This is a genomic window from Methylobacterium sp. R2-1 (assembly GCF_014191355.1).
Classification (GTDB): Bacteria; Pseudomonadota; Alphaproteobacteria; order Rhizobiales; family Beijerinckiaceae; genus Methylobacterium.
This window is the reverse complement of the sequence record NZ_JACHWM010000014.1, coordinates 1-54,695: the sequence shown is the minus strand read 5'-3', so window position 1 is coordinate 54,695 and position 54,695 is coordinate 1. Positions and strand designations below refer to the sequence as shown.

Sequence of the window (54,695 nt, the reverse complement as noted above, 5' to 3'; positions counted from 1 at the left end):
CCACGGCCGACGGCCTCGTCGCCGGCCTGCTCGGCTTCCTCGCTGCCTGGGGCGGCTGGCGCGTCACCAGCGATCTCGGCCGTCATCTCGCCCGCCGCCGTCGGCGCGCGCGACCCGAGACCACGCCAGTTTGATGCAAATCCGGCGCTGATGCGCGGGCTGAGGTGTTGCAGCGCCTCTACAGCCCGGCCCTCTCGCCTGCACTAGGTGTAGGCACGCGCCCGCACCCCGCAGGGGCGCCGGATCCGGTCTCCCCTCGATCATGCCGCGTCCCCCGAACACGACGGTCGATCCCGCCCTCGACGCGGCGGCCCTGTTGCGCCGCATCGGCTTCTTCGGCCTGTTCGTGGTGCTGCCGGTGGCCGCGCAGGTCTCCCGACGTGCCACCGTGGTGCTGGCGCCGATCGCCGTCGTCCTGCTGATCACCGCGAGCGCCATCGACCAGCATCAGCGCGCGGTCGGGCCGGCCCTGAAGCGGCTGCTGACGGCGCCGTCCTTTCTCGCCGGCATGCTGGTGATGTTCTGGTCGGGGCTTTCCCTCGTCTGGACGCCGTTTCCCGGGCCGGCGAGCGAGCGGCTGGCCAACCTCGTCGCCACTGTGGTGATGACCCTGCTCGCCTATCTCGCGCTGCCCGACCGGATGCGCTCGGCCAACCTCTACCTGCTGCCGCTGGGCGTCGGCACGGCCGCCATCGTCGCGATCCTGATCAATCTCGTCGGCGACGCGATGCTCAAGGACAACCCGGACGGCGACAGCGCCCTGGAGCGCGGCGCGGTGCTGCTGGCGCTGCTCGCATGGCCCGCCGTGGCATGGCTGCGCTCGCGCCGCCGCGACATGGGATCCCTGGTCCTAGTGGTGCTGGTCGCGGGTGCGCTGCTGTTGGCGCCGGGCGTGACCGCCCTGTTCGCGCTGGCTGCCGGGGCGCTCGCCTTCGCGCTGACGCACTGGCGCCTGTCGCTCGGCGTGCGGGTCACGGCGCTGACTGCCGCCGGCCTGCTCGTGATCGCTCCGCTGCTGCCGTTCCTCGCGCGCCCCATCGGCGTCGCCCTGTTCGGTCCGGTCGCACCAGGCGTGCTGGCGCTCAAGGCGTGGCAGAAGGTCGTGACCCTGGAGCCGGTGCGGCTCGTGACCGGCCACGGCCTGGAGACGGCTTTGCGTGGGCGCATCTTCGGCATCCTGCCGATCAATGCGCCGACAACGATGCTGTTCGAGTTCTGGTACGAACTCGGCATTGTCGGCGCCTTCGCCGCGGCCTTCGCCCTCTACGGTGCGATCCACCGCGCCGGCCGTGACGCCACGGTGCTGGCGCCCTGCGCCATGGCGGCCTTCGCGACCGCCTTCGCCATCGGCTGCATCGGTGTCGGACTCACCACGATCTGGTGGCTCACCACGCTCGCCATGGCGATCCTCACCTTCGTGGCGATCGAGCGCGGGCAGTTCCGCTCCCGCCGACCGAAGGTCGGGCTGATTCCGCGCCTGCCGGCGCGGGGCTGAGCGCCGGGTTCGTCTTTTTCCTACGTTCAAGACCTCTCGCGTCTTTGCGAGGCGGAGCCGAGCAAACCGGCACGCTGCTCTTTCCGGAAAAGTTCGCGCCCCGGATCGCTTCGGCTTCGCCCCGCGATGACGGCGAGAGCGGTAGAGGACTGGCCGAGACGGGCCTCAGCCCTTCGAGGTTTCGATCGCGTCCGCAGCCGCCTCGATGCCGGCCATGTCGTCGTCAGAGAGGCCGAAATGGTGGCCGATCTCGTGGACGAGGACGTGGGTGACGAGGTGGCCGAGCGTCTCGTCGTGCTCGGCCCAGTAATCGAGCAACGGCCGGCGATAGAGCCAGACGGCGTTGGGCATCTGACCAGTGGCGACTTCGCCCGATTGCGCCAGCCCGACGCCGCGGAACAGGCCGAGCAGGTCGAATTCCGACTCGCAGCCCATCTCGGTCAGCGTCTCGTCGTCCGGAAAGTCGTCGACATGGATGCGCACGCCCGCGCAGAGCGCACGGAACTCATCCGGCAGGGCGGCGAAGGCGGCATCCGCCAGGGCCTCGATCTCGGCGAGACTCGGCGCTTTGGACTCCGACCAGTTGCCCGCGGTCCCTTCACTCACGGCGCGGCGGGCTCGGCCGGGACGACCGGCAGCACACAGCGTTCCAGGAAGGCCGCCAGGTCGCTGGTGATGTGATCGATATGCGGCTCCTTCACCGCCTCCTGCTCGAACTGCTCTCGAAACGGGTCGGGCGTCGGCGGCACGACCAGCACGGTCGCCATGCCGAGATCGTGCGGCACGACGAGATTGCGGGCAATGTCCTCGAACAGGGCCGAGCGCCGGGGATCGACCCCGTGGCGGAGGAGGAAGCGCTCGTAGGTGCCGCGGTCGGGCTTGGGGATGAAGTCGGCGGCCGCGATGTCGAACACGTCCTCGAAATGGCTGAGGATGCCGAGCTTGTCCGCGACCCGCTCGGCGTGGCGGCGGGAGCCGTTGGTGAGGATCAGCTTGCGCCCTGGCAGATGCTCGATCGCGGTGCCGAGGGATTCGTCGAGCTTGATCGTCGAGTGGTCGATGTCGTGGGCGAAGTCGAGGAAGTCGTGCGGATCGACCCCTTCCTCCACCATCAGCGCCTTCAAGGTGGTGCCGTAGCGGTGGTAGAAATGCTTCTGCAGGGCGCGGGCCGAAATCGCGTCGAGGCCGTAGAGCCGCATTACGTAGAGCGTGATCCGCTCGTCCACCTGCGGCCAGACCCGCGCGTCGCTCGGATAGAGCGTGTTGTCGAGATCGAACACCCAGGTATCGACAGCGGAAAAACCGCGGGCATCGGGGGTGGTGAAGTGGCTCTCGCCGGGAAGAAGCAAGGGAAAGGTTACGCTTGAAAGGTGAGACGGGACGGGAATGCCCCGTCCCGTATGTAGGCGTTCGCGCGCCTCAGGGAAGCGCTGCCGTCAGGTCCGCCGGATCAGGGTGCCCGCACCGAAATCGGTGAACAGCTCGAGCAGCGCCGCGTGCGGGACCTTGCCGTTGAGGATGACCACCGCCTCGACGCCCTGCTCGAGGGCGTAGATGCAGGTCTCGACCTTCGGGATCATGCCCCCCGTGATGGTGCCGTCGGCGATCAGGCGCCGGCAATCCTCGACCGAGAGCTCCTGGATCAGGTTCTTGTCCTTGTCGAGCACGCCCGGCACGTCGGTGAGCAGCAGCAGCCGCTTGGCCCGCAGCGCTCCGGCGATGGCGCCGGCGAAGGTGTCGGCGTTGACGTTGTAGGTCTTGCCGTCCTCGCCATAGGCGACGGGGGCGAGAACCGGGATCAGCTCAGCCTTCAGCACCGCGTCGAGCACGCCGCGCTCGACATGCTCCGGCTCGCCGACGAGGCCGAGGTCGATCGCCTGCTCGATGTTGCTGTCGGGGTCCTTGACCGTGCGCATGGCCCTCTTGGCGCGGACCATGTTGCCGTCCTTGCCGCACAGGCCGATGGCCCGGCCGCCCTCGGCGGCGATCCAGCCGACGATCTGCTTGTTGATCGAACCGGCGAGAACCATCTCGACCACCTCGACGGTGGCCTCGTCGGTGACGCGAAGCCCGCCGCGGAACTCCGATTCGATGCCGAGCCGGGCCAGCATCTTGCCGATCTGCGGCCCGCCGCCGTGCACGACGATCGGCTTCAAGCCGGATTGTTCGAGCAGCACGATGTCCTCGGCGAAGTCCTCCGCCGCGGCAGGGTCGCCCATGGCGTGGCCGCCATACTTGATGACCACGATCTCTTGATCGTAGCGCTGCATGTGCGGCAGCGCCTGGGTCAGGATTTCGGCGCGCACATGCACGTTCGGCAGCGGATCGGTCATCGCGGTCGTCCTGGCTCTCTGCTGAGTCGGAGGCGGATTCCGCGGGGTTCTAGCGCAGGCTTTGTGCGGAGCGAAGACACTGCCTGCACGCGATCCTGCGATAGCCGTCACGCGGAGGCGGACAATCACCGTCCGATCACGAGAAGATCGCCGCCCGACGGACGCCGCGGCCGCTTGCATCAATCTTAAGGTTGAGGCTCTGCAATTGGTCGCGCGCCTATGTAGATTTTGCCGAAGACCTTAATGAGCCATTAACCATCCTCATCAATCATCCCCCAGTCGAACGAGGGGGCCGACCATGCTGAGTGCCGATCTGGTGACGCCGCGTCCAAGCCTCACTCATCCCGGCCTGCTTGCCCGCGTCGTCGAGCGTCTGGGCCAGGGTGCGGGCACTTCGGCCGACGTCTGGCGGCAGCTCACCGAAAATTACGCGGTCGATCTCGACGCCGTGGCCGCGCTCCTGCCCTGCGCCGAGCCCGAGCCGCTCTGGCTCACCGCCCGCGCTCAGGCTCGCAAGCGCTGATCCCAATCGACATTGCCAAGCGATGATCCGGCGTCAGCCGATCACCCTTAGGTCATCGCCCGTCCGCAGCACGCCGCCGGCCAGAACCTCGGCGTAGACGCCGCAATCGGCGTGGCCGAGACCCTCCATCAGAGCCTTCGGGATCGACAGGTCGCGGATGCCGGACTGCGGATCGACGTTCGTGGCGGCGCACCGCACGGTCCGGCTGGTGATCTTCAGCCGGACGCCGCCTTCCGCCTCCAGCACCCGGCCCACCATGTCGAGTTCAGCGAAAGGCTCCAGCCCGTCGAGATAGAGGTTGCCGCGGAAGCGCAGGGGATCGACGGGAGCGCCGACGAGATCCTCGGTCGCCGCCACGCTCGCCAGGTTGATGAGCGAGACGTAGCCGGTGCGTGAATCGGTGAAGCGGTAGCCGGGCGGCGCCGTCAGCACCCGCGGCGCACCCCGCAACGCGTGCGGCAGGAACCCCTTCATGAATTCGGCGAGCGCGTCGCGTCCCTCCGCCGTGCTCAGGTCCGCATCCACCGCCAGCACCCCGTTCTCCTCGACCGTCAGGCGATGGGTGGCGTCGTCGAACCGGGTGCGCAGCCGGGCCAGCGCCTCGTTGCGCATCAGCATCAGGTAGGCCACCTTCGGCAGGTGGCGCGGCACCGTCTCGTTGAAGCCGGAGGGGCCGTTCTCGATGGCGTAGAGTCGGTCGCCCGGGAAATAGCCGCTGGTTTCCAGTTCGGCCGTCTCCAGCGCCTCGGGCGAGAGGCCTTTCACCGGATAGCGGTAGAGGGCGGCGATGCGGGGGGCGGGGCTCTGGCTCATCCCCTCTCGCTAAGGCCGGGTGCGGCCGGTTTGCAACCCGGCCGGCGGGGCGTGCGCCTTCTACGGAGAATTCCGCATGGTCCGGAGCCCCGGACTCGGTCAGCCTGCCGCCTTCTTCAGGAGGATGAGGACAGATGGCCGAGGTCACCGCGCTCTACAGATATCCGGTCAAGGGCCTCTCGGCCGAGTCGCTCCCGGCGCTGACGCTGGCCCGCGCGTCCGGCCTCGCCTTCGACCGCGAATACGCCCTCGCGCTCGGCACCACGGCCTTCGATCCGCTGAATCCGGAGCCGCTCGACAAGGGCTACTTCCTGATGCTCCGCAGCAACGAGGTGCTCGCAGCGCTCTCGACACGGTTCGACCCCGAGAGCGGGCAGCTTTCGGTCATGCGCGATGGTGAGACCGTGCTCACCGAGGATCTGACCAGCGCGGCCGGCCGTGAGGCGGTTGAGCGATTCTTCGAGGCCTATGTCGGTCCGGCCGCCAAGGGGCGACCGCGTCTCGTGCGGGCCGCCGACCACAAGTTCACCGACGGCAGCGTGATCTCGCCCGCCTTCATGCGCGCGGTCTCGCTCATCAATCTCGCCTCGGTCCGCGCCCTGGAGGAGCGGACGGGCGGAGCGATCCACCCCTTGCGCTTCCGCGCCAATATCTACGTCGATGGGCTGGAGCCGTGGGCAGAGATGGACTGGGTCGGCCGGGAGGTCACCGTTGGAGCCCTGCGCCTGCGGGGACTTGCCCGCACGCCGCGCTGCGCCGCCGTCGATGTGAATCCGGAGACGGCTCAGCGCGATACCAACCTGCCGAAGGCGCTCAAGCGCCATTTCGACCATGTGGATCTCGGCATCTACCTCGAAGTGCTCGCCGACGGCGCCGTGGCGGTGGGTGACCGTCTGGCGGTGATGCCGCAGATCGAGGAGGTGAGCTGACCGCCGTCGCATCGGCCGCGCAGGCTTGAGCCAAATACCCGCCTGGGATGCGTTTCGGGCGGACTCACCCCCTTGTGTCACGTAAACGCAACACCAGATCATCCCTACCGGCGGCTCTCAGAAAAGCGCCGGTGTCCTGGCGGGGCAGACCCCGCGGGGCAACGCATCGGAGGCTCCGTGCCGCGGAAGCGGGCGGAAGACTGATCCGATCCGGGGAAGGGCAACACGCATGAATTTTGAGAAGTATACCGAGCGCGCCAGAGGCTTCGTTCAGGCTGCGCAGAATCTCGCCGTCCGCGAGGGCAACCCGCAGCTCGCACCCGGCCACCTTTTGAAAGTCCTGCTCGACGATCCCGAAGGGCTCTGCGCCGGTCTCATCGACCGGGCCGGCGGTCAGTCGCGGGTCGCGCATGCGCAGGTCGAGCAGTGGCTCGCCAAGCAACCGAAGGTCTCGGGCAATGCCGCGCAGCCGCAGGCGACGCGCGAACTCGTGCGCCTGTTCGACACTGCCGAGCAGGCTGCCGAGAAGGCGGGCGATTCCTATGTCACCGTCGAGCGCCTGCTGCTCGCCTTCGCCGTCGAGAAGGATGGGGAGGCTGGCCGCATCCTGACCGCGGCGGGCGTCACCGCGGCTTCGCTCAACGCGGCGATCAATGCGCTCCGCAAGGGTCGCACCGCCGACAACGCGAGCGCCGAGAACGCCTACGACGCGCTGAAGAAATATGCCCGCGACCTCACCGAGGCCGCCCGCGAGGGTAAGCTCGATCCGGTGATCGGCCGCGACGAGGAGATCCGCCGCACGATCCAGGTTCTATCGCGGCGGACCAAGAACAACCCCGTGCTGATCGGCGAGCCCGGCGTCGGCAAGACCGCCATCGTCGAGGGTCTGGCCCTGCGCATCGTCAACGGCGACGTGCCGGAATCCTTGAAAGAGAAGAACCTGCTGGCGCTCGACATGGGCGCGTTGATCGCGGGCGCGAAGTATCGCGGTGAATTCGAGGAGCGCCTGAAAGGCGTGCTCTCCGAGGTCACTGCGGCGGAAGGTCAGATCATCCTGTTCATCGACGAGATGCACACGCTGGTCGGCGCCGGAAAGGCGGATGGGGCCATGGACGCCTCGAACCTGCTGAAGCCCGCGCTCGCCCGCGGCGAGCTGCACTGCGTCGGTGCGACCACGCTCGACGAGTACCGCAAGCATGTCGAGAAGGACGCCGCGCTCGCCCGCCGCTTCCAGCCGGTCTTCGTGTCCGAGCCCACCGTCGAGGACACGGTGTCGATCCTGCGCGGCATCAAGGAGAAGTACGAGCAGCACCACGGCGTGCGCATCCAGGATAGCGCGCTCGTCGCGGCGGCGACGCTGTCGAACCGCTACATCACCGACCGCTTCCTGCCCGACAAGGCGATTGACCTTGTCGACGAGGCCGGTTCGCGCCTGCGCATGCAGGTCGATTCGAAGCCCGAGGAGCTCGACAATGTCGACCGCGAGATCGTGCGCCTGAAGATCGAGGGCGAGGCGCTGAAGAAGGAGACGGATTCCGCCTCCCGCGACCGACTCCAGCGTCTGGAAAAGGAACTCGCCGATCTCGAGGAGCAGTCCGCCACCATCACGGCGCGCTGGAAGGCCGAGAAGGACAAGCTGGGCGCCGCCGCCGAGCTGAAGAAGAAGCTCGACGAGGCGAGGAACGATCTCGCCGCGGCCCAGCGCCAGGGCCAGTACCAGCGTGCGGGCGAACTCGCCTACGGCGTGATCCCTGGCCTGGAGAAGCAGCTCGCCGAGATCGAGGCCGCCGCTGAGAGCGCGGTCGCCCGCGACGGCATGGTCGAGGAGGCGGTGACCCCGCAGCACATCGCGGGCGTCGTCTCCCGCTGGACCGGCGTGCCGGTCGACAAGATGCTGGAGGGTGAGCGCGAAAAACTGCTCGCGATGGAGGAGGCGCTCGCTAAGCGCGTCGTCGGCCAGCGCGAGGCGGTGGAGGCGGTCTCGACCGCGGTGCGCCGGGCGCGCGCCGGCCTGCAGGACCCGAACCGGCCGATCGGCTCGTTCATGTTCCTCGGGCCGACCGGTGTCGGCAAGACCGAGTTGACCAAGGCGCTCGCCGGCTTCCTGTTCGACGACGACACCGCGCTCGTGCGCATCGACATGTCCGAGTACATGGAGAAGCACGCGGTCGCCCGCCTCATCGGCGCGCCTCCGGGCTATGTCGGCTACGAGGAGGGCGGTGCGCTGACCGAGGCCGTGCGGCGTCGGCCCTATCAGGTCGTGCTGTTCGACGAGGTGGAGAAGGCGCACCCGGACGTGTTCAACGTCCTCCTGCAGGTGCTCGATGACGGGCGCCTGACGGACGGGCAGGGCCGGACGGTCGATTTCCGCAACACGCTGCTCATCATGACCTCGAACCTGGGCGCCGAGTATCTGGTGAACCAGCCGGCCGGCCAGGATACCGACGCGGTGCGCGACGAGGTGATGGGCGTGGTGCGGGGACACTTCCGGCCCGAATTCCTGAACCGCGTGGACGAGATCATCCTGTTCCACCGCCTCGCGCGCTCGGAGATGGGAGCGATCGTCGATATCCAGCTCGGACGTCTCGCCAAGCTCCTGGAGGATCGAAAGATCACCATCGACGTGGACGACGAGGCCCGCACCTGGCTCGCCGACAAGGGCTACGACCCGGCCTACGGGGCGCGGCCTCTGAAGCGGGTGATCCAGAAGAACGTGCAGGACCCGCTTGCCGAAGCGATCCTCTCAGGGGTGATCCACGACGGCGAGACGGTGCCGATCCGGGTCGGACCCGCAGGTCTGATGATCGGCGACATCGCCGCCGAGCGGCGCCCGGCGGGGGTGCTGCTGAACTGATCGGATGAAGGACAGACCCCGGCGCGTTGGACCGTGCCGGGGTTTTCTCGTGACATCGGCACGAGCGGGGGCACGAGCCGGCCATCGGAATGACTTCTGATGCCTTTCGCCGCTGCTTCTTGCCTCGCACTAGAATCCCGCCGACAACGGGCGGATGACCGCCGAGACGATCACCTACGCCATCGGCGACATTCACGGCTGCGCCGACCTGCTCGACCGCATGCTGGAGCGCATTGAGGCGCATGGGGCCGGCCGCGCGAGGAAGCTGGTCTTCCTCGGCGACTATATCGACCGCGGTCCAGACAGTGCGCGGGTGATCGAGACCCTGCGCCGCCTGCAATGGCGCGAGCCGGACGATGTGGTTTGCCTGATGGGAAACCACGAGGACATGCTGCTCAAGAGCCTGCGCGAGCCCGGTGCCCTCGACCATTGGGTCTACAACGGTGGCGCCGAGACGCTTGCCTCGTTCGGCGTTTCAGGGCCGGAAGAGCTGTCCGGCGAGGTGCTCGACTGGATCGAGGCCCTGCCGACCCTGCACGAAGATGCGCAGCGCTGGTACGTCCATGCCGGCTTCCGCCCGGATGCCGAGGTGCCGGACCCCGATCAGCATCACCGGCTCTGGATCCGCGAACCGTTCCTGTCCGAGGATCACGATTTCGGCCGTCACGTCGTCCACGGCCACACGCCGCAGACCCGCGGCGGGCCGGATTGCCGGCGCTTCCGCACCAATCTCGACACGGGCGCGGTCTACGGCAATGCGCTGACGGCGGGTGTGTTTTCGAACGAGCGTGGGCCGGCGCTGGAATTCCTGCGTATGCCGGCCGGTTGAGCCGTCGATGCAGCGCGGCCGGTAAATTGGATTTCTGTGAGCGCCGAGGTTTCGTCACCGGACCGGCTTGAACCCGGCGTCGGCTCCCTCTCTAACAGGGCTCAAACGCGGCCATCTGTGCCGCGGATGAGGAGCCGACGCCGATGGATGCGCCCGCAAAGCCCCGCGACCGGACCGAGGAGAGGGCGATGGCCCGCCTCGCACTCCGCTTCACCGACTGGGCCGAGAAGTGGTTCCCCGACGCCTTCGTGTTCGTGGCCATCGCCGTCGTGATCGTGGCGGCCGCCGCCCTCATCAACGGCGCGCCGGTCCAGGCCGTGACGAAGAGCTTCGGCGACGGCTTCTGGAGCCTGATTCCCTTCACCATGCAGATGGTCTTCGTCACCATCGGCGGCTACGTGGTGGCGACCTCGGGGCCGGTTCAGGCGCTGATCGACCGGATGGCGCTGGTGCCGAAGACCGGTCGCGGCGCCATCGGATACGTCGCGCTCGCCACCATGCTCTCGTCGCTCCTGAGCTGGGGCCTGAGCCTGATCTTCGGCGGCCTGCTCGCCCGGGCGCTGGCGCGCCGCACCGAGTTGCGGATGGACTATCGCGCGGCGGGTGCCGCCGCCTATCTCGGCCTCGGGGCCACCTGGGCGATGGGCCTGTCCTCGTCCGCCGCGCAGCTCCAGGCGAACCCGAAAAGCCTGCCGCCGGGGCTGCTGCCGATCACCGGCGTGATCCCGTTCAGCGAGACGATTTTCCTGTGGCAGTCGATCCTGATCGCCGCGATCCTTGTGGTGATGTCGGCGCTGATCGCCGTCGCCTCCGCGCCGGGCCGCGAGACGGCGGTGACGGCGCAGGATCTCGGCGTCGACGTCTCGAAGGCCGATGACAGCGTCGCCCCGCCGAAGCAGCCCGGCGAGTGGCTGGAGCACGCGCCGGTGCTCACCCTCCTCATCGGTCTGCTGGCGGCCGGCTGGCTGATCCAGGAATTCGCGCGCCAGGACTGGATGATCGCGATCTCCAACCTCAACACCTACAACTTCCTGTTCCTGATGGCGGGCTTCGTGCTGCATTGGAGGCCGAAACGCTTCCTTGCCTCGCTCGCCAAGGCGGTTCCGGCCACCGCCGGCATCCTGATCCAGTTCCCGTTCTACGCTGCCATCGCCGCGATCCTGACGGGCGCCAAGAACGCCGCCGGGCACAGCCTTTCGGACGTCATCGCCCACGCCTTCGTGGCGCTGAACACGCAAGGGAGCTTCCCCCTCGCCATGGGCGTCTATTCGGCCCTGCTCGGCTTCTTCATCCCCTCGGGCGGCGGCAAGTGGCTGCTCGAGGCGCCCTACGTGATGCAGGCGGCCAACGAACTGAAGGTGCATCTCGGCTGGGCAGTACAGGTCTACAATGCGGCCGAGGCGCTCCCGAACCTGATCAACCCGTTCTTCATGCTGCCGCTGCTCGGCATTTTGGGGCTGAAGGCCCGCGATATCGTCGGCTTCAGCTTCCTTCAGCTCATCGTCCACCTGCCGGTGGTGCTGTTCCTGCTCTGGGCGCTCGCCTTCACGCTGGAGTACCACCCGCCGGTAATACCGGGCTGATGCAGCCTATGGGCGGCCCTGCGGCGGGCCCCCCATCACGATGAGGCCGGCATCCATCAAGCCGCGGGCCTCGTCGCTGCCGGTGGGGAGAACCGTGAAGCTGACAGGGCGCAAAGGGCCAGTGTCATGACCGGTACTTTTCTCCGACCAATGACTCGTGGCGAGAGGTGAGAAGGTTTCAGCTGGGAAGGCTTCCTCGAAACCCGCGGCGCGGGCCCTCTCGGTGACGCGGCCGAGGAAATCCTTTGCCCGCACGCCCAGCCGTGCCGGCAAGCCGTCGCGCTCGGCCGACCATACGGTCCGGACGAGACAGTGCCGGCCCAGCGCATCGCGCCCCCAGGCGGCGACGTAGCGCGGCGAAAGCAATTCAACAGCCTTCTCCCGATCCGGCGCGTGGGAGGGGATTTGATCGATCGCCTCGCGGGAGGCGGGCCGCGTCGCAAGTCCCTCGAACGGGGTGCGGGCGTGGCGGATGTAGCCGAGGCAATCCTCGAAGATCAGCCGCATCACCAGCGGCTCGTTCTCTTCGATTTCGACGGCGCGGGCGGGAAGCGCTGCAAGGCAGACGGCAAGCAGTAGCCAGGATCTCGGCACGGGTCCCTCCTGCAGGCTCGGCCGGAATGAGGTTTCAGCGCGGCGCGGGCACCAGCACGGCGATGACCGCAAGCAGCCACCCCGCCATCAGCACCGTTCCCCCGATCGGTGCCGCCATCGGGAACAGCGCTTGGCCGGCAAGCGCCCGCATCGCGAGATCACCTGAGAACAGCAGGAGCCCGACGAGCAGCGCCGCCGCGGCGAGGCGTGTGAGGGCTCTGCGGGTGAGGCCGACGGCGGCGAAACCCGTCAGGACGAGGATGGCGGGGGCGTGGAAGAGAAGGAACTGCGCCGCGGTCTTCAGCGTGTCGCCGCCGCTGGTATGGGCGGCGGCCGCGCTGGCTGCCACGCCGAGGCCTCCGGCGAGCGCCGCCAGGGCGGCGAGAAGGCGGTCGAGGCCGTTCATGCGCCGCGCTCCTGCAGCAGCCGGGCGATGCTCGCGCGCAGCTCCGCCACGCCGCGGTCGTCGCGGCTCGAGGTCAGCAGCACCTCCGGATAGGCGGCCGGGCGCTTGGCGAGCGCCGCCTGAATGCCCGCAATGCGCCGCTCGATCTCGGATTTCTTCAGGGCGTCACCCTTGGTCAGCACGATCTGATAGGAGACGGCCGCCTTGTCGAGCCCGTCGAGCAGATCGGTGTCGATCGACTTCAAGCCGTGCCGGGAGTCGATCAGCACGTAGACGCGCGCGAGGTTCGAGCGGCCCTTCAAGTAGGCGTGGATCAGCTGGGTCCAGGCCTCGACCTTGGCCTTCTCGACCGCGGCGTAGCCGTAGCCCGGCATGTCGACGAGGTTCAGACGCCCGCCGATCCGGAAGAAGTTGAGCTGCTGCGTGCGGCCCGGCGTGTGCGAGGTGCGCGCCAGCGTGTTGCGCCCGGTCAGCGCGTTGACGAGGCTCGACTTGCCGACATTCGAGCGCCCGGCAAATGCGATCTCGACGCCCTCCATCGGCGGCAGGGCGCCGAGGGCCGGGGCGGCGGTGGTGAACTCGGCCTCGCCCGCGAAGAGCAGGCGGCCAGCTTCGATCAGTTCGGGAGAATCGTCGGCTTCGGTCATCGCGGATTTCGCCTCGCTCGCCGACGCTGTTCCGACGCATTCGGCCGGGCGCGGCCCTGGCCGGAACGCTCGCGGATCCCGGGCGTGCCCGGGATCCGTGGGAAGACGTGACGTCGTGGTCAGCCCTTGGTGGCCGCGGCTTTCTTGTCGCCGCGTTTGAACATGCCCCTGATGTTGTCCCACAACTCCACCTTCACGCCGTTGCGGCGCATGATGATGTATTGCTGGATCACCGAGAGGGTGTTGTTCCAGGCCCAGTAGATCACGAGGCCGGCCGGGAACGAGCCGAGCATGAAGGTGAACACGATCGGCATGAAGGCGAAGACCTGCGCCTGGACCGGATCCGGCGGCGCGGGGTTCATCTTCATCTGCACGAACATCGTGATGCCCATGATGATCGGCCACACGCCCAGATGGATGAAGTCGGGCGCGGCGAAGGGCAGCAGGCCGAAGAGGTTCACGATGCTCGTCGGATCGGGCGCGGCGAGGTCCTGGATCCAGCCGAAGAACGGCGCGTGCCGCATCTCGATGGTGATGAACAGGACCTTGTAGAGCGCGAAGAAGACCGGGATCTGGATCAGCACCGGCCAGCAGCCGGCCACCGGATTGATCTTCTCCTTCTTGTACAGCTCCATCATCGCCTGTTGCTGCTTCGTCCGGTCGTCCTTGTAGCGCTCCCGGATGGAGGTCATCTCCGGCTGCACGGCCTTCATCTTGGCCATGGAGACGTAGGAGCGGTTGGCGATCGGCAGGAAGAAGATCTTCAGGATCAGCGTCACGAGCAGGATCGAGACGCCGAAATTGCCGGCGAGATGGAAGAAGAAGTCCAGCGCCCGGAACATCGGCTTGGTCAGGAACCAGAACCAGCCCCAGTCGATCATCAGGTCGAACTGTTTGATGCCGAGCTCGCGCTCGTAGGCGTTGATCTGGTTGACCTCCTTGGCGCCTGCGAACAGGCGCTGCGTCGTGGCCGAGGAGGCGTTCGGCGCCACGGTGACGGCGTCGCCGCGCACGGAGGTCTGGTAGACCTTGGTCGCACCGTCGGTGCGCTCGGTGAAGGCGCCGGTGAAGGGCTTGTCCTGCTCCGGAATGGCGGCCGCGGCCCAGTACTTGTCGGTGATGCCGACCCAGCCGCCGGTCACGTTCGTCCAGGCCTTGCCGAGCGTGCCGGGCCCGCCGTAGGCCGGCTCCTTCGCGACCTTGTCGTAGGTGTATTCCTGCAGGCCGTCGTTGCCGAGCACGCCGATCAGGCCCTCGTGCAGCACGTAGTAACCCTGGGTGTGCGGCTTACCCCAGCGTGAAACGAGGCTGTAGGGGTAGAGCGTCACCGGATTGGACGAGGTGTTCTCCACCTCGTCGCGGACCGTGAACATGAACTTGTCGTCCACGGCGATGAGGCGTTTGAAGACCAGACCCTGGCCGTTGTCCCAGCTCAGCGTCAGCGGCTTGCCGGGGGCGAGCAGGTCGCCGTCGGCCTTCCACACCGTGTCGCCATTGGGGAGCGGCCCGGCATTGGCGCCGACCCAGCCGAACTCGGCATAGTAGGGGTTCTGGCTGCCGGTCGGCGAGAGCAGCACGATGCGCGGGCTCTCGTCGCTGACGGTCTCGTGGTAGTTCTTGAGGCTCACGTCATCGATGCGCGCGCCCTTGAGCGCGATCGAGCCGTAGAGGGCGGGCGTGTCGAGGCGCACGCGGGCGGAGTGCGTCAGCGCGTCCTCGCGGGAGACGGGTCCCTGCGCGCCGCCGGGCACCGTGCCGGGAACGGGCGCGTTGGGGCTGCCCTCCCGCGGGCTCGGGGCGGGGATGCCGTCGGCCGTCTGCGGCGCGCCCGGCTGCTGTGCGGTCTGGCTTTGCGCCGCCTGTCGCTGCCGCTCGCTGGCCGGCGCGGTGACGAAGTAATGCCACCCAAGCAGGACCACCAGCGACAAGGCGATGGCGACGAACATGTTCGTCTTGTCGTTACCCATCGGTCGATCCGTCAGGCGCCTTCGATGTGGAGGGAAAGGGGGGAGTGCCACCCGCAGCCGCACCCCGCCCGGAGCGGGAGCCGCCGCGTCGCGATTGGGATGAGGGCGGCTTGGACGAGGGCGCCCTGGCAGCGTCGCCGGAGCGCGGCGCGGCCGGGCGCGTCACCGAATGGAGGGCGCGGCGCAGATCCTCGACGAGACTCTCGAAGGGAGCGTCGAGGGCGGGGCGTCGGGCGATCACGACGACATCCGCTCCGATCGAAGGGGCATCCGCCGCCACGGCAGCGACGGCGCTGCGCAGGCGTCGCCGGATCCGGTTGCGTTCGGTCGCATGCCCCACGCGCTTGGTGATGGTGAAGCCGAGGAAGAGCCCCTCGGCGGACGCGCCGTCGCGAGTCTCGTCCGGAGCGCGCAGGCGCCCTTGAGCGCTCATGCGTTCCGTGTGGAAGCGCCGGCCCTGGGCGGCTGCCAGGAAGTCCGGGCGCCGCCGGAGACGTCCGATCGTCGGCACGGGCGCTCCGATCCCGATTCGCGGGCTCGTGTTGCGAGACGTGGCGCCACCCTGCGGCGCCACGGAACATTCAGGCCGAGAGGCGCTTGCGGCCGTGCGCGCGGCGGGCGGCGATGACCTTGCGGCCGCCGGCGGTCGCCATGCGGGCGCGGAAGCCGTGACGGCGCTTACGGACGAGCTTGCTGGGCTGGTAGGTTCTCTTCATGATCGGTCTCCGGCGGTCGAGGTGTCGACCCGGCGGCGCTTGCGATCAGCGCGCGGACCGTGTGTGAACCTCGAAATGGGATCTGCAAACGCGAAGGGCGCCCGGAACAGGGCGCCGCTTCGCAATGGCGCGGCTTATGGCGGAGGGGGCGCCGCAAGTCAATGACGGTATGCCTCTGCGGATGCAGGGCTCCGAACGCGGTTTTCGCCCTGAGGGATCGTCGTCGTGCGTATTGGCTGCGCGGCGGCCCATTCATCGGCGGCTTCGGCCCGTGGTCCCGACGCTCAGCAACTTTTTGGATGCTCGCGAGCGTTTAACGGTGCGTTAACCTTTCTGTTCTACAAAGAGGCACATCCAGATTGTCTGGATCCTGATTAGGATCTCTGTCCAGTCTGTTTGATGCCTCCCTGTAAGACTCGTGACAGCCGCTCCTCTGGAGCGGCTTTTTTTTGGCCTCGATACGTGCGCCGATCCGAGCGTCGGGCCCTGAGCTTTTGCCGCTCCGGCGCCGTTAACGTTAAAAGGACGTGAACCCTCTTTCGGCTCGCGTTCGGCGCTACACTTGCCCCACTGGCTGCATTCGCACCGAAATCGTCCCGATGCGGGACAGATGGTTCGCCGGCGGTACAGGAGGCAGGATGACCGAGTTCGACGTCACGTTCCGGGACGACCGCGAGTGGGTGAGCTTCGGCGAGTCCTATGTGTCGTCGGAAGGCTTCAAGACCCTGTTCCGCGAGGGCATGCTGCTGGTCGAGGAGACCGCGGCCTATCTCGACGGGGAGGGGAGGGCCGAATCGCGGCTGATCTCGCGGGATGCCACGCTTGCCTACGCCAGCGAGAGCATGCGCCTTACCACCCGCCTGATGCAGATCGCCTCCTGGCTGCTGGTGCAGCGGGCGGTGTCCGAGGGCGAGATCTCGCTCAGTCAGGCGCAGGAGGAGAAGACCCGCGTCAAGCTCGCCGAGTCGGAACGCGCCCTGCCGGAGGCCGGCGAGACCTTTGCCGTGCTGCCGCTGCGGCTTCAGGACCTCGTGCGCCGCTCGCGCCGGTTGCACGCGCGCATCCTTCACCTCGATGCGCTGATCAGCGAGGACCGTCCCGTGCCGATGCCGCGGGAAAGCCCGGTGACCGCCCAGTTCGGGCGCCTGCGGGCTGCCTTCGGCGGCGAGTGATTTTTTTCGTAAGCGAGAAGTCAGTCCCCGGCGAGCGTGGCCGGGGCAAGACGGCGCGCGTGTCATCCGCCGATGGCCGCGCCCGATCGGCTCGGTGGGCACCGTTCCGGCGGCGCCTCGCGTCGCGCCCATTCTGATGATGCACAGGTCCTCGGGCACAAACGAAAGCGGCGCCGCGAGCGGCGCCGTTTCATCGATCCGGGCATAAGCCGGTCCGGGCTTGGGCCCAAACCGAAAAAATCACTTCTTGCCGAAGCCGAGGCCGCTGAAGCGCGAGTTGAAGCGCGAGACGCGACCGCCGCGATCGAGCATCTTCTGCTCGCCGCCGGTCCAGGCCGGGTGCGTGGACGGGTCGATGTCCAGGTTGAGGACGTCGCCTTCCTTGCCGTAGGTCGACCGAGTCTTGTACTCGGTGCCGTCGGTCATCACGACCTTGATGAAGTGGTAGTCGGGGTGCTCGGTCCCCTTGGCCTTGGCGGCCTCGTTCTTTGCCATGACGAAATCCTGAGGTAGCACGCCGACCGGCCCCGCCACTCCGGGGAGGAGCCAGGGGCAAAACATCGCGCGCATTCCGATGAAGGCGCGCCTATACCTCAGCCTCGGGCGACCGACAAGAGAGGGCGGATCGTCGGCACGACGCGAAACGATGATCTGAACATCGGCCATGATGGGCACGCAGGTCCGACGCGAACTGGAAATCGGGGCGCGCGCTGCGTATGCGATGGCCCGAAGCCGGGACGACAAGACAAAGGCGGCCAAGAAAGAAGTGGCCGAGGAACCGGCCAAGACAGAAACGGCACAGAACGGGACGAAACGATGTCGAGGAATGATGGCCCGCAGGCGTGACGCGTCGTCCGGCGCAGGGGACGACCCGCAGGCGGCTCTCCGGGGCCGGGCGCCTCTCGGGGCGCTCAAACCCCTGATTCCCTTCGCGAGCCGCTATAGGGGCCGCATTCTGGCGGCGCTGATCTCGCTGATCGCGGCCTCCGGCGCGACGCTGGTCGTGCCGATCGCGATTCGCCGGGTGATCGACCACGGCTTCTCGCCGGAGGGGCAGGCGCTCATCAACTCCTACTTCCTGGCACTGCTCGGCGTCGTGGCGGTGCTCGCCGTGTCGAGCGCGGGCCGCTACTACTCGGTGGTGACACTCGGCGAGCGCGTCGTGGCGGATCTGCGCTCGGCCGTCTTCGCCCGCCTGACGAGCCTCGACCCGACCTTCTTCGACAAGTCGCAATCCGGCGAGATCGTCTCGCGGCTCACGGCGGATGCGACCCAGGTCAAGGCGGTGTTCGGGGTCTCGATCTCGATCCTGCTGCGCAACCTGTTCCTGTTCGTCGGTGCCGTCGTGATGATGGTCTGGACGAGCCCAGGCCTGTCGATCCTCGTGCTGGCCGCGATCCCACTCATCGTGTTTCCGCTGATCCTGTCGGGCCGTGGCGTGCGCCGCCGCTCGCGTGCGGCGCAGGACCGCCTTGCCGAAGCTTCGGCCTACGCGGCCGAAGCCGTTGGCGCCGTGCGCACGATGCAGGCCTTCGGCATGGGCCGTGCCACCGCCGAGCGCTTCGCGGGCGCGTCCGAGAACGCCTACCGGGCAGCGCGCGCCTCGATCACGGCGCGGGCCCTGCTCACGGGTGTGGCGATCTTCCTGATCTCGGCCTCCGTGGTCGGCGTGATGTGGTACGGCGCCAAGGGTGTGCTCGCGGGCACCACCAGCGCCGGCCAGCTCTCGCAATTCGTGCTCTACGCCGTGTTCGGCGCCAGTGCGCTCGGCCAGCTCTCCGAGGTCTACGGCGAACTCGCCCAGGCCGCGGGCGCCGCCGAGCGGCTCGGCGAGATCCTGGCCGCCGAGCCGGCGATCCGCTCCCCCGAGCACCCGGTCACCCTGCCGAGCCCGGCACGTGGTGCGGTCGCGTTCGAAGCAGTGCGCTTCCGCTACCCGACCCGGCCCGAGCACACGGCGCTCGACGACGTCTCGTTCACGGCGGCACCGGGCGAGCGCATCGCCCTGGTCGGCCCCTCGGGGGCCGGCAAGACGACGGTGCTGCAATTGCTCCTGCGCTTCTACGACCCCGACGAGGGAAAGGTGACGATCGACGGCGTGCCCCTGCCGCAGGCCGATCTCGACGCCCTTCGTGCACGCCTCTCCCTGGTGCCGCAGGACCCGGTGGTGTTCTCCGGCACGGTTCTGGAAAACATCCGCTACGGGCGTCCCGGCGCCAGCGAGGCGGAGGTCGAGGAGGCCGCCCGGCTCGCCAACGCCGACGGCTTCATCCGCGCCCTGCCGCAGGGCTACGCGACGCTGCTCGGCGAGCGCGGCACCACGCTCTCGGGCGGGCAGCGCCAGCGCGTTGCCATCGCCCGCGCCATCCTCAAGGACGCGCCGATCCTGCTCCTCGACGAGGCGACTTCGGCCCTCGATGCCGAGAGCGAGCGCGCCGTGCAGACGGCCCTCGACCGGCTGATGCAGGGGCGCACCACGCTGGTGATCGCCCACCGCCTCGCGACCATCCGCGCCGCCGACCGCATCCTCGTGTTCGACGGCGGGAAAATCGTCGAGGAAGGCACGCACGAGAGCCTCCTCGCCCGCGGCGCCCTTTACGCGCAACTCGCGAGCCTGCAATTCGCCGACAGCTTCGACGAGAGCGCCCGGGCGCGCGACCCGCGCCCGAAACACGCGGCGGAATAGCGGGTGCAAGGGAGATCCATGGACCTCACCCGCTTCCCCCGCGTGGCGCTCACCGACGGGCCGACGCCGATCCGCTCGCTCGACCGTCTCTCGACCCATCTCGGGACCGAGCTGAACGGCGTTCGCCTGTTCGTGAAGCGCGACGATGTCGGCCCGGTGGGACTGGGCGGCAACAAGCTGCGCAAGCTCGAATTCCTGCTCGGCCAAGCGCTGGCGGAGCGGGCCGACACGGTGATTACCGTCGGCGCGCTGCAATCGAACCACGCCCGTCTCACCGCCGCCTCGGCCGCGCGGATGGGGCTGGCCTGCGAGCTGTTCCTCACCCGCAGCGTCCCGCGGGAGGACGCCGATTACACCGGCAACGGCAACCGCTTGCTGCAGGATCTTTTCGGCGCCCGCGTCCACCTGCTGCCGGGCGAGGCCGATTCGCTGGCTTGGGCCGAGGCGCGGGCCGAGGAGCTGAGAGGGGAGGGCCGTCGCGTCTTCGTCTTCCCCTCCGGCGGGTCGAGCCCGCTCGGCTGCCTCGGCTACGCGGCCTGCGTCGCCGAGATCCTGGAGCAATCGGCCAATCTCGGCATCGACTTCGCCCGCATCGTCGTGCCGAACGGCAGCTCCGGCACCCATGCTGGCCTCGCCGCAGGCCTTGCCGCGGCCGGCCACGACCCGCATCTGGCCCAGTCCTACACGGTGCTCGCCCCGGAGCCCGAGGCGCGGGCGGCGACACTTGCCAAGGCCCGCGACACCCTCGCCCTGATCGGCGGCAGCCTGACGCTGTCGGACGACGCCATCCGCGTGGACGGCGCCCATCGCGGGTCGGGCTACGGGATCCCGACCGAAGACATGCGCGAGGCCGTGCGATTGATGGCGCGGACGGAGGGGCTGTTGCTCGATCCCGTCTACAGCGGCAAGGCGTTCGCGGGGCTGCTTCACGACGTGCGCGCGGGCCTGTACGAGCGCGGCGCGGCGGTGCTGTTCGTGATGACCGGCGGGGTGCCGGGGCTGTTCGCGTATCGGGGCGAGTTTTAGATTCAGCTCCCATCCCAGGTGCCTGTCGCCTATTGGCGCCTATTCGACGCGGATTAGTCTGTTCGCTGAGGTGGCGATCGAATCCCTCTCCCCGCGTGCGGGGAGAGGACATCGCGCGTAATCAATTTTGGACGAAAACCTGTTCTGGCGACGCAGTGGCCAGACCTGCGACGGGGGTCGTGAACTCCACCTCGTAGGCCGCGCCGTCGCGCCAGGCGCCGACGATCGTTCCCTCGGAGCGGGCAGCGACCGTGTCGCCGTCATCGGATGTCACGTCGGACGTCAGCACGACACGGTCGAGATCCGAAGGCGGATCGCAGTACCTGCTGATGCAGGATGCAGAGCGCTTCGACCGTCATGACCGAAGATTAGGCTGCGCAGCGATATGCTCGAGCCGCCGTGCAGCGCGTCTCACCGCTCCGTCAGCTTCATCTCGATCCGGCGGTTTCTCGAAAAGGCCTCCTCACTCGTTCCCGAATCGAGCGGCTGGAACTCGCCGAAGGCACCCGCGAGCAGTCGCTGCGGCGGGAGCCCCTTGGTCCGCAGATACTGTACGACCGCGATGGCGCGCGCCGCCGACAGGGCCCAGTTCGAGGGGAACTGAGCCGATTGGATCGGCCGCGCGTCGGTGTGGCCGTCGACGCGCAGCACCCATGGGATATCGGCCGGGATCTCCCGCGCGATGTCGAGGATCGCGCTCGCGATCCGGTCGAGCTCCGGTCCCGCTTCGGGCTTCAGCGCCGCGGAGCCCGCTGCGAACAGCACCTCGGATTGCAGCACGAAGCGGTCGCCGACGATGCGGACATCCGTGCGGCTGCCGATGATCTGGCGCAGGCGCCCGAAGAAGTCGGAGCGGTAGCGGGCGAGTTCCTGCACCCGCTGGGCAAGCGCCACGTTGAGGCGGCTGCCGAGTTCGGCGATCCGCGCTTGGCTCTCCCGGTCGCGGGATTCGGAGGCCGCCAGTGCGTCCTCAAGCGCCGCGAGCTGCCGGCGCAGAGCTCGGATCTGCTCGTTGAGAAGCTCGACCTGATTCTGCGCCCGCTGCGTCGCGCCGCGCTCGGCGGCGAGTTGCGCATCGACGTCGGCGCTCTTGCCCTGGGCCGCTTCGTTCGCATCGGCGAGCGCCCGGAGCCGGTCGCGCTCGGCCTCCGTGGCGGTCAGGGTGTTGCGCAGGCCGGAGGCCGCCTCTTCCTGCGCGCGGCGGCTGGAGCGCTCCAGCGCCAGCAGATCGGTGAGGTCGGCGATCTGGCGGTTGAGGCGGGTCAGAACCGCGTCGCGCCCGGTCAATTCCTGCGAGAGGAAGAATTGCCCCACCACGAAGACGGTGAGCAGGAACACGACCGCGAGCAGGAGCGTGGCGAGCGCATCGACATAGCCCGGCCAGACGTTCAGGCTGCGCTGCGAGCGCGCACGGACCGACGCCATCTCAGCACCCTTCCCGCTGCCGCGGGAGCGGCGCTGATGTCCGTGGTCGCATGGTCTTCACGCGAACCGGCCTCCCCTTCGCTCGACCATGCTCTTAATTGACCTTCTCGCGCGCCAGCCGTTCGAGCACCTGCTTCAGTTCGCGCTCCCGGGCGGCCTGGGCCTCGACCCAGTCGCGGATCATCTGCTGCTCGGCACGCATGTGCTGCACGAGGCCCTGGATACCCTCGGCGAGGTTGGTCATGGCCTGGGTCGCGCCCCGGCCCCCGGCACCCTCGGCGATGACGCCGCTCAGGCGGTCCACCGCGGCCTGCAGCTCGCGGGCGATGGCCGGGTCATACTCCGGCGCCGGGCGCGCAGCGACGGCGGTGGTGGTGACCGCCTGCTCCTCGCCGGAGACGAGCCAGTCTTCCAGTTCATTGTGGAAGCGCGAATGGGCTTGACCCGCCTGAAGGTCGAGGAAGCCGACGATCAGCGAGGAGGCGAGGCCGAACAGCGAGGCGGAGAAGGCGAGGCCGATGCCGGAGAGCGGCACGGCGAGCCCGCTCTTCAACTCGTCGAACATCACTGCCGCATCGCCGCCGCCGCGCATGCCGCCGATCACCGAGCCCACCGCCGAGAGTGTCTCGATCAGGCCCCAGAAGGTGCCGAGCAGGCCGAGCAAAATCAGGATGCCGGCGATGTAGCGCAGGATCTCGCGGCCTTCGTCGAGCCGCACCGCGGTGGTGTCGAGATGCGCGCGGGTGCTCGACAGCGTCATACCCTGGCGCCGGGCCGCGATGGCGGGCAGCAGCGGCGCGAGCAGGGTCGGCCTGTCCTTCGGGTTCTGCCCGGCGGCGACCGCGTTGACGTAGCGCACCTCACGAAACAGCCGCGTCACCTGGCCGAAAGCGAGCAGAATCGCGATCAGCAGAACACCGAGGATCAGCCCGTTCAGGCCCGGATTGGCGAGGAAGGCCGGTGTGATCTGCTTGTAGAGGACGAAGGCGAGGAAGCCCGCGAGCGCCAGAAACACCAGCATCCGCACCAGCGTCATGCCGGGTTTGCCGAGGGGAAGCGTGTCGGAGGTCGCGGAACGGGCCGCCATCGGGTCCATACTCGTGTTGGGCCTGACGCCGGGACCGGCGGCACCGCTGTGACTAAACCGGCGGCACTCTGGCGGCTCGGCCTGCCGCGATCAAGTCACGGCGCCCGTCGTTCGACGCGCCTCGATGCCCGGGCTCAGTCCCACTCGCGCGGCCAGGTCTCTTCCAGATGCGGCCCGAGCCGGACCGCCCAGACTCGCTTGGCCAGTCCCGTCGCGTCATCGGTCTCCACCGCGACGCCGCACAGGGTGCCCTCGCCAGTGGCTGACTCGAGGCGCGAGCCCGGTGTTTTCTGAAGGAAGCGGCGCACCGGCTCTTCCTTCTGCATGCCGAGCACGGAATCGTAATCGCCGCACATGCCGGCATCCGAGAGGTAGGCGGTGCCGCCGGGCAGGATGCGGTGGTCGCCGGTCGGAGCGTGGGTGTGGGTGCCGACGACGAGGCTGGCCCGGCCGTCGAGGAAGTGCGCCATGGCCTGCTTCTCGCTGGTGGCCTCGGCATGGACATCGACGATCACAGCATCCGCCGCCGCCCCGAGCGGGCAGGCGTCGAGTTCCCGGTCCGCGGCGGTGAAGGGGTCGTCGAGGGGATCGAGGTAGATCCGGCCCATCACGTTGACGACGAGCACGCGGGCGCCGCGCGCGGTCTCGATCACCGCCGCGCCGCGGCCCGGGGTTCCGGGCGGGTAGTTCGCCGGTCGGATCAGCCGCGGCTGGCGGGCGATGAAGACGAGCGCCTCGCGCTGGTCGAAGGAGTGGTTGCCGAGCGTCACCGCGTCGGCGCCGGCCTGGAGGATCTCGTCGCAGATCGATTCGGTAATGCCGAAGCCGCCGGCTGCGTTCTCGCCGTTGATCACCACGCAATCGAGGCGCCAGCACTCGCGCAGGGCCGGCAGGCGCTCCGTGACGGCGTTGCGGCCGGGACGTCCGACGATGTCGCCGAGGAAAAGGATGCGCATGCAGCATCGGCCCGAAAGGTGGTCGCCGGCTTCTCGGAGAAGCCGATGCGAGACAGATTGAGAATTCAGCTTTGCCGGAGCGGCACGGATCCGGTCTCGGTCACGAGATGGTCGAGGGGGCGGTCGTGCGGCTCGGCCGGGACGCGCTCGATTTCCTGCACGGAGAAGGCGATGCCGACCGTCAGGACCGGACCGTTCTTCGAGAGCCGCTCGATCGCCTGATCGTAGTAGCCCGCGCCGTAGCCGATGCGCTGGCCCGCGCGGTCGAAGGCGGCGAGCGGCACGATCAGGGCCGTGGGGTCGAGCGGGGGAAGGTCGTCGCGGGGCTCGCTGAGGCCGAAGCCGCCCTTCACCAGTTCCTCGCCCGCGCGCCATTCGCGGAAGACGAGACCCTGCTTCGTGACTTTCGGTAAAGCAACACGCTGACCGCGGGCGAAGAAGCGCTCGATGAGTGGGCGGGGGTCGATCTCGGAGCGGATCGGCCAGAACGCGCCGACCAGCGGTGCCTGCGCGAGTTCGGGGATCGCCGCGATGGTTTCGGCAGCGGCGAGTGCGCCGGCGATGCGGGCCTCGGGAGACAGCGCGTCGCGGCGCGCCAGCGCCTCGGCGCGGAGGCTCGCCTTCAGCGAGCGTTCGGGAGATGAGTGCGGAGCCACTTGAGCCGTTGGAGTGTCGATCCCGGGAAACCTACAGAGTAGGTGGGCGCCGTGTTGGCCAAGTCCACGGACGAGGCCAGTGACAGCTCCCTAGGGAGTCGATAAGGCCCCGGGGAAAGTTCTCCTGACGAACTCTGCAGCCCCGCCCGCCAGAGATAGACGTGCCGGGGCTCGGGCGCCAGGGGCCGATCGCGTCTTGGCCGAGATAATTCGAAGCCGGCGCGGTGATCCGGCTGCGACATCTCCGTCGCGCGGCCCGCCCTGCGGTCCGCGCCGACCCGGTCAACCGCCGCGCTCGGCCTCCCCCTTGCCCGCGGAGGGCCCGACCGGCTGCCCTGACAGGGCACGGGCAAGACGGTCGATGCGCTCGGCGGCGCCACTGACGCCGCTCGCGAGCCGCGCCTGGTCGGCGGCGCCCTGGGCCGCGTTCCGCTCCAGGTCGGCGATGCGGCGCCGGGCCTCGAGCAGTTCGTCGGCCAGCGTCAGCGAGGCCATGACGTGCAGGCGCATGTCGCCGATCTCGCCGAAGGTGCCGCGCATCTCGGCGACACGATCATCAAAGCTCTTGGCCAGGGCCGCGAGGTGATCCTCCTCGCCGGGGCCGCAGGCCATCCGGTAGCTCTTGCCCGCGATGGTGACGTTGACGTGCGGCATCCGCGAAGAACCTGACTCGAACTCAGCGCCCGGTGGGGCCGGACAGCACGTCTTCCACCGTCTCGATGGCGCGATCGAGGCGGCGGTTCACCTCGCCGGTGGTGCTCGTCATCCGCGCGAGCCGCGCGCCCGCCGCATCGAGTTCGGCGGCGAGCCGCACCCGGTCCTCCTCCAGCAGGGCGAACTCCGTCTCCCGGTCACCGCGGCTGCGCTCGGTCTCGAGCTTGCGCGCCACCGCCGTCTCGAGCAGCGCGAGCGCCGTATCAAGCCGGTGCAGTGCCTCCTCCAGGCTGCCGCCGTTCTGCTCTTTCGCCTGCACCGACTTCGAATCCGTTCGCGCCATAGTCACCCGTCGGTTGCCGCCTCGTCGGAGCCTGCCACGGAACGCGTCCGGCGCCGTGGCTGCCAGAACGCAAACGGCCGACGGCGGAGGAACTTCCGCGGTACTCCGAACCCTCGCTGCGAACAGGTTTCAGCCAAGAGCATTCGAAATTCCAGACAATTCACAGTGCCGCCCCAGATCTTTGCCCTGATCTTTGACAGTCCCGGTCGCCATGTTAGAGAGCCCGCACCCGGCTTCGATCCCCCGGCGCGGGGCCGCCCGACGGAATCCCAAGACCGTGATGTTTTCCGGCTCCCCGCTCAGACCGTCCGCCGACCGGACGGGTGCGGGCCGCTTCACGGTTCATCCCCCGTTCAGTGCCGCCCCGCTTGGAGCGGTCTCACATTCATCGGATGCCGCGCGCGAAGTCCGCCGGCCGGGCCGACCTGTTTCCCATCGGCGCGCGGGTGCGCCCCATCACGAAGGAGTCACGCCGTGACCGTCAAGGTTGCCATCAACGGGTTCGGACGCATCGGCCGCAACGTGCTGCGCGCCATCGTCGAGGCCGGCCGCACCGATATCGAGGTCGTCGCGATCAACGATCTCGGCCCGGTCGAGACCAACGCTCACCTGCTGCGCTACGACTCGGTGCACGGTCGCTTCCCGGCCGAGGTCGCGGTCGAGGGCGACGACATCGTCATCAACGGCAAGCGCATCCGCGTCACCGCCGTGCGCAACCCGGCCGAGCTGCCCCATCGCGATCTCGGCGTCGACATCGCGATGGAATGCACCGGCATCTTCACCTCGAAGGACAAGGCGAAGGCGCATCTCGATGCGGGCGCCAAGCGCGTCCTCGTCTCGGCACCCGCCGACGGCGCCGATCTCACGGTCGTCTACGGCGTGAACCACGACCGGCTGACGGGCGAGCACCTCGTGGTGTCCAACGCCTCCTGCACCACGAACTGCCTCGCCCCGATCGCCAAGATCCTCGACGAGACCGTGGGCATCGAGCGCGGCTTCATGACCACGATCCACTCCTACACCAACGACCAACCCTCGCTGGATCAGATGCACAAGGATCTCTACCGGGCGCGCGCCGCCGCGCTCTCGATGATCCCGACCTCGACCGGTGCGGCCAAGGCCGTCGGCCTGGTGCTGCCGGAGCTGAAGGGCAAGCTCGACGGAACCGCGATCCGCGTGCCGACCCCGAACGTCTCGGCGGTCGATCTCGTCTTCACCGCCAAGCGCGAGACCTCGGTTCAGGAGATCAACGACGCGATCAAGGCGGCTGCTGCCGGCCCGCTCAAGGGCGTGCTCGGCGTGACCGACCGGCCGAACGTGTCGATCGACTTCAACCACGATCCGCACTCGTCCACCTTCCACCTTGACCAGACCAAGGTCATGGACGGCACCTTCGTGCGCATCCTCTCCTGGTACGACAACGAGTGGGGCTTCTCGAACCGCATGGCCGATACCGCCGTGGCCATGGCCAAGCTGATCTGACGCTCTAGCTACGCTTCTACAGGAGCGATCGGTCGCGCCAGACCGGTCGCTCCCGATTGCCTTCGAGTTTCCTTAGGCGAGCCTGGCTCGCCGAAGATCCAAGGTGCGTACGCGATGACCGAGATTTCGACGGCCAAGCCTACCGGGGCCGATTTCATTCCCTCCGCGACCCCGTCCTCCTCCGCGCCGTCCGCAGCTGCGCCGCCCTCTCCTGCAGCCTCGCCGCCGGCCGTCGGAAAGGCCGAGCTACCCGCCGCCGCCGTCAACCACGCCGACCAGCTTGCCCGCATCGAGGACAAGACGGCGCGCATCGAGGACAAGTACGCCCGCTCCGAGGCGCTGCTCTCGCGCGTCGAAGAGAAGGTCGAGTCGGCCTCGACCCGGATGAACGACGCGGCGCGTCAGGCCGATCTCTCGTCCCTGCGCAGCGAGGTCCGCACCCTGTCCGACCGGGTCGGCCGCCTGCCCGGCACCGGCGCTCTCGTTCTGACGGCCATCATCACCGCCGTGCTCACTGTCGCGCTGGTGGTCGCCGTGCAGCGGCTGAACCTCGACCGGATGCTGCCGCACAACCTCGGCGGCCAGAGCCAGACAGCGCCCGCCAATCCCCCGGCCTCCAACCCTTAGAGCCGTGCCCGATCGCGCCGCGATCATGCTCGGCTCCGATTTCCTGTTTTGCTGCGCTCTCTCCGCCGGACCGGTATCCACTTCGGCGGAGAGCCCTCTGAGAAGAACCTGACGCCGCCATGACGGATTTCCGCACCCTCGACGATGCCGGCCCGCTCCAGGGCAAGCGCGTGCTGCTGCGCGTCGATCTCAACGTGCCGATGGAGGGCGGCCGCGTCACCGACGCGACCCGGATCGAGCGCGTGGTGCCGACGATCCGCGAGATCGCCGATGGGGGCGGGCGGGTGATCCTGCTCGCGCATTTCGGCCGCCCCAAGGGCAAGCCGGACCCGAAGGACTCGCTCAAACCCATCCTTTCCACCCTCTCGGAAAAGCTCGGGCGGCCGGTGGCCTTCGGCGAGGATTGCGTGGGCGAGGCTGCCGCGAAGGCGGTCGCGGGACTCAAGGACGGCGACGTGCTCCTCCTCGAAAACACCCGCTATCACGCGGGCGAGGAGAAGAATTCCTCCGAGTTCGCCGAGGCGCTCGCGGCCAACGGCGATATCTACGTCAACGAGGCGTTCTCCGCCGCCCACCGCGCTCACGCCTCGACCGAAGGGCTCGCCCGCCTGCTGCCGGCCTATGCCGGGCGCCTGATGCAGACCGAACTCGACGCGCTCACCAAGGGTCTCGAAGCCCCGGCCCGCCCGGTCATCGCCATCGTCGGCGGCGCCAAGGTCTCGACGAAAATCGACCTCCTCGAAAACCTCGTGGCCAAGGTCGACATGCTGGTGATCGGCGGCGGCATGGCCAACACCTTCCTGCACGCTCAAGGAAAGGATGTCGGCAAGTCGCTGTGCGAGAAGGATCTCGCCGAGACCGCCAAGCGCATCCTGGCCGCGGCCAAGGAGAAGAACTGCACCATCATCCTGCCGGTCGATGCGCTGGTCGCTCGCGAGTTCAAGGCCCATGCCGAGAACGAGACCGTGCCGGTCGATGCGGTGCCCTCCGACGCGATGATCCTCGATGTCGGCGCCTCCTCCATCGCTACGATCGACGGTGCCATCGACGAGGCGCGGACACTCGTCTGGAACGGCCCGCTCGGCGCCTTTGAACTGACGCCGTTCGACACCGGCACGGTCGCGGTCGCCCAGCATGCGGCCCGGCGGACCAAGGCCGGCCAGCTCGTCAGTGTCGCGGGCGGCGGCGACACCGTGGCTGCGCTGAATCATGCGGGCGTGGGAAAGGACTTCTCCTACGTCTCCACCGCCGGCGGCGCCTTCCTCGAATGGCTCGAGGGCAAGGAACTGCCCGGCGTCGAGGCGCTGCGCGCGAAGAGCTGATGCCGCCACCCTCTCCGGCCGACGGGGAGGGGATGCCGCGGTCGACGACATACGCCCAGGATTTTCACGCCGTGGCGCAGGCTCACGGCGCCGATACGCCTATATTGGCCTCAACACCGGACAGGCCCGGCTGAGGCCGCATCGCACGAGGATCGAACCATGGCACGCATCACTCTCCGGCAGCTCCTCGATCACGCCGCCGAGTACGGCTACGGCGTGCCCGCGTTCAACCTGAACAACATGGAGCAGGGGCTCGCCATCATGGCGGCGGCGGACGCCACGGACTCGCCGGTGATCCTCCAGGCGAGCCGCGGCGCGCGCGCCTATGCCAACGACGTGGTGCTGGCCAAGCTCATCGATGGGCTGGTCGAGATCTACCCGCACATCCCGGTCTGCATGCATCTCGACCACGGCAACAACGAAGCCACCTGTGCCACCGCGATCCAGTACGGCTTCACCTCGGTGATGATGGACGGCTCGCTCAAGGCCGACGGCAAGACCCCGGCCGACTACAACTACAACGTCGAGATCACCCGCAACGTCACCAAGATGGCCCACTGGGCCGGCGTCTCGGTCGAGGGCGAGCTCGGCGTGCTGGGCTCGCTGGAAAGCGGCCAGGGCGAGGCCGAGGACGGCCACGGCGCCGAGGGCGTCCTGTCCCACGATCAGCTCCTGACCGATCCGGACGAGGCGGTGAAGTTCGTCACCGCCACCAAGGTCGATGCGCTGGCGGTGGCCATGGGTACCAGCCACGGCGCCTACAAGTTCACCCGCAAGCCGGACGGCGACGTGCTCGCCATGGGCGTGATCGAGGAGATCCACCGCCGTCTGCCGACGACCCACCTCGTCATGCACGGCTCCTCCTCGGTCCCGCAGGACCTTCAGGACATCATCAACCAGTACGGCGGCCAGATGAAGCCGACCTGGGGCGTGCCGGTCGAGGAGATCCAGCGCGGCATCAAGCACGGCGTGCGCAAGATCAACATCGACACCGACAACCGCATGGCGATGACCGGCCAGATCCGGAAGGTGCTGACCGAGAACCCCTCCGAGTTCGATCCACGCAAGTACCTGAAGCCCGCGATGGAGGCGATGACCAAGCTGTGCAAGCAGCGCTTCGAGGAGTTCAACACGGCCGGCCAGGGCTCGAAGATCCGCCCGATCTCGGTGGCCGAGATGGCCAAGCGCTACGCCAACGGCTCCCTCGACCCGAAGATCGACGCCTGATCCGCCATGGCCGAGAAAGACTCGGCGGCGCCACGGCCCCGCCTCGCCCTCCTTACCCCCTACGGTCTCGGTCCATCCGAGACTGAGGCGACCGCCGCGGCGCTCGATGCGGCCTGCGCCGCGGGCGATGTGGCGGCGGTGATCCTGCGGTTGGCCGCGGCCGACGAGCGCAGCCTCGTCAACCTCGTCAAGCGGCTGGCGCCGCCGGCCCAGGAGCGCGGTGCGGCAGTCCTCGTCTCGGTGCCGGGCTTTGCCGGCGACATCGTCTCCGTCGCGGCCCGCGGCGGGGCGGACGGGGTGCATCTCGACCGGGCGGATGAAGAAACCTTGCGCGATCTGCGTGGGCGTCTGCGCGATGGCCGCATCCTCGGCACGGGCGGGGTGCTCGGCTCGCGGGACGCGGCGATGGTCGCGGGCGAGACCGGCGTCGATTACCTGATGTTCGGCGGCCTCTTTCCCGACGGCGCGGCCCCTGATGTGGAGGAGGTGCGCGAGCGCGCGACGTGGTGGGCCGAGATCTTCGAGTCACCCTGCATCGCGGTCGCGACCGCTGCCGGTGATGTCGCGGCGCTGGCTGTGACGGGCGCCGAGTTCGTCGGGCTGGAGAGCAGCCTATGGCGCGACGATCCCGAGGGGGTTCGGGCCGCGCAGGCGCAGCTCGACGGGGCACGATGACCTTTTCGGGCGGGTTCGAGGCACCGTTGATCGGCTGGATTCTTTGCCCTCGTTGGAGAGGGGGCGTCCGAGGGCGGATGACGACCGAGCAGAGCAGGGGCCGATCTCACGCCCTGTCCGCTGCGGCACTGAGCGCCTGCGCCATCCTCGCGCTCGACATCGGTGGACTGCACGCGGCCCCCAAACAGCCGGCGACGAAGGAGCCCGCAGCGCAGACGCCGGCCAATGCGAATCAAGCCAAGCCGAACCAGCTCGACCTCAAGCGCGAGCTGCCCTCGCCCTACTCGCCCAATGCCGAGGGGGCGAAGCCGGCGAGCCCGAACCCGAATGCCGACGCGGCCTACGGTGCCTATCAGCGCGGTCGTTATGTCACCGCCTTCCGCGAGGCGACGAAACGCATCGAGGCGAATCCGAAGGACGCCGCGGCGATGACGCTGCTCGGCGAACTCTACAACCAGGGCCTCGGGGTCAAGCAGGACCCGAAGCGCGCCCACGAGTGGTACCGGCTCGCCGCCGCGCAGAACGACGCCAACGCCATGGCCTCCCTCGGCCTGATGGCGATGGACGGGCGCGGGCAGCCCAAGGACGAGAAGGCCGGCCGAACTTGGCTCGAACAGGCGGCGCGCAAGGGGCAGCCCAGCGCCTGCTACAATCTCGCACTCATTCAGCTCGCCAGCGACAAGCCGGCGGATCTGGCCGCGGCCCTGGCCAATTTCCGCACGGCCGCCGAGGCCGAGGTTCCAGCGGCGCAATACGCGCTCGGCGTGCTCTACCTTCAGGGAAAGGGTGTTTCCAAGGACACGACCCAGGCCGCGCAATGGTTCCGTCGTGCCGCCGACAACGGCGATCTCGGGGCCGAGGTCGAGTTCGCGATTCGTCTGTTCAACGGTGACGGCGTGCCCAAGGACGAGGCCCGCGCCGCCCGCTACTTCCTGCACGCCGCCCAGCGCGGCAACGCCATCGCCCAGAACCGGATCGCCAAGCTCTACGTCGCCGGCCGTGGCGTGCCGAAGAACCTCGTCGAGGCCGCGGCCTGGAACCTCGCCGCGGCGTCGCAGGGCCGCGCCGATGCCGGCCTCGATCAGGCAACCGCCAGCCTCAACCCGGAGGAGCGCAAGCGCGCCGAAGTGCTGGCGGCGGACCGGGCGAGCCTTTCACCGTAGCGACTTTCCCTCGGCGCGTTCGAAAAGACGGGGCCGGACAAGGGGCTGGCGCGTCCGACGACACCCGCGCGATGATGTGACTGTCACGCCTGCTTGCGCCCTCGTACAACCGCGTGACAGGAGCCCGGATGACATCCAGCCTTCTTCGCCGCAAGTCCTTGCAACTGGAGCCCGGCGAAGAGCGACGGCTGGTTCGAACGCTGAGCTGGCCGCACCTCGTGGCGCTCGGCGTCGGCGCCATCGTCGGGACCGGCATCCTCACGCTCATCGGCGTCGGCGCGGCCAAGGCCGGGCCGGCGGTGATCCTCTCCTTCGCCATCGCCGGGGTGATCTGCGCCTGTGCGGCGCTGGCTTACGCCGAGATGGCGACGATGATCCCGGTCTCGGGCAGTGCCTACACCTACAGCTACGTCGTGCTCGGCGAGTTGCTGGCCTGGATCATCGGCTGGAGCCTGATCCTCGAATATTCCCTCGTGGTGAGCGCGGTCGCCGTCGGCTGGTCGGGTTACGCCGCGCCGCTGCTGGAGAACTATCTCGGGGTTCCCAAAGCCCTGATGCAGGGGCCGGACGCGGGCGGCCTCGTCAACCTTCCGGCCGTCGGCATCATCGTCCTGGTCGCCGTGCTGCTCCTGCGCGGCACGCGGGAGAGCGCCACGGTCAACGCCGTGCTGGTTCTGGTGAAGATCGCCGCGCTCGTCGTCTTCGTGGCCTTCGCGCTGCCCGCCTTCGATGCCGCCCATCTCGAGCCGTTCAGTCCCTTCGGCTTCTCCAAGAACGTCGGACCCGACGGGGTCGAGCGCGGCGTCATGGCCGCGGCCGCCATCATCTTCTTCGCCTTCTACGGCTTCGATGCCATCGCCACCGCCGCGGAGGAGACGCGCAATCCGGGCCGCGACCTGATGATCGGCATCGTCGGGTCGATGGCGGCCTGCGTTCTGATCTACGTCGCGGTCGCGGTCGCCGCAGTGGGCGCCGTGTCCTACACCCGGTTCGCCGACAGCCCGGAGCCGCTGGCGCTCATCCTGCGCGAACTCGGCCGGCCGCTCGTGGCGCAGTATCTCGCCGCCTCGGCCGTGATCGCGCTGCCGACCGTCATCCTCGCCTTCTTCTACGGGCAGAGCCGCATCTTCTTCACCATGGCCCGCGACGGGATGCTGCCGCAGAGCCTCGCCAAGGTCTCCGCCGCCGGAACGCCGGTTCGGATCACGCTCTTTACCGCCGCCATCGTGACCGTGCTCGCCGGTCTCGTTCCTCTCGGGGAGCTTGCGGCGCTCGCCAATGCCGGGACGCTCGCAGCGTTCATTGCGGTCGCGGCCTGCATGCTGGTGATGCGCGTCCGCGCGCCCGACGCCCGCCGCACCTTCCGTGCGCCGCTGCCCTGGCTGATCGGGACGGTCACGATTCTGGGCTGCGGGTACCTGTTCTTCAGCCTGCCCGCGACGACCCAGCTCTGGTTCGTGGTCTGGAACCTCTTCGGGCTGGTGTTCTACGCGCTCTACGGCCGGAAGCACGCCGTGGTCGCCGCCGGATAATTGGCGGGCGGTTAGGGGTGAGGGGCGACGTCGCGCAGAACCGCCGGGATCAACTCCGGAATATCCTCGGAGATCAGCCCCGGCCCGAACCGCAGTCCCGCATCGCCGTGCAGCCAGACGGCGGCGCAGGCCGCCTCGAACGGCTCCATCCCCTGCGCCAGCAGTCCGGCGACGAGGCCGCCGAGCACGTCGCCGGAGCCGGCGGTGCCGAGATGCGGCGTGCCATGATCGTTGATCGCCGTGCGCCCATCGGGGGATGCGATCACCGTATCGGCTCCCTTGAGCACCACCACCGCCCCGGCGATCTCCGCCGCCCGCGCCGTCCGCTCGGCCTTGCTCACCCCCCCGGCGACGGCCTCGGTGCCGGAGAACAGCCGCGCGAACTCGCCCTCGTGCGGCGTGAGCACGGCCCGCGCCTCGCCGTCGCGGATATGGCGGGCCAGCGTGCGCACTTCGCTGCGGAAGCTCGTGAGCGCGTCCGCGTCGAGCACCAGGGCGCGGCCCGCATTCGCGGCGACCGCGACGAGGTCGCAGGTGGCCGGGCCGGTACCGAGGCCGGGGCCGAGCAGCAGCGCATTCAGCCGCTCGTCGGCCAGCATGTCGTCGAGGTCGTCGGCATTCTCGCACGCCCGCAGCATGATCGCTGTGAGGTGGGCGGCGTTCTCCGCCAGCGCCGAGGCGGGTGAGGCCACGGTAACGAGACCCGCGCCGACGCGCAGCGCGCCGCGGGCGGCGAGCCGGGCGGCGCCGGTGCGGTAGGCCGGGCCCGACAGAACCAGGGCGTGGCCGCGGGTGTATTTATGGCTGCCGGCGGACAGCCGCGGCAGCGTCCACAGGCCGGGCGCGTTGCGATACAGCATGCGGGAGGCTCCGGCGATGCCGGCGGCGAAGGCGTCCTCACCCGTGCCAATGTCGGCGATGTGGAGTGCCCCGCAATAGGTCCGGCCCGGCTGCAGGAGATGGCCGGGCTTGAGCGCGACGAAGGTCACCGTCTCGGTCGCCTCGACGGCGAGCCCCCGCACCGCACCGCTGTCGCCGTCGATGCCGCTCGGCACGTCGACGGCGAGAACGGGGATTCCGGACCGGTTGACGGCCTCCACCAGGGCGCGGGGCACCCCTTCCAGATCGCGGCAGAGGCCGGCTCCGAACAGGGCGTCGATCACGAGGTCGGCCGCTGGAATCTCCGCATCCGCAGGACCGACCGGGCCGGCCCAGGCCTCGGCGGCGAGCGCCGCATCGCCCTTGAGCGCGCTGCGCTCGCCGAGCAGGCGCAGCTCGATGCGGTAGCCGGCCTCCGCCAGCAGGCGGGCCGCGACGAACCCGTCGCCACCATTGTTGCCGGGGCCGCACAGGACGAGGACCAAACCGCCTTCCGGCGTCAGCGCGCGGGCGCGTTCGGCCACGGCAGCGCCCGCCGCTTCCATCAGGGTCAGGCCCGGCGTGCCGGCAGCGATCGCCGCCGCATCGACGCCTCGCATCGCCTCAACGGTGAGCAGCCGATCTGCGGCCTTCGGGGATTTCACCGGCTCATGCATGCAACTGGCTCACGCTATGCCCGGAAATTCATCGATTCCAGGGTATTTGCCTATATATTCCGCTTTGTTTGCACATTCGGCGCGCAACTTCCCGGCCCCGCCGTCTAAATCGCCGTGGCGGTTGCGGAGCGGCGATGGTACATAATTGGCTGACTGAGGGACTAGGCGGATCGGGCTTTTCCGGATGAAGAAGATCGAGGCGATCATCAAGCCGTTCAAGCTCGACGAGGTGAAGGAAGCCCTCCAGGAGGTCGGCCTCCAGGGCATCACCGTGATCGAGGCGAAGGGTTTCGGTCGGCAGAAGGGCCACACCGAACTCTACCGCGGCGCCGAGTACGTCGTGGACTTCCTGCCGAAGGTGAAGCTGGAAATCGTTCTGTCGGATGCCTTGGTCGAAGGTGCCGTGGAAGCGATCCGCAAGTCGGCCCAGACGGGCCGCATCGGCGACGGCAAGATCTTCGTCTCGACGATCGAGGAAGCCATCCGTATCCGCACCGGCGAGACCGGCTCCGACGCAATCTGATCCCGACGGCCCGATTTTCCTGGCCCGCTTCGTGAAGGGCCGGGCTCGTCCGCGCTTGCCTTGAAGCGCCGTAGCCGAGCGACGCCGTGCCCGATCTCGACCTCATCGTCAAAGACATCGCCGAGGAGATGCGGGCGCGGCCCGACCGCGGGACGGTGGCGGGCTACATCCCTGAACTGGCCCGCGCCGACGCCCAAGCGTTCGGTCTCGTCGTGATCGACGGCGATGGCCGGGTCGCAGCTGGGGGCGATGCCGACATCCCCTTCTCGATCCAGAGCATTTCCAAGGTCTTCACCCTGACGCTCGCGCTCGGCATGGTCGGTGACCGGCTCTGGCGCCGGGTCGGCCGCGAGCCGTCCGGCAGCCCGTTCAACTCGATCGTGCAGTTGGAGCGCGAGAACGGCATCCCGCGCAATCCCTTCATCAACGCCGGTGCCATCGCCGTTACCGACCTGATTCTCTCCGGCCACCAGCCGCGGGAGGCGTTGGGCGAGATCCTGCGTTTCATGCAGTTCGTGGCGCAGGACGACAGCATTGCGATCGACGAGCGCGTGGCGGCTTCCGAGAAGCGCACCGGCTTCCGCAACGCGGCGCTTGCCAACTACATGCGCTCCTTCGACGTGATCGAGAACCCGGTCGATTACACGCTGGGTGTCTACTTCCACCATTGTGCCATCGCGATGAGCTGCCGCCAGCTCGCCACCGCCGGGCTGTTCCTGGCCTATTCCGGGCACCATCCGCTCGCCGGGCACTCGGTGATCTCGGCCGAGCGGGCGCGGCGCATCAACGCCATCATGCTCACCTGCGGCCATTACGACGGATCGGGCGATTTCGCCTACCGCGTCGGCCTGCCGGGTAAGAGCGGCGTCGGCGGCGGCATCCTGGCGGTGGCTCCTGGAAAAGCCTCGATCTGCGTCTGGTCGCCGGGGCTGGATGCGGCCGGCAACTCGCATCTTGGGCGCATCGCCCTGGAGATGCTGGTGAAACGGACCGGCTGGTCGATCTTCGGGGTGTGAGGGCGAGAGCGCCGTCATTGCGAGGCGGAGCCGCAGCAAGCCAGCGCTCCGCCCTCTCCGGAAAGGTCGCGCCGCTGGATCGCTTCGCTGACGCTCGCGATGACGGCGCGGCACCGGAAACGAAGAAGCCGCCCTCGCCTCGCGGCGGGAGCGGCTTGTCTCAAGCCTCGATATTCGGCCTCGAAAATCCTTACGCGACGGCTCTCTCGGCGGCTTCGCCCGGGAGCGGAACCTCGGAGATCGTCTTCAGAACCTGCGAGGCGATCTGGTAGGGGTCGCCCATGGAGTTCGGGCGGCGATCCTCAAGGTAGCCCTTGTAGCCGTTGTTGACGAAGGAGTGGGGCACGCGCACCGAGGCGCCGCGGTCGGCCACGCCGTAGGAGAACTTGTTCCACGGCGCCGTCTCGTGCTTGCCGGTCAGGCGCATGTGGTTGTCGGGACCATAGACGGCGATATGATCGTCGAGGTTGCGCTCGAAGGCCGCCATCACGGCCTCGAAGTACTCCTTGCCGCCAGTCTCACGCATGAACGTCGTCGAGAAGTTGCAGTGCATGCCCGACCCGTTCCAGTCGGTGTCGCCGAGCGGCTTGCAGTGGTACTCGATGTCGATCTCGTAGGCCTCGCACAGGCGCTGGAGCAGGTAGCGGGCCATCCACATCTCGTCGGCGGCCTTCTTGGAGCCCTTGCCGAAGATCTGGAATTCCCACTGGCCCTTGGCCACCTCGGCGTTGATGCCCTCGTGGTTGATGCCGGCGGCGAGGCACAGGTCGAGATGCTCCTCGACGATCTTGCGCGCCACGGGGCCGACGTTCGAAGCGCCGACGCCGCAATAGTACGGCCCCTGCGGAGCGGGGAAGCCGGCCTCGGGGAAGCCGAGCGGGCGGCCATTCTTGTAGAGGAAATACTCCTGCTCGAAGCCGAACCACGCGCCGGCATCGTCGAGCACGGTCGCGCGCTTGTTCGACGGGTGCGGGGTCTTGCCGTCCGGCATCATCACTTCGCACAGCACGAGCACGCCGTTGGTGCGGGCGGGGTCGGGGAAGTGGCGGACGGGCTTCAGCACGCAGTCGGAGGAGGAGCCCTCGGCCTGCTGGGTCGAACTGCCGTCGAAGCCCCAGAGCGGGAGCTGCTCGAAGGTCGGGAAGCTGTCGTACTCCTTGATCTGCGTCTTGCCGCGCAGGTTCGGAGTGGGCGTGTAGCCGTCGAGCCAGATGTACTCGAGCTTAAACTTGGTCATTCCGAGTCTCTCGTACCTTGAGGATCCGTGTCCTGACGAAACCTTTTCCGGACCGGCGCCGTTGAGAGCCTGCCTTGCCGTTGGATCGCATCCGGCAGGTGACTTCCCCGCCGCATCCTAGACGCCGATCCATCGACGAGCAGGGCGCCAGCCCGACCCCCGAGCTGCCGCTTCGCGTGCGGATGCTCCCGGCTGCCCTAAGCACGTCGCGTGCCAATCGTCGCCGTAACGTCGCACGCGCTCCTGCGGCAAATATGACCGCCGGAGCAGCGCGATCAGGAACGAAACGCCTCGAACGTCCCGCGATCACGCGGATTTTTTGCCCTCGGACGGGTGGCAACGGCGCGGCGCGGGCGATATCGTCCGCGCCGGCCGGTGAGACCGGTCGGGGACGCGAGAGGGGGCCGGACCCGGATCAGGAGCGAAGCCGTGGGCGCGAAGCCGCCCCCTTCGAGACGTCCCGCTTTCCCGATCAGCCCATCGCGCTGCAGGAACGGACCGGCTCAGGCCGCGCCCGGACCCAACGGATGGCCCGCCGCCCGCTTTCAGATTTTGCCGAGGAGACGTACAGCATGACTACGGCCGCCGATGTGCTGAAGGCCATCAAGGACAATGACGTAAAGTACGTCGACTTCCGCTTCACCGACCCGCGCGGCAAGTGGCAGCACGTGACCTTCGACGTCTCCCTGATCGACGAGGAGATGTTCCAGGACGGTACCATGTTCGACGGTTCGTCGATCGCCGGCTGGAAGGCGATCAACGAGTCCGACATGCTGCTGATGCCCGATCCGGTCACGGCCTGCATGGACCCGTTCTTCTCGGCCTCCACCATGTCGATCGTCTGCGACGTGCTGGAGCCCTCGACCGGCGAGCCCTACGCCCGCGATCCGCGCTCGACCGCCAAGCTCGCCGAGGCGTATCTGCGCTCCACCGGCATCGGCGACACGATCTATGTCGGCCCCGAGGCCGAGTTCTTCGTGTTCGATGACGTGAAGTTCGGCGCCGACCCCTACCATACCGGTTTCCAGCTCGACTCGACCGAGCTGCCGACCAACGGCTTCACCGACTACGAGGGCGGAAACCTCGGCCACCGGGTGCAGACCAAGGGCGGCTACTTCCCCGTCCCGCCGCAGGATTCGGCCCAGGACATGCGCGGCGAGATGCTGGCCGCGATGCAGTCAATGGGCGTGAAGGTCGAGAAGCACCACCACGAGGTGGCGTCCGCTCAGCACGAACTCGGCATGAAGTTCGACACGCTGACCCTGCTCGCCGACCACATGCAGATCTACAAGTACTGCATCCACAACGTCGCGCAGAGCTACGGCAAGTCCGCCACCTTCATGCCCAAGCCCGTCTACGGCGACAACGGCTCGGGCATGCACGTGCACCAGTCGATCTGGAAGGACGGCAAGCCGCTATTCGCCGGCGACAAGTATGCCGACCTCAGCCAGGAATGCCTGTGGTACATCGGCGGCATCATCAAGCACGCCAAGGCGCTCAACGCCTTCACCAACCCGTCCACCAACTCCTACAAGCGTCTGGTGCCGGGCTATGAGGCCCCCGTGCTGCTGGCCTACTCGGCCCGCAACCGCTCGGCCTCCTGCCGTATCCCGTGGACGACGAACCCGAAGGCCAAGCGCGTCGAGGTCCGCTTCCCCGATCCGATGGCCAACCCCTACCTCGCCTTCTCGGCGCTGCTGATGGCCGGTCTCGACGGCATCCTCAACAAGATCGATCCGGGCCCGGCCATGGACAAGGATCTCTACGACCTGCCCCCGCGCGAGCTGAAGAAGATCCCGACCGTCTGCGGCTCGCTCCGTGAGGCGCTGCAGAACCTCGATAAGGACCGCGCCTTCCTCAAGGCCGGCGGCGTGTTCTCGGACGATCAGATCGACTCGTTCATCGAGCTGAAGATGACCGAGGTGCTGCGCTACGAGATGACCCCGCACCCGATCGAGTTCGTGAACTACTACTCGCTCTGATCGAGCCGGGCCGGGCGGCGACGCCCGGCTCGTTGGGACTGAACGCGACGCCGGGGCCTCGAAAGAGGCTCCGGCGTTTTCTTTCGCCAATGGCTTGAACCGCACGGACACGGAGCACCGGCTGGCGTCCTCTCCCGTATCCCGCCCGAGGCCTCTATGCTCGGCCCGACCGCCCGCGTGCAGGAGAGGCTCATGTCCCTGACCATCCCCGTGATCCACGGCACCGTGCGCAGCGAACGCCAGGGGATCCGCGCCGCCCGCCTTCTCGTTGGCCAGCTCGAAGCCCGCGGCCACGCGGCGCCGCTGGTCGACCCGGCCGAGCTAAAGCTCCCGCTCCTCGACCGGATGTACAAGGAGTATCCGAAGGGCGAGGCGCCCGAGCCGCTGGAGCGGCTGGCCTCTCTCTTTCGCGGCGCCGACGCCTTCGTGGTCGTCTCGGCCGAGTACAACCACTCGATCCCGCCCGCGCTTTCCAACACCCTCGACCATTTCCTTGAAGAGTACTTCTGGCGGCCCTCCGCCATCTGCTGCTACTCGGCCGGACAGTACGGCGGGGTGCGTGCGGCGATGCAGTTGCGGGCGATGCTGGCCGAACTCGGCACCCCGAGCATCCCCTCGCTCCTGCCGATCCCGCGCATCCACAAGGCCCTGAGCGAAGCCGGCGAGCCGGCCGAGGACTGGCTCGGCCGCGCGGCCAAAAAGTTTCTCGATGAACTGACGTGGTACGCCGAGGCGCTGAAGGCGAAGCGGGCGGACGGCACGCCCTACTGAACCGCGCGGCACTCCGTTTGCACCCCTCGAAGCGCACAGCCTGAGGACGGAGAGCGCATGAACGCGAGTGTGGACAGAGTCAGAGATGCGCTGGCCGAGTTGATCAAGGCGGCGCTCGTCTCCGACGACGGCCGGAGCCTCGCCTTCCGGCAGGCGACGGCGGAAAAACTCGCTTTGCTCGCCGCCGACCCGCCCCGGGCAGACGCGGTGCGGATGGACGGGGCCTGGACCCTGGCGGTCCGCACGGCCGAGGCACCCGAGCTTCAGCCGGAGCAGGGGCAGGTCAATCTCACCCTGCCGCGGATCGCACCCTTCTCCCTCGAAGATCTCACGAGAGAAGGATTCGACGTGGACGCGGCCGTCGAAACGATCAGGAAATCCGCCTCGACCGGTTGAGCGTGGGTCCGAAGCTGTTCACCGGTGAGGCCGGAACGTTGTCCTGAGCGCTGCGAGAGCCCATCTTTGTGGGACCTCGGGACCCGTCGCGGTCTCTCCGATCATCGAAATACCAGCGCGCCGGGTCTCTCCGGGCCGGCGCGGCGAGCCCGACTCCTTGGCCAGACGCATCAATCCGAAGGTGGGTTCCCCCGCTCTTCCCTCCCGTGAGCAGATCCTCGCCTTTGTCGCCGAGACGCCCGGAAAGGTCGGCAAGCGCGAGATCGCCAAAGCCTTCGGCATCTCGGGCGCCGACAAGATCGGCCTCAAGGCAATTCTGAAGGAGATCGAGGCCGACGGCGCGCTTGAGCGCGACCGCGGCGGCCTACGGAAAGGCGGCAGCCTGCCGCCGGTCGTCCTCGCCGACATCGTATCGCGCGACCGCGACGGCGACCTGATCGCCCGCCCGGCCCAGTGGGACGGGGAGGGCGAGGCGCCTAAGATCGCCGTCGAGGTGCCGCGTGCCGGCCGCAAGGGCAAACGCCCGGCCCCCGGCCTCGGCGACCGGGCGCTGATCCGTGTCGCGCCGGACGCGGACGCGCCCGGCCGCTACACCGGCCGCGTCATCAAGGTGATCGGCAAGAACCGGTCCGAGGTGATCGGCGTCTATCGCGCCGGCCGCGACGGCGGGCGCCTGCTTCCCGTCGAGAAGAGGTCGCAGGGCAAGGAAATCGCGATTCCCGCGGGCGAGGAGGGCGAGGCCCGGGACGGCGACCTCGTCAGCGTCGCGGTGGAGCGCGAGACCCGGTTCGGCCTGCCCCGCGGGCGCGTGACCGAGCGGCTCGGCGCGCTCGGCTCCGAGAAGGCGGTGAGCCTGATCGCGCTGCACATCCACAACATCCCACATGTCTTCCCGGCCGCGGTGCTGGCGGAGGCGGATGCGGCCAAGCGCGCGACCAAGCGCGGCCGCGAGGATTGGCGCGAGGCGCCGCTCGTCACCATCGATCCGCCCGACGCCAAGGACCATGACGACGCGGTGATGGCGCAGGCCGATCCCGATCCGGCGAATGAGGGGGGCTTCATCGTCACCGTCGCGATCGCAGACGTCGCCGCCTATATCCGTCCGGACTCGGACCTCGACCGCGAGGCGCTGCTGCGCGGCAATTCGGTCTACTTCCCCGACCGGGTGGTGCCGATGCTGCCCGAGCGGATCTCGAACGATCTCTGCTCCCTGCGCGAGGGCGAGGACCGCCCTGCGCTCGCCGTGCGGATGGTGATCGGCGCAGACGGGGTGAAGCGGAGTCACAGCTTCCACCGCATCCTGATGCGCTCGCACGCCAAGCTCGCCTATGCCCAGGCGCAGGCCGCCATCGACGGGCGGCCGGACGAGAAGGCCGGGGCGGTGCTGGAGACGGCACTTCGCCCGCTCTACGCAGCTTATGAGGCGATGAAGCGCGCCCGCGACGCCCGCGGTCCGCTCGCCCTCGATCTGCCCGAGCGCAAGGTGCTGCTCAACGCGGAAGGTGGCGTCGATCGGGTGATCGTGCCGGAGCGGCTGGAGGCGCACCGGCTGATCGAGGAGTTCATGATCCAGGCCAACGTCGCGGCGGCCGAGACCCTGGAGAAGGCGGGCTCACCCCTGATCTACCGGGTCCACGACGAGCCGGCCCTGGAGAAGATGCGTGCGCTCGCCGAGGTGCTCGCCTCGGTCGGCATCAAGATGACCAAGGCCGGGGCGCTGCGGCCCGACCTGTTCAACCGCATCCTCGCCCAGGTGGCGGAGAGCGAGCACGCACCCTTCATCAACGAGGTGGTGCTGCGTTCGCAGGCACAGGCAATCTATGCTGCGCAGAACCTGGGCCATTTCGGCCTCAATCTGCGCCGCTACGCGCATTTCACCTCACCCATCCGCCGCTACGCCGATCTCATCGTCCACCGCGCCCTGGTGCGTGCCTGCGGATTGGGCAAGGACGGCTTGCCGGGCGACACTACGCCGGGCATGCTCGATGCGGTCTCCGAGCAGATCTCGGCGGCCGAGCGCCGGGCGATGGCGGCCGAGCGCGAGACCATCGACCGGCTGATCGCCGGCTACCTCGCCGACCGGGTCGGCGCGACCTTCTCGGGACGGATCTCCGGCGTGACGCGCTCAGGACTGTTCGTGAAGCTCGCCGAGACCGGGGCCGATGGTTTCGTGCCGGTCTCCACCATCGGTCACGAGTATTATCGCCACGACGAGGCCCTGCACGCGCTGGTCGGCGACCGCAGCGGCGAGACCTATCGCCTCGGCGACACGGTCGAGGTTCGCCTTGTGGAGGCGGCGGCGGTGGCCGGCGCGCTTCGCTTCGAAATCCTGTCGGAAGGGCGCAGCCGCTCCGGCGCCAAGGGCAGCGGGATGAAGCGGAACGGCTTCAAGGCGAAGCCGGGCAAGGCCGGTGCGAAGGCGAAGGGCAAGGCCCATCCCGGCAAGGCCCATCCCAGTCAGCCGCGCCCGGGTAAGGGATCGGCCTCCGAGGGCGACGCGGCGCGGCGCCATCGCGGCTCGCGCCGCTGAGCGGAAGAGGCTAGACTCATGGCCATGGAAACCTACGCGTCCCCTCCGGCCCCGACTCCCCAGGAGCGGACGCGGCTGGTCCCGGCCATGGCCCGCGGCTTCCTCAACCGCTGCCCGCATTGCGGGGAGGGCCACATGTTCGGGCGCTTTCTCAAGGTGCGGCCGGCCTGCGAGGCCTGCGGCCTGGAGATGGAGGGTCACCGGGCCGACGACCTGCCGCCCTATCTCGTGATCTTCCTCGTGGGCCACATCGTCGGCTACCTCGTGCTGGAGATCGAGATGGGCTACGACGTCCCGCTCTGGATCTCGCTGACCGTGTGGCCTCTGCTGACTTTGGTCCTGGCGCTCGGGCTGTTGCAGCCGGTCAAGGGTGCAGTGATCGGCCTGCAATACACGTTCGGCATGCACGGCTTCGGCAAGGCGCCCCCGGCGCGCGGCGGGACCGATACGGGGAAGAGGCGTGGCGGTGAGGCAGGAAGCAGAGCAGGCGACGCCCCAGAACTTGGATCGGCCTGATCCGCCTGCCGCTCCACCCCGCTCCGCGCCGTTACGCCCGCGCGATGCCGCGACGCTGATTGTCCTCGACCGGTCTCGGAAGCGGCTGAAGGTTCTGATGGGTCGGCGGCATGCCGGCCTCGCCTTCATGGGCGGCAAGTTCGTGTTTCCTGGCGGCCGTATCGAGCCCTCCGATCGGCAGATGCCGGTGGCGGGCGCCCTGTCGCAGCGGGCCGACGACGCGTTGCGCGCCAAGTTGCCCCGCGCGCCCCACCATCTCGGCCGCTCTCTTGCGCTCGCCGCGATCCGCGAGACCTACGAGGAGACCGGTCTCCTGATCGGCACCCGTGGTTACGGTCCGCCGGAGACGACACCGGATGGGGCTTGGCGCGCCTTCGGCGAGGAGGGGGTGATGCCCGACCTCGAAGCGCTGCATCTCGTGGCGCGGGCGATCACGCCACCCAAGCGCGTGCGCCGCTTCGATACCCGTTTCTTCGCCGTCGATCGCAGGGCGGTGGCCGCCGAGCGGCCGGGCGTCGTCGGGCCGGACGCCGAACTCACCGAACTCGCCTGGGTCGATCTCACGGCGGCGCGCCAGCTCGACCTGCCGCGCATCACCCGCGTGATCCTCGACGATCTGGAGGCGGCGGCCGAAGCCGGCTTTCCGCCCTACCGGCCGATCCCGTTCTACTTCGAGCGCCGCGGCAAGGAGATTCGGGAAGAGATCTGAGCGGGCCAACGCCCACACCTTGTGCGCTATTCTCCCCGCCCTTCGCCGCTCCGATGCTGCATCCGTCTTCGACGCCCTCAACGCCACGATAGAGGCGGCCCGTGCGGGCGCGGGCGGCCACCGCTCGCCACCGGCGAGATCGGCGCCATGCCAAGCAGTCTCGCGTGAGGTGGGCACGGCGCCGGTCTCGACCCAGGCGGTGGTCCACGGCTCCCGAAGTCATCGTCCGGAAAGACCGGATGATCCGAAAGCTTGCTCACCCCTGCGCGTCGGAGACCAGCGCGGCCAGCCCCTCGCGGTAGGTCGGGTAGGCAAGCTGCACGCCCAGCTCCTCGCGAATCAGGCGGTTTCGCACCCGCTTGTTCTCGCCGTAGAAGCTGCGGGCCATCGGGCTGAGTTCGGCGGTCTCGAAATCGATCTCGGGCGGCAGCGGCAATCCGGTGAGCGCTGCGGCGTGCTCGGTCACCGTCTGCGGCGGGGCCGGCTCGTCGTCGGTGACGTTGTAGACCGCGCCCGCCCGCGGGTGCTCGATCGAGGCGGCGAGCGTCGCGGCGATGTCGTCGACGTGGATGCGGTTGAACACCTGACCCGGCTTGACGATGCGCTGGGTGCGGCCCTCGCGCAGCTTCACGATCGGGTTGCGACCGGGGCCGTAGATCCCTGACAGCCGAAACACCTGCACCGCCTTGCCGGCCTCGGCGCCGAGCGCGAGCCAAGCGTTCTCGACGGCGAGGCGGTCGCGCGAGCGGGCGCTCTTCGGCGCGGCAGGCGTCGTCTCGTCGATCCAGGCGCCGCCCTGGTCGCCGTAGACGCCGATGGTCGAGAGATAGCCGATCCAACGGATCCGGCTCTTCGCGATCACGTCGCGGTAGCGGGCGAGCACCGTGTCGCCGCCCTCACCCGGCGGAGCCGAGATCAACAGGATGTCGGTGTCGGCAAGCTCCTCGGCGATGCGGGGATCGTCGGTCTCCGGCCCGAAGGCACGCACGGCGAACCCGGTCTCGGTGGCAAGGCCTTTGGCCCGCTCGGGCTCCGTCACCGTCGCCCGAACCGCGCCGAAACGAGCCCGTTCGCGCTCGGCAAAATGCCGGGCGGAGAAGCCGAGGCCGAAGACGAACAGGTTCATCGCGATCCGATGCGCTCCGTTTGCCTGCCTCGGATCGGCAGACTTGCGCCTTCCTAACGCGACGGTCGCTAGCTGTCGTCCGTCATTTCGGCCTTTGGTCTTGTTTGTGAAGCCGCGGTGCTGCTTGCCGGGCGATGATTTCTTCGCCGACTTCAACGGCGCTCTTTACGCTGTCGGACAGACCACTTTCCCTGATGATCGCGAGATTCAAACCGACCCAGGCTTGCCGATAGGACATCGCCCGCTCGCCTGGATTGAGCACGGCATAGAGGGCGCTTGTGATTGCGACCAGCAGAGATAGAGGCTGACGAATTGTTTCGATTCGCTTCCACTGGCTGGCGACCGTCGCGCTGCCGGCAGAGATGATGAAGATCGCGACCCAATGCATGATCTGCCACACCATGAACAGCGTGTACCACATGCGCCGTAGGCAATTGGCATCGTCGATGGTGCATCCAGAGAAATCGAATGACATCGCTCGACATCCGGCGAGGTGCGATCTGTCGTAGGTATTATGAAGCAGATAATCCGTGCGGGAGATTTAGAGCTATCAGACCTTTGATTTGCCGATGCTGGCTGAGCTGGCACGGTCCCACGTCGTCTCGTGTCCGGTGCAGTCTGACGATGCCGGAGTGGAGAGCGGTCCCGCTCGGTTCTATCGGAGCGCGAGACCCCATTCACTGAGCACGTCGGCTTCAGCTTCACCACCTCCGTAACTGGCAAAAAGCTGTTGCAGCCGCTCCCGAGCGAGCAGCCGTCCGCAGGCCCAGACGGCAGCGCCGCGCACGACCGGATCCGGCTCCTGCAAGCAGGCCACCGCCTCGTCAGCGAGCGCGGCATCACCTGAATTTCCGATGGCGATCAGCACGTTGCGCAGGACGCGGTCGCGGCCGGTACGCTTGATCGGCGTCCCGGCAAAGCGCGCGCGGAACCCTGCATCGTCGAGGCGGGCCAGTTCGGCGAGCGGCGGCGCGGCGAGATCGTCACGCGCGGCCATGCGCGTCTCCCGCGCCGCGCCCGCGAACTTGTTCCAGGGACAGACCGCGAGGCAGTCGTCGCAGCCGAAAATCCGGTTGCCGATCTTTTCGCGGAAGGCGTGCGGGATCGGGCCGTGATGCTCGATGGTGAGATAGGCGATGCAGCGGCGCGCATCGAGCCGGTAGGGCGCCGGGAAGGCGTCGGTCGGGCAGATGTCGAGGCAGCGGCGGCAGGAGCCGCAATGGTCGGTCTCGGGTGTGTCGGACTCGAGGGCGGCGCGGGAAAAGATCGCGCCGAGCATCAGCCAGTTGCCGTGCTCGCGCGAGATCAGCACCGTGTGCTTGCCCTGCCAGCCGAGGCCGGCGGCCTGGGCGAGCGGCTTCTCCATGACGGGCGCGGTATCGACGAAGACCTTCACCGGCTCGCCGGAGCGGGCGGAGAGGAAGCCGCCCAGCTCCTTCAGCTTGCCCTTGATGACGTCGTGGTAGTCGCGCCTTTGCGCGTAGGCGGCGATGGCGGCGCGATCCTTCATCTGTACGAGTTCGAGGGGATCGCGCTGAGGGCCCGCATTCATGCCGAGCATGATGATGCTGCGGGTCTCGGCCCACAGGGCGGAGGGCGCGGCGCGCTGCTCGGCGCGCTCCTCCATCCAGTCCATGGTGCCGTGATGGCCCGCCGCGAGCCAGGCGGGCAGCCGCTCGCGCAGGTCCGGCACCGCGTGGGGCTGCGTGACGCGGAATGCCTCGAAGCCGAGATGGCGCGCGCGCGCCTCGACGGTCTCGCGCAGAGCCCGGCCCGTGAGGACGGCCTTCTCGGGTTTCAGAAATCCAGATCCGCGTAGTGAGCGGCCGGCGGCATCCCCGGCGCCCGGTCGGCCAGGAGCGCGCGGAAGGACGGGCGGGACTTCACCCGCGCGTACCAGTCCTTCGCCATCTCGTCCTCGTCCCATGGCACGTCGCCGAGATAGTCCACGCAGGAAAGATGGGCGGCCGCCGCGAGATCGGCATAGGTCAGGTCGTCGCCCGCGAGCCAGCGGCGCTGCCCGATCAGGTAACCGACATATTGGAGGTGATAGCGCACGTTGGTGCGGGCCGCACGAATGGCGTTCATGTCCGGAGGGCCGCCCCCGGCGGCCGATGACATGAAGCGCTTGTCGATCTTCTCAGTGACCAGATACTCGGTCACCTCGTTGTTGAACTTGACCAGGAACCAATCGAGCAGGCGCCGTACCTCCACCCGCGCCGTGGTGGTGTCGGGCAGAAGCCGCCGCCCGGCGAGGCCGAGCCCCCGCGTCTCGTCGAGATATTCCGCGATCACGCCCGCACCGGGGATCGCGAGCCCGGTCTGCTCCACCAGCACCGGCGTGGTGCCCGCCGGATTGACGATGAGGAAGTCGCGGCGGCGCTCCCAGGCCCGCTCCTCAATGAGGGTCGGCTCCATGCCCATCTCGGCCAGGACGAGGCGGATGAAGCGCGAGTTCGGGCAGAACGGAGAGTGATAGAGCGTCGCCATCGAGGCCGTGGTTCAGCGTAAAAGAAGGCAGAGCCCTGGGCAGACCGTGTCGCACCGGCGAAATTGGGGCGACGCGCCAGGATTATTTCTCCATCGTTGCCACCTCATTAACAAACGCGCCGCAACCCGGTAACCGCCCGTCAACCCTGCCGCCGCAAAGCTGCCGCATCGCCGTCGTCTGCCGCGCCTTGGCATGTGCCGGGACATCGGCGTGGGGAACAGCAGGCTTATGGATCTCGTCCTGATCGCGAAGGCGCTCGTGCTCGCCGTGGTGGAGGGCGCCACCGAGTTCATCCCGGTCTCCTCAACCGGGCATCAGCTCCTCATCGGCCACTTCATCGGTTTCCACTCGCCCAACAACACCTTCGAGGTGCTGATCCAGCTCGGCGCGATCCTGGCGATCCTGTTCGTCTATTTCGGCAGGCTGTGGGGCATCGCCACCGCGCTGCCGAACGATCCGCGGGCGCGCCGCTTCGTGCTCGCCGTGCTGATCGCCTTCCTGCCCGCGGCGATCGTCGGCGGCCTCTTCTCGAAGTACATCAAGTTCTACTTGTTCAATCCGTGGATCGTCTGCGCCACGCTGGTGGCCGGCGGCCTCGTGCTCCTTGTCATCGATGACATGGTCGGCGAGCCGAAATCCGCGCCCGGCGATGGTCCGACGGAGCATCCGCGCAAGACCGACGTGTTCGAGTTCAGCCTGCCGATGGCCCTCAAGATCGGCCTGTTCCAATGCGTCGCGATGATCCCCGGCGTGTCGCGCTCCGGCGCCACGATCGTCGGCGCGATGCTGATGGGGGCGAGCAAGCGCTCGGCCACCGAGTTCTCGTTCTATCTCGCCATGCCGACGATGGCCGGCGCCTTCGCCAAGGATCTGCTCGACAACTACAAGAACCTCTCGTCCAACGACGCGCTGCTGATCGTCATCGGATTCGTCGCCGCCTTCGTCTCGGCCTTGATCGTCGTGCGCACGGTGCTCGACTACGTCTCCCGCCACGGCTTCTGGCTGTTCGCGTGGTGGCGCATCATCGTCGGCTCGCTGGGCTTCGCCGGACTGATTCTTTTTGGCTGAGCCTTCAGGATTTTGAACGAGGCGGGCGCGGCGACCCGGACTAAAGTCGGTTGTCGTTTGCCCGCACCTTGTGCGAGGGCTTGCGGCCAAGTCGCCGCTCTCTCAAGAAGCGGTCGGGAAACGCCCAATCGTCAAGGTCTCGCCCAAGATGGAAGATCGTCCGCTCGCCCAGCTGTTTGAGCCCGCGACCCGCGAGCGCTGGCGCGGCGCCGTCGAGGCCGCGCTGAAAGGGGCCGACTTCGAGAAGCGCCTCGTCTCGAAGACCGCCGACGGCCTGCGTATCGAGCCGCTCTGTGAGCCGGCCGCGGCGGTGACGCAGCCGGTGCGGGCGCCCGGTCCCTGGCGGCTGGCGCAGCGCATCGACCACCCCGATGCGGAGAAGGCAGCGGCGCAGGCGCTCACCGACCTTGAAGGCGGCGCGGACGCGCTGGTCCTCGTCCACCGCGCCGCCGCCGCTGCCCGCGGCTTCGGCCTCGACCTCTCCTCGGTTGACGCGCTCGACGCGACGCTGAAGGGTGTGATGCTGCCGCTCATCGCCCTACGGCTCGACGCGGGCTCGGCCGGCTTCGAGACGGCGGCCCTGCTCAAGCAATTGATCGAGCGCCGCGGCGACGACCCCTCCGCCCTCGACCTCGATCTCGGTCTCGACCCGCTCGGCACCCGCGCCGCCACCGGCCGGCTCGAACAGGGTTGGGAGGCGCGCCTCTGCGAGACCGTCACCGCCTTCACCGGCACGCGCGGGCGCGTGGCGCTCGCCGACGCGCGGCCCTATCACGAGGCGGGGGCGAGCGAGGCGCAGGAACTGGCTGCCGTGCTCGCGACGGCGGTCGCCTACCTTCGGGTGCTGGAGGCCGGCGGCCACGATCTGGAGCGCGCGCGCGACGCCATCGCGGTTCTCTTGGTGGCGGATGCCGATGAGTTCCTGACCATCGCCAAGTTCCGGGCGATCCGGCGGCTCTGGGCCCGGGTCGAGCAGGCCTGCGGTCTTGAGCCGAAGCCTCTGCGGGTCCTGGCCGAGACGGCGTGGCGGATGATGACCCGCCGCGACCCATTCGTGAACATCCTGCGCACGGCCATGGCCTCGGCCTCGGCAGGCCTCGGCGGGGCCGATTCGGTTACCGCGCTGCCCTACACGCAGGCGCTCGGCCTGCCCGACGCCTTCGCCCGGCGCGTGGTGCGCAACAGCCAGATCGTGCTGATCGAGGAATCGAACCTCGCCAAGGTCTCCGATCCGGCGGCCGGCGCGGGCGGCTTCGAGGCGCTCACCGCCGAACTGACCGCGAAGGCTTGGGGCCTCTTCCAAGAGATCGAGCGCGAGGGCGGAATCGTGGGAAGCCTCGAATCCGGTGCCCTCGCGGGTCGGATCGCGGCGGTGGCGCAGGCGCGGGCGAAGGCGGTGGCGACCCGCAAGGAGCCACTGACCGGTGCCAGCGAATTCCCCTTCCTCGCGGAGAAGCCGGTGGCGGTGCTCGATGTGGCGCCGAACTTGGCCGCACCTTTCGAAGGAGCCTTGCCGTCCCGGCGCCTCGCCGAGCCCTACGAGGCGTTGCGCGACGCCTCCGACGCGACCCTGACGCGGACCGGCAAGCGCCCGGCGGTCTTCCTGGCCAATCTCGGTCCCGTGGCAGTCCACAATGCCCGCTCGACCTTCGCCGCCAACGCCTTCGCCGCGGGTGGCATCGAAGCCATCGGCAATGACGGCTTTTCCGATCCCGGCGCTTTGGCCGACGCCTTCAAGGCATCGGGCGCACGGATCGCCTGCCTGTGCTCGTCCGATACCGTCTACCAGACCGAGGCCATGCCTGCGGCCGAGGCGCTGAAGGCGGCCGGTGCCGGCACGATCTATCTCGCCGGCAAGCCTGCCGAGGCGGACGCTCTGCGCCAAGCGGGCGTTCACGGCTATCTGTTCGCCGGTTGTGACCTGCTGGCGCTTCTGCGCGAGGCGGCCGAGCGGGCGGAGGGCTGACGCTCAAGGCGGGGTGAGCAACCTTGACACTGCGGAGCGCGAGACAATCTTCCGGCTGAAACGGGCCACCGCAGCCCCAGCCCACAGCCGGATTTCAGTCCCATGCGCCTGCCGATCTTTGCCGTCGCCACTGTTGCCGTTGCCGTGGTGGGCGTCGGGACAGCGGAGGCGGCCAAGCGTAAGGTCCAGGTGCCGAACCGCTTCGACGGCCGCTGGAGCATCGAGGTGGTCACCCTCGATGGCCCCTGTGATCGCGCCTACCGCTACGGTGTCCAGATTCAGCGGGGCGAGGCCGTCTACGGTGGCGGCGAGGTCGATATCAGCGGTCGTGTTGCGGCGAACGGTACCGTGCGCGGCACCATCTCTCGTGGCGGCAACGCAGCGCAGGTGTCCGGGCGGCTCTCCCCCAACGGTACCGGAGCCGGCCGATGGTCGACCCTCGGCGACGGCCCGATCAGCTGCAGCGGAAGCTGGAACGCGATGCGGCGCGGCTGATCCTGCCCCGCTTGTCACGCAAGTCACCCGGAACGGCTAGGGCATCCGCCGTGTGGCGGCAGGGCGACAAATCCGAGTTTGTTCCGCGAAGCGTCATAGTTGATCTGTTTTCGCCCTAGATCCGGCGCGATCTTCGGCGAACAGTACCGGCGTTCGACACCTGTTCGAGGCGCCCCATGATAGCCGTGATGAAAGCTTTGCCGTTCGTCGGTCTCGCCTTCGTCCTGCTCAGTCCCGTCGCCGAGGCGCGCCCGGCTCGGCAGCATGTTCCCGGCTCAGAGCACGCGGTGTTGGCGCCGCTCGAAGAGGCGGCAACGGCCTGCTTTGCCGAAACGGTGACGTCCAATCCCAAGGCCATGCGGCTGGCGCGGGACGGGCGCTGGTACGAGGCCGCCAGCGTGACGGGCTTTCTGTGCCGCCCGGAGGTCGATCGCATGGCGGTGGCTCACGATCGCATTTATGGCCGCGGCACCGGCGCCCGTTACTTCAAAGGCGCCTACGCCCGCCACTTGGACAAGCAACTCGCCGCCCGCCTCCAGCCGCTGCTGGAGCCGAAGGCCGTCGCGAGCGCCGAGCCGCCGGCCGAGAAGGCTGTCCTCGGCGATGGCGCCACGGAAACCGCGCCCGGGAGCACGGATCACTGAGCGGCTAGGGCGGGATCCGGTTACCGGATCCGCCGCCAAGTCTGGCGCTTGCACAAAACACTGAGCACGCAGCCTGCGACTTCGACCGTATCGGGACCCTTCGGGGTCAGGCTGCCAGCGTAGGTCTTGCCGTCGTTCGGGTTGTAGAGGCTGCCCTCGAAAGCTGCGCCGCTCGGCGTGCCGGCCTGCATGATCTGCACGCCGACGAGCTTGCGCGTGCGAAGTGCCGGATCGGGGTTCTGCGCATCGACACCCGAGCCGGCCGTGGCCGCAATCGTCCCGCAATAGCCACTGCCGCAACGGGCGATGCGCACCGTCGAACCCGCCGTCTCGGTCTGCCACAGACCGGACAAGTCCGCGCCCTTCTGCGCCTGGGTGCTTCCGCCGGATGCCACGAGGAGCAGCCCGAAGGCCGCCATGCGCATCATGGAACGGCGCCGCCGGTTGGCACGAGGCATCGTCATTTAGGCTTTCCTCCTCGCCGGCCGTGACCGCCAGCTGGCCTCAGCGGTAGTCATGCGGCCACGGTTTCGCAAGAAGCGGAGCGGGAGCGTACGACGGTGCAGCCTTGACTTCGCCGCCTTCGCGCGGCCTACGCCCTGAACGAGCCGGCACGGACGAGTCAGGAGCGGCGGATGCAGGTGATCGAAACCGAGATCGCGGCGGTCAAGCGGGTGATCCCGAAACGCCACGGCGACGACCGCGGCTGGTTCTCGGAGGTCTACCGCGCTGATCTGCTGGCCGAGCATGGCATCGCCAACGCCTTCGTACAGGACAATCAGTCGTTCTCCGCACCCGCCGGCACGGTCCGGGGTCTGCACTTCCAGGTGGCCCCCAACGCTCAGGCCAAGCTGATCCGGGTTCTGTCCGGCGCCATCCTCGACGTCGCCGTCGATCTCCGCTCCGACTCCCCGACCTACGGCCGCTACGTCGCCGTGCGGCTCGACGCGGCGGGGGGTGAGCAGCTCTTCGTGCCCGCGGGCTTCGCCCACGGCTTCTGCACCCTGGAGCCGAACACCATGGTCGCCTACAAGGTAGACGCCTATTACAGCCCGGCCGATGATCGGAACCTGCGCTGGAACGATCCGGCGATCGGCGTCGAGTGGCCAGTCGCGGAATCCGACGCGATCCTGTCGGGTAAGGACAAGGCCGCGCCGTTCCTGGCCGATCTCGGGCGGGTCTTCTGATCTGACATATTGGATGCGGCAACCGGACGGATCGGTATCGATCTGAGGTTGGTCAGGCTATAGCGGGGTGTGACCCTTGGTTGCCTCGTGCGAATGAAGCGACGGAGTTGGGATCGATGCGCATTCTGGTGACGGGTGGCTGCGGCTTCATCGGCTCGGCGCTCGTGCTGCATCTGGTGCAGGATCTCGGTCACGAGGTGCTGACCCTCGACGCCCTGACCTATGCCGCCAACCCGATCTCCCTCGATCCGCTCAAGGGCGATCCCCGGCACCGCCTGGAACAGGCCGACATCTGCGATCCGGCCCGCGTCCACGCCCTCTACGCCGACTTCAAGCCCGACGCAGTGATGCATCTGGCCGCCGAGAGCCATGTCGATCGCTCGATCACCGATCCGGGTGCGTTCGTGCGCACCAACGTCATCGGCACCCAGGTGATGCTCGACGGCGCCCGCACCCACTGGGAAAGCCTCGACGGTGAGGCGAAGGCGACGTTCCGCTTCCTCCACGTCTCGACCGACGAAGTCTACGGCTCCCTGCCGCCGGATGCCTTCTTCACCGAGGAGAGCCGCTACGATCCGCGCTCGCCCTACTCGGCCTCGAAGGCGGCCTCCGACCACCTCGCGCGCTCTTGGCACGAGACCTACGGCCTGCCGGTGCTGGTGACGAACTGCTCGAACAATTACGGCCCGCGCCACTTCCCGGAGAAATTGATCCCGCTGATGATCCTGGCCGCGCTCGAGGGCAAGCCGCTGCCGGTCTACGGCGACGGCCTGAACGAGCG

At 68.4% G+C, this 54,695-nt stretch carries 56 protein-coding genes and 1 other RNA gene (1 of these 57 running past the window's edge); 31 read left to right on the top strand and 26 right to left on the bottom strand.

Annotated elements, in window-relative coordinates:
- Positions 1-134, top strand: partial view of a DUF2937 family protein gene (locus FHU13_RS19305; protein WP_183437475.1) — the 3' end only. The gene continues 397 nt to the left of window position 1, outside the view; 134 of the gene's 531 nt are visible here — the last part of the coding sequence; its start codon lies beyond the left edge, outside the window; its stop codon occupies positions 132-134.
- Positions 135-262: 128 nt separating this feature from the next.
- Entirely contained in the window at positions 263-1,495 is a 1,233-nt protein-coding gene (locus FHU13_RS19300) for a peptide ABC transporter permease (RefSeq protein WP_183437474.1), read from the top strand.
- Positions 1,496-1,660: 165 nt separating this feature from the next.
- Here the strand turns inward: FHU13_RS19300 and FHU13_RS19295 are convergent, their stop codons facing one another.
- The 3 genes from FHU13_RS19295 to argB form a co-directional block, all read right to left on the bottom strand.
- Positions 1,661-2,101, bottom strand: a complete 441-nt coding sequence (locus FHU13_RS19295; RefSeq protein ID WP_183437473.1) for a metallopeptidase family protein — start codon at positions 2,099-2,101, stop codon at positions 1,661-1,663.
- Complete coding sequence (locus FHU13_RS19290; protein ID WP_183437472.1) at positions 2,098-2,844, bottom strand: pyrimidine 5'-nucleotidase; 747 nt, start codon at positions 2,842-2,844, stop codon at positions 2,098-2,100. The genes FHU13_RS19295 and FHU13_RS19290 overlap by 4 nt, the downstream gene beginning before the upstream one ends.
- Positions 2,845-2,931: 87 nt before the next feature.
- Positions 2,932-3,828 carry an acetylglutamate kinase gene (gene argB / locus FHU13_RS19285; RefSeq protein ID WP_183437471.1) on the bottom strand — a complete coding sequence of 299 codons (897 nt, stop codon included), beginning with the start codon at positions 3,826-3,828 and terminating at the stop codon, positions 2,932-2,934.
- A 298-nt stretch (positions 3,829-4,126) separates the two neighbouring features.
- On the opposite strand from argB, the gene FHU13_RS19280 reads away from it, so the two are divergent.
- Positions 4,127-4,351: a hypothetical protein gene (locus FHU13_RS19280; protein ID WP_183437470.1), complete on the top strand. Its 225-nt coding sequence runs from the start codon at positions 4,127-4,129 to the stop codon at positions 4,349-4,351.
- Positions 4,352-4,384: 33 nt separating this feature from the next.
- On the opposite strand, the gene FHU13_RS19275 is transcribed toward FHU13_RS19280, so the two are convergent.
- Positions 4,385-5,164, bottom strand: coding sequence for an MOSC domain-containing protein (locus FHU13_RS19275; protein ID WP_183437469.1), 780 nt, complete (start codon positions 5,162-5,164; stop codon positions 4,385-4,387).
- A gap of 134 nt (positions 5,165-5,298) precedes the next feature.
- Here FHU13_RS19275 and FHU13_RS19270 point away from each other — a divergent pair, with 134 nt between their 5' ends.
- The 4 genes from FHU13_RS19270 (at position 5,299) to FHU13_RS19255 (ending at position 11,359) form a co-directional block, all read left to right on the top strand.
- Positions 5,299-6,093, top strand: a complete 795-nt coding sequence (locus tag FHU13_RS19270; protein ID WP_183437468.1) for an MOSC domain-containing protein — start codon at positions 5,299-5,301, stop codon at positions 6,091-6,093.
- Positions 6,094-6,322: 229 nt separating this feature from the next.
- Positions 6,323-8,947 carry an ATP-dependent chaperone ClpB gene (clpB, locus tag FHU13_RS19265; protein WP_183437467.1) on the top strand — a complete coding sequence of 875 codons (2,625 nt, stop codon included), beginning with the start codon at positions 6,323-6,325 and terminating at the stop codon, positions 8,945-8,947.
- Between the two features lie 154 nt (positions 8,948-9,101).
- Positions 9,102-9,776, top strand: a complete 675-nt coding sequence (locus FHU13_RS19260) for a metallophosphoesterase family protein (RefSeq protein WP_183437466.1) — start codon at positions 9,102-9,104, stop codon at positions 9,774-9,776.
- A gap of 143 nt (positions 9,777-9,919) precedes the next feature.
- On the top strand, positions 9,920-11,359 hold the full coding sequence (locus tag FHU13_RS19255) for a short-chain fatty acid transporter (protein ID WP_183437465.1): 1,440 nt from the start codon (positions 9,920-9,922) through the stop codon (positions 11,357-11,359).
- 6 nt (positions 11,360-11,365) lie between these two features.
- On the opposite strand, the gene FHU13_RS19250 is transcribed toward FHU13_RS19255, so the two are convergent.
- The 6 genes from FHU13_RS19250 to rpmH form a co-directional block, all read right to left on the bottom strand.
- The gene (locus tag FHU13_RS19250) at positions 11,366-11,953 is read right to left on the bottom strand and encodes a hypothetical protein (RefSeq protein ID WP_183437464.1); all 588 of its coding nucleotides are present in this window, start codon (positions 11,951-11,953) and stop codon (positions 11,366-11,368) included.
- A gap of 34 nt (positions 11,954-11,987) precedes the next feature.
- Positions 11,988-12,359, bottom strand: a complete 372-nt coding sequence (locus tag FHU13_RS19245; RefSeq protein WP_183437463.1) for a DUF423 domain-containing protein — start codon at positions 12,357-12,359, stop codon at positions 11,988-11,990.
- Positions 12,356-13,006 (bottom strand): ribosome biogenesis GTP-binding protein YihA/YsxC, encoded by a 651-nt coding sequence (gene yihA / locus FHU13_RS19240; RefSeq protein WP_183437462.1) that lies wholly within the window; start codon positions 13,004-13,006, stop codon positions 12,356-12,358. The genes FHU13_RS19245 and yihA overlap by 4 nt, the downstream gene beginning before the upstream one ends.
- A gap of 119 nt (positions 13,007-13,125) precedes the next feature.
- Positions 13,126-14,973 (bottom strand): membrane protein insertase YidC, encoded by a 1,848-nt coding sequence (yidC, locus tag FHU13_RS19235; RefSeq protein ID WP_183437461.1) that lies wholly within the window; start codon positions 14,971-14,973, stop codon positions 13,126-13,128.
- Positions 14,966-15,484 carry a ribonuclease P protein component gene (rnpA, locus tag FHU13_RS19230; RefSeq protein ID WP_183437460.1) on the bottom strand — a complete coding sequence of 173 codons (519 nt, stop codon included), beginning with the start codon at positions 15,482-15,484 and terminating at the stop codon, positions 14,966-14,968. The genes yidC and rnpA overlap by 8 nt, the downstream gene beginning before the upstream one ends.
- A gap of 70 nt (positions 15,485-15,554) precedes the next feature.
- Positions 15,555-15,689, bottom strand: a complete 135-nt coding sequence (gene rpmH, locus FHU13_RS19225) for a 50S ribosomal protein L34 (RefSeq protein WP_012253788.1) — start codon at positions 15,687-15,689, stop codon at positions 15,555-15,557.
- Positions 15,690-16,327: 638 nt separating this feature from the next.
- On the opposite strand from rpmH, the gene FHU13_RS19220 reads away from it, so the two are divergent.
- The gene (locus FHU13_RS19220) at positions 16,328-16,861 is read left to right on the top strand and encodes a DUF1465 family protein (RefSeq protein WP_183437459.1); all 534 of its coding nucleotides are present in this window, start codon (positions 16,328-16,330) and stop codon (positions 16,859-16,861) included.
- Between the two features lie 240 nt (positions 16,862-17,101).
- On the opposite strand, the gene rpmE is transcribed toward FHU13_RS19220, so the two are convergent.
- On the bottom strand, positions 17,102-17,356 hold the full coding sequence (gene rpmE / locus FHU13_RS19215; RefSeq protein WP_183437458.1) for a 50S ribosomal protein L31: 255 nt from the start codon (positions 17,354-17,356) through the stop codon (positions 17,102-17,104).
- A 334-nt stretch (positions 17,357-17,690) separates the two neighbouring features.
- On the opposite strand from rpmE, the gene FHU13_RS19210 reads away from it, so the two are divergent.
- On the top strand, positions 17,691-19,547 hold the full coding sequence (locus tag FHU13_RS19210; protein WP_183437457.1) for an ABC transporter transmembrane domain-containing protein: 1,857 nt from the start codon (positions 17,691-17,693) through the stop codon (positions 19,545-19,547).
- An 18-nt stretch (positions 19,548-19,565) separates the two neighbouring features.
- A complete protein-coding gene (locus FHU13_RS19205; protein WP_183437456.1) occupies positions 19,566-20,573 on the top strand; it encodes a D-cysteine desulfhydrase family protein in 1,008 nt (335 codons plus the stop codon).
- Between the two features lie 121 nt (positions 20,574-20,694).
- Here FHU13_RS19205 and FHU13_RS19200 read toward each other — a convergent pair whose 3' ends face one another.
- From FHU13_RS19200 to FHU13_RS19165, 8 genes are all read right to left on the bottom strand, one after another.
- Positions 20,695-20,862, bottom strand: a complete 168-nt coding sequence (locus FHU13_RS19200) for a hypothetical protein (RefSeq protein ID WP_246714754.1) — start codon at positions 20,860-20,862, stop codon at positions 20,695-20,697.
- Positions 20,863-20,984: 122 nt separating this feature from the next.
- Positions 20,985-21,998: a peptidoglycan -binding protein gene (locus FHU13_RS19195; RefSeq protein ID WP_183437455.1), complete on the bottom strand. Its 1,014-nt coding sequence runs from the start codon at positions 21,996-21,998 to the stop codon at positions 20,985-20,987.
- A gap of 94 nt (positions 21,999-22,092) precedes the next feature.
- Complete coding sequence (locus tag FHU13_RS19190) at positions 22,093-23,085, bottom strand: MotA/TolQ/ExbB proton channel family protein (RefSeq protein WP_183437454.1); 993 nt, start codon at positions 23,083-23,085, stop codon at positions 22,093-22,095.
- Positions 23,086-23,219: 134 nt separating this feature from the next.
- On the bottom strand, positions 23,220-24,041 hold the full coding sequence (locus tag FHU13_RS19185) for a TIGR00282 family metallophosphoesterase (protein ID WP_183437453.1): 822 nt from the start codon (positions 24,039-24,041) through the stop codon (positions 23,220-23,222).
- Between the two features lie 65 nt (positions 24,042-24,106).
- The gene (locus tag FHU13_RS19180; RefSeq protein ID WP_183437452.1) at positions 24,107-24,697 is read right to left on the bottom strand and encodes a 5-formyltetrahydrofolate cyclo-ligase; all 591 of its coding nucleotides are present in this window, start codon (positions 24,695-24,697) and stop codon (positions 24,107-24,109) included.
- Positions 24,687-24,843, bottom strand: a non-coding RNA gene (gene ssrS / locus FHU13_RS19175) — 6S RNA. Before ssrS ends, FHU13_RS19180 begins: the two co-directional genes overlap by 11 nt.
- A 136-nt stretch (positions 24,844-24,979) precedes the next feature.
- Positions 24,980-25,351, bottom strand: coding sequence for a cell division protein ZapA (locus tag FHU13_RS19170; protein WP_183437451.1), 372 nt, complete (start codon positions 25,349-25,351; stop codon positions 24,980-24,982).
- A 22-nt stretch (positions 25,352-25,373) separates the two neighbouring features.
- Entirely contained in the window at positions 25,374-25,694 is a 321-nt protein-coding gene (locus FHU13_RS19165; protein ID WP_183437450.1) for a DUF4164 domain-containing protein, read from the bottom strand.
- A gap of 474 nt (positions 25,695-26,168) precedes the next feature.
- On the opposite strand from FHU13_RS19165, the gene gap reads away from it, so the two are divergent.
- The 7 genes from gap to FHU13_RS19130 all read left to right on the top strand — a co-directional run bounded on the left by gap (position 26,169) and on the right by FHU13_RS19130 (position 33,722).
- Positions 26,169-27,176: a type I glyceraldehyde-3-phosphate dehydrogenase gene (gap, locus tag FHU13_RS19160; protein WP_183437449.1), complete on the top strand. Its 1,008-nt coding sequence runs from the start codon at positions 26,169-26,171 to the stop codon at positions 27,174-27,176.
- 114 nt (positions 27,177-27,290) lie between these two features.
- Positions 27,291-27,803 carry a hypothetical protein gene (locus FHU13_RS19155; protein WP_183437448.1) on the top strand — a complete coding sequence of 171 codons (513 nt, stop codon included), beginning with the start codon at positions 27,291-27,293 and terminating at the stop codon, positions 27,801-27,803.
- A gap of 119 nt (positions 27,804-27,922) precedes the next feature.
- The gene (locus FHU13_RS19150) at positions 27,923-29,125 is read left to right on the top strand and encodes a phosphoglycerate kinase (protein ID WP_183437447.1); all 1,203 of its coding nucleotides are present in this window, start codon (positions 27,923-27,925) and stop codon (positions 29,123-29,125) included.
- A 159-nt stretch (positions 29,126-29,284) separates the two neighbouring features.
- Entirely contained in the window at positions 29,285-30,352 is a 1,068-nt protein-coding gene (fba, locus tag FHU13_RS19145) for a class II fructose-bisphosphate aldolase (protein ID WP_183437446.1), read from the top strand.
- Positions 30,353-30,358: 6 nt separating this feature from the next.
- Complete coding sequence (locus FHU13_RS19140) at positions 30,359-31,027, top strand: thiamine phosphate synthase (RefSeq protein WP_183437445.1); 669 nt, start codon at positions 30,359-30,361, stop codon at positions 31,025-31,027.
- 77 nt (positions 31,028-31,104) lie between these two features.
- Complete coding sequence (locus FHU13_RS19135) at positions 31,105-32,190, top strand: tetratricopeptide repeat protein (protein WP_183437444.1); 1,086 nt, start codon at positions 31,105-31,107, stop codon at positions 32,188-32,190.
- A gap of 128 nt (positions 32,191-32,318) precedes the next feature.
- Positions 32,319-33,722: an amino acid permease gene (locus FHU13_RS19130; RefSeq protein WP_183437443.1), complete on the top strand. Its 1,404-nt coding sequence runs from the start codon at positions 32,319-32,321 to the stop codon at positions 33,720-33,722.
- Positions 33,723-33,733: 11 nt separating this feature from the next.
- On the opposite strand, the gene FHU13_RS19125 is transcribed toward FHU13_RS19130, so the two are convergent.
- On the bottom strand, positions 33,734-35,257 hold the full coding sequence (locus tag FHU13_RS19125) for an NAD(P)H-hydrate dehydratase (protein ID WP_183437442.1): 1,524 nt from the start codon (positions 35,255-35,257) through the stop codon (positions 33,734-33,736).
- A gap of 184 nt (positions 35,258-35,441) precedes the next feature.
- Between FHU13_RS19125 and FHU13_RS19120 the strand changes: the two genes are divergently transcribed.
- Together FHU13_RS19120 and FHU13_RS19115 are read left to right on the top strand one after the other, a co-directional pair.
- On the top strand, positions 35,442-35,780 hold the full coding sequence (locus FHU13_RS19120) for a P-II family nitrogen regulator (RefSeq protein ID WP_009866062.1): 339 nt from the start codon (positions 35,442-35,444) through the stop codon (positions 35,778-35,780).
- Positions 35,781-35,866: 86 nt separating this feature from the next.
- On the top strand, positions 35,867-36,796 hold the full coding sequence (locus FHU13_RS19115; RefSeq protein ID WP_183437441.1) for a glutaminase: 930 nt from the start codon (positions 35,867-35,869) through the stop codon (positions 36,794-36,796).
- 190 nt (positions 36,797-36,986) lie between these two features.
- Here FHU13_RS19115 and FHU13_RS19110 read toward each other — a convergent pair whose 3' ends face one another.
- Complete coding sequence (locus FHU13_RS19110; protein ID WP_183437440.1) at positions 36,987-38,033, bottom strand: glutamine synthetase beta-grasp domain-containing protein; 1,047 nt, start codon at positions 38,031-38,033, stop codon at positions 36,987-36,989.
- A gap of 572 nt (positions 38,034-38,605) precedes the next feature.
- On the opposite strand from FHU13_RS19110, the gene glnA reads away from it, so the two are divergent.
- The 6 genes from glnA to FHU13_RS19080 all read left to right on the top strand — a co-directional run bounded on the left by glnA (position 38,606) and on the right by FHU13_RS19080 (position 44,937).
- Positions 38,606-40,015: a type I glutamate--ammonia ligase gene (gene glnA, locus FHU13_RS19105; RefSeq protein WP_183437439.1), complete on the top strand. Its 1,410-nt coding sequence runs from the start codon at positions 38,606-38,608 to the stop codon at positions 40,013-40,015.
- A gap of 192 nt (positions 40,016-40,207) precedes the next feature.
- Positions 40,208-40,786, top strand: coding sequence for an NADPH-dependent FMN reductase (locus tag FHU13_RS19100; RefSeq protein WP_183437438.1), 579 nt, complete (start codon positions 40,208-40,210; stop codon positions 40,784-40,786).
- Positions 40,787-40,843: 57 nt separating this feature from the next.
- On the top strand, positions 40,844-41,182 hold the full coding sequence (locus FHU13_RS19095; protein ID WP_183437437.1) for a hypothetical protein: 339 nt from the start codon (positions 40,844-40,846) through the stop codon (positions 41,180-41,182).
- A gap of 157 nt (positions 41,183-41,339) precedes the next feature.
- The gene (gene rnr, locus FHU13_RS19090; RefSeq protein ID WP_183437436.1) at positions 41,340-43,712 is read left to right on the top strand and encodes a ribonuclease R; all 2,373 of its coding nucleotides are present in this window, start codon (positions 41,340-41,342) and stop codon (positions 43,710-43,712) included.
- A gap of 24 nt (positions 43,713-43,736) precedes the next feature.
- Positions 43,737-44,228, top strand: a complete 492-nt coding sequence (locus FHU13_RS19085) for a DUF983 domain-containing protein (protein ID WP_183437626.1) — start codon at positions 43,737-43,739, stop codon at positions 44,226-44,228.
- Positions 44,179-44,937, top strand: coding sequence for an NUDIX domain-containing protein (locus FHU13_RS19080; protein ID WP_183437435.1), 759 nt, complete (start codon positions 44,179-44,181; stop codon positions 44,935-44,937). Before FHU13_RS19085 ends, FHU13_RS19080 begins: the two co-directional genes overlap by 50 nt.
- Before the next feature lie 256 nt (positions 44,938-45,193).
- Here the strand turns inward: FHU13_RS19080 and FHU13_RS19075 are convergent, their stop codons facing one another.
- The 4 genes from FHU13_RS19075 to FHU13_RS19060 all read right to left on the bottom strand — a co-directional run bounded on the left by FHU13_RS19075 (position 45,194) and on the right by FHU13_RS19060 (position 48,553).
- Positions 45,194-46,063: an SDR family oxidoreductase gene (locus FHU13_RS19075; protein WP_183437434.1), complete on the bottom strand. Its 870-nt coding sequence runs from the start codon at positions 46,061-46,063 to the stop codon at positions 45,194-45,196.
- An 82-nt stretch (positions 46,064-46,145) separates the two neighbouring features.
- Positions 46,146-46,538: a hypothetical protein gene (locus tag FHU13_RS19070; protein WP_183437433.1), complete on the bottom strand. Its 393-nt coding sequence runs from the start codon at positions 46,536-46,538 to the stop codon at positions 46,146-46,148.
- Between the two features lie 180 nt (positions 46,539-46,718).
- Entirely contained in the window at positions 46,719-47,864 is a 1,146-nt protein-coding gene (gene queG / locus FHU13_RS19065) for a tRNA epoxyqueuosine(34) reductase QueG (RefSeq protein ID WP_246714761.1), read from the bottom strand.
- Positions 47,861-48,553 (bottom strand): glutathione S-transferase family protein, encoded by a 693-nt coding sequence (locus tag FHU13_RS19060; protein ID WP_183437432.1) that lies wholly within the window; start codon positions 48,551-48,553, stop codon positions 47,861-47,863. Before FHU13_RS19060 ends, queG begins: the two co-directional genes overlap by 4 nt.
- Positions 48,554-48,782: 229 nt before the next feature.
- On the opposite strand from FHU13_RS19060, the gene FHU13_RS19055 reads away from it, so the two are divergent.
- The 4 genes from FHU13_RS19055 to FHU13_RS19040 all read left to right on the top strand — a co-directional run bounded on the left by FHU13_RS19055 (position 48,783) and on the right by FHU13_RS19040 (position 52,727).
- Positions 48,783-49,622 carry an undecaprenyl-diphosphate phosphatase gene (locus FHU13_RS19055; protein ID WP_183437431.1) on the top strand — a complete coding sequence of 280 codons (840 nt, stop codon included), beginning with the start codon at positions 48,783-48,785 and terminating at the stop codon, positions 49,620-49,622.
- Positions 49,623-49,770: 148 nt separating this feature from the next.
- Positions 49,771-51,588: a methylmalonyl-CoA mutase subunit beta gene (locus FHU13_RS19050; RefSeq protein ID WP_183437430.1), complete on the top strand. Its 1,818-nt coding sequence runs from the start codon at positions 49,771-49,773 to the stop codon at positions 51,586-51,588.
- 102 nt (positions 51,589-51,690) lie between these two features.
- On the top strand, positions 51,691-52,083 hold the full coding sequence (locus tag FHU13_RS19045) for a hypothetical protein (RefSeq protein ID WP_183437429.1): 393 nt from the start codon (positions 51,691-51,693) through the stop codon (positions 52,081-52,083).
- A gap of 176 nt (positions 52,084-52,259) precedes the next feature.
- Complete coding sequence (locus FHU13_RS19040; protein WP_183437428.1) at positions 52,260-52,727, top strand: hypothetical protein; 468 nt, start codon at positions 52,260-52,262, stop codon at positions 52,725-52,727.
- A gap of 20 nt (positions 52,728-52,747) precedes the next feature.
- On the opposite strand, the gene FHU13_RS19035 is transcribed toward FHU13_RS19040, so the two are convergent.
- The gene (locus FHU13_RS19035) at positions 52,748-53,191 is read right to left on the bottom strand and encodes a DUF2147 domain-containing protein (RefSeq protein WP_183437427.1); all 444 of its coding nucleotides are present in this window, start codon (positions 53,189-53,191) and stop codon (positions 52,748-52,750) included.
- A 171-nt stretch (positions 53,192-53,362) separates the two neighbouring features.
- Between FHU13_RS19035 and rfbC the strand changes: the two genes are divergently transcribed.
- Positions 53,363-53,914, top strand: coding sequence for a dTDP-4-dehydrorhamnose 3,5-epimerase (gene rfbC / locus FHU13_RS19030; RefSeq protein WP_183437426.1), 552 nt, complete (start codon positions 53,363-53,365; stop codon positions 53,912-53,914).
- A 116-nt stretch (positions 53,915-54,030) separates the two neighbouring features.
- The coding region (locus tag FHU13_RS19025) for a dTDP-glucose 4,6-dehydratase (RefSeq protein ID WP_183437425.1) at positions 54,031-54,695 on the top strand (665 nt) is incomplete at its 3' end.

What these genes read in the sequence shown, in the direction of transcription:
- clpB (WP_183437467.1), top strand. Translation starts at nt 6,323, where the DNA reads ATGAATTTTGAGAAGTATACCGAGCGCGCCAGAGGCTTCGTTCAGGCT.
- FHU13_RS19260 (WP_183437466.1), top strand. Translation starts at nt 9,102, where the DNA reads ATGACCGCCGAGACGATCACCTACGCCATCGGCGACATTCACGGCTGC.
- FHU13_RS19075 (WP_183437434.1), bottom strand. Translation starts at nt 46,063, where the DNA reads ATGAACCTGTTCGTCTTCGGCCTCGGCTTCTCCGCCCGGCATTTTGCC.
- FHU13_RS19120 (WP_009866062.1), top strand. Translation starts at nt 35,442, where the DNA reads ATGAAGAAGATCGAGGCGATCATCAAGCCGTTCAAGCTCGACGAGGTG.
- argB (WP_183437471.1), bottom strand. Translation starts at nt 3,828, where the DNA reads ATGACCGATCCGCTGCCGAACGTGCATGTGCGCGCCGAAATCCTGACC.
- rfbC (WP_183437426.1), top strand. Translation starts at nt 53,363, where the DNA reads ATGCAGGTGATCGAAACCGAGATCGCGGCGGTCAAGCGGGTGATCCCG.
- FHU13_RS19140 (WP_183437445.1), top strand. Translation starts at nt 30,359, where the DNA reads ATGGCCGAGAAAGACTCGGCGGCGCCACGGCCCCGCCTCGCCCTCCTT.
- FHU13_RS19150 (WP_183437447.1), top strand. Translation starts at nt 27,923, where the DNA reads ATGACGGATTTCCGCACCCTCGACGATGCCGGCCCGCTCCAGGGCAAG.
- FHU13_RS19220 (WP_183437459.1), top strand. Translation starts at nt 16,328, where the DNA reads ATGACCGAGTTCGACGTCACGTTCCGGGACGACCGCGAGTGGGTGAGC.
- FHU13_RS19050 (WP_183437430.1), top strand. Translation starts at nt 49,771, where the DNA reads ATGGAAGATCGTCCGCTCGCCCAGCTGTTTGAGCCCGCGACCCGCGAG.
- FHU13_RS19270 (WP_183437468.1), top strand. Translation starts at nt 5,299, where the DNA reads ATGGCCGAGGTCACCGCGCTCTACAGATATCCGGTCAAGGGCCTCTCG.
- FHU13_RS19095 (WP_183437437.1), top strand. Translation starts at nt 40,844, where the DNA reads ATGAACGCGAGTGTGGACAGAGTCAGAGATGCGCTGGCCGAGTTGATC.
- FHU13_RS19100 (WP_183437438.1), top strand. Translation starts at nt 40,208, where the DNA reads ATGTCCCTGACCATCCCCGTGATCCACGGCACCGTGCGCAGCGAACGC.
- FHU13_RS19125 (WP_183437442.1), bottom strand. Translation starts at nt 35,257, where the DNA reads ATGCATGAGCCGGTGAAATCCCCGAAGGCCGCAGATCGGCTGCTCACC.
- FHU13_RS19255 (WP_183437465.1), top strand. Translation starts at nt 9,920, where the DNA reads ATGGATGCGCCCGCAAAGCCCCGCGACCGGACCGAGGAGAGGGCGATG.
- FHU13_RS19300 (WP_183437474.1), top strand. Translation starts at nt 263, where the DNA reads ATGCCGCGTCCCCCGAACACGACGGTCGATCCCGCCCTCGACGCGGCG.
- fba (WP_183437446.1), top strand. Translation starts at nt 29,285, where the DNA reads ATGGCACGCATCACTCTCCGGCAGCTCCTCGATCACGCCGCCGAGTAC.
- FHU13_RS19070 (WP_183437433.1), bottom strand. Translation starts at nt 46,538, where the DNA reads ATGTCATTCGATTTCTCTGGATGCACCATCGACGATGCCAATTGCCTA.
- FHU13_RS19110 (WP_183437440.1), bottom strand. Translation starts at nt 38,033, where the DNA reads ATGACCAAGTTTAAGCTCGAGTACATCTGGCTCGACGGCTACACGCCC.
- glnA (WP_183437439.1), top strand. Translation starts at nt 38,606, where the DNA reads ATGACTACGGCCGCCGATGTGCTGAAGGCCATCAAGGACAATGACGTA.
- FHU13_RS19130 (WP_183437443.1), top strand. Translation starts at nt 32,319, where the DNA reads ATGACATCCAGCCTTCTTCGCCGCAAGTCCTTGCAACTGGAGCCCGGC.
- rpmE (WP_183437458.1), bottom strand. Translation starts at nt 17,356, where the DNA reads ATGGCAAAGAACGAGGCCGCCAAGGCCAAGGGGACCGAGCACCCCGAC.
- FHU13_RS19085 (WP_183437626.1), top strand. Translation starts at nt 43,737, where the DNA reads ATGGAAACCTACGCGTCCCCTCCGGCCCCGACTCCCCAGGAGCGGACG.
- FHU13_RS19185 (WP_183437453.1), bottom strand. Translation starts at nt 24,041, where the DNA reads ATGCGCATCCTTTTCCTCGGCGACATCGTCGGACGTCCCGGCCGCAAC.
- FHU13_RS19055 (WP_183437431.1), top strand. Translation starts at nt 48,783, where the DNA reads ATGGATCTCGTCCTGATCGCGAAGGCGCTCGTGCTCGCCGTGGTGGAG.
- FHU13_RS19205 (WP_183437456.1), top strand. Translation starts at nt 19,566, where the DNA reads ATGGACCTCACCCGCTTCCCCCGCGTGGCGCTCACCGACGGGCCGACG.
- FHU13_RS19245 (WP_183437463.1), bottom strand. Translation starts at nt 12,359, where the DNA reads ATGAACGGCCTCGACCGCCTTCTCGCCGCCCTGGCGGCGCTCGCCGGA.
- rpmH (WP_012253788.1), bottom strand. Translation starts at nt 15,689, where the DNA reads ATGAAGAGAACCTACCAGCCCAGCAAGCTCGTCCGTAAGCGCCGTCAC.
- yidC (WP_183437461.1), bottom strand. Translation starts at nt 14,973, where the DNA reads ATGGGTAACGACAAGACGAACATGTTCGTCGCCATCGCCTTGTCGCTG.
- FHU13_RS19280 (WP_183437470.1), top strand. Translation starts at nt 4,127, where the DNA reads ATGCTGAGTGCCGATCTGGTGACGCCGCGTCCAAGCCTCACTCATCCC.
- FHU13_RS19040 (WP_183437428.1), top strand. Translation starts at nt 52,260, where the DNA reads ATGATAGCCGTGATGAAAGCTTTGCCGTTCGTCGGTCTCGCCTTCGTC.
- FHU13_RS19045 (WP_183437429.1), top strand. Translation starts at nt 51,691, where the DNA reads ATGCGCCTGCCGATCTTTGCCGTCGCCACTGTTGCCGTTGCCGTGGTG.
- FHU13_RS19190 (WP_183437454.1), bottom strand. Translation starts at nt 23,085, where the DNA reads ATGGCGGCCCGTTCCGCGACCTCCGACACGCTTCCCCTCGGCAAACCC.
- yihA (WP_183437462.1), bottom strand. Translation starts at nt 13,006, where the DNA reads ATGACCGAAGCCGACGATTCTCCCGAACTGATCGAAGCTGGCCGCCTG.
- FHU13_RS19155 (WP_183437448.1), top strand. Translation starts at nt 27,291, where the DNA reads ATGACCGAGATTTCGACGGCCAAGCCTACCGGGGCCGATTTCATTCCC.
- FHU13_RS19170 (WP_183437451.1), bottom strand. Translation starts at nt 25,351, where the DNA reads ATGCCGCACGTCAACGTCACCATCGCGGGCAAGAGCTACCGGATGGCC.
- FHU13_RS19195 (WP_183437455.1), bottom strand. Translation starts at nt 21,998, where the DNA reads ATGGCGTCGGTCCGTGCGCGCTCGCAGCGCAGCCTGAACGTCTGGCCG.
- FHU13_RS19060 (WP_183437432.1), bottom strand. Translation starts at nt 48,553, where the DNA reads ATGGCGACGCTCTATCACTCTCCGTTCTGCCCGAACTCGCGCTTCATC.
- FHU13_RS19165 (WP_183437450.1), bottom strand. Translation starts at nt 25,694, where the DNA reads ATGGCGCGAACGGATTCGAAGTCGGTGCAGGCGAAAGAGCAGAACGGC.
- FHU13_RS19135 (WP_183437444.1), top strand. Translation starts at nt 31,105, where the DNA reads ATGACGACCGAGCAGAGCAGGGGCCGATCTCACGCCCTGTCCGCTGCG.
- FHU13_RS19035 (WP_183437427.1), bottom strand. Translation starts at nt 53,191, where the DNA reads ATGACGATGCCTCGTGCCAACCGGCGGCGCCGTTCCATGATGCGCATG.
- FHU13_RS19210 (WP_183437457.1), top strand. Translation starts at nt 17,691, where the DNA reads ATGGCCCGCAGGCGTGACGCGTCGTCCGGCGCAGGGGACGACCCGCAG.
- FHU13_RS19275 (WP_183437469.1), bottom strand. Translation starts at nt 5,164, where the DNA reads ATGAGCCAGAGCCCCGCCCCCCGCATCGCCGCCCTCTACCGCTATCCG.